At 66.6% G+C, this 56,129-nt stretch carries 51 protein-coding genes, 1 tRNA gene and 1 riboswitch (2 of these 53 cut by a window edge); of the genes, 18 read left to right on the top strand and 34 right to left on the bottom strand.

Annotation, left to right across the window (positions count from 1 at the left end; translation table 11 throughout):
* The 10 genes from tilS to ruvB all read right to left on the bottom strand — a co-directional run.
* On the bottom strand, nt 1-1,270 hold the 5' portion of the coding sequence (gene tilS / locus M4J39_RS17045; RefSeq protein WP_251729618.1) for a tRNA lysidine(34) synthetase TilS. 38 nt of this gene lie to the left of the window's left edge; 1,270 of the gene's 1,308 nt are visible here — the first part of the coding sequence; its start codon is at nt 1,268-1,270; its stop codon lies off the left edge, out of view.
* A gap of 1 nt (nt 1,271) precedes the next feature.
* The gene (ybgF, locus tag M4J39_RS17050; protein ID WP_251729619.1) at nt 1,272-2,417 is read right to left on the bottom strand and encodes a tol-pal system protein YbgF; all 1,146 of its coding nucleotides are present in this window, start codon (nt 2,415-2,417) and stop codon (nt 1,272-1,274) included.
* 286 nt (nt 2,418-2,703) lie between these two features.
* Nucleotides 2,704-3,210 (bottom strand): peptidoglycan-associated lipoprotein Pal, encoded by a 507-nt coding sequence (pal, locus tag M4J39_RS17055; RefSeq protein WP_251729620.1) that lies wholly within the window; start codon nt 3,208-3,210, stop codon nt 2,704-2,706.
* Nucleotides 3,211-3,380: 170 nt separating this feature from the next.
* On the bottom strand, nt 3,381-4,697 hold the full coding sequence (gene tolB / locus M4J39_RS17060) for a Tol-Pal system beta propeller repeat protein TolB (protein WP_251729621.1): 1,317 nt from the start codon (nt 4,695-4,697) through the stop codon (nt 3,381-3,383).
* Between the two features lie 85 nt (nt 4,698-4,782).
* Complete coding sequence (locus tag M4J39_RS17065; protein ID WP_251729622.1) at nt 4,783-5,823, bottom strand: cell envelope biogenesis protein TolA; 1,041 nt, start codon at nt 5,821-5,823, stop codon at nt 4,783-4,785.
* A gap of 3 nt (nt 5,824-5,826) precedes the next feature.
* A complete protein-coding gene (gene tolR, locus M4J39_RS17070; protein ID WP_251729623.1) occupies nt 5,827-6,297 on the bottom strand; it encodes a protein TolR in 471 nt (156 codons plus the stop codon).
* A gap of 3 nt (nt 6,298-6,300) precedes the next feature.
* Entirely contained in the window at nt 6,301-7,014 is a 714-nt protein-coding gene (gene tolQ / locus M4J39_RS17075; RefSeq protein ID WP_100082253.1) for a protein TolQ, read from the bottom strand.
* Between the two features lie 261 nt (nt 7,015-7,275).
* A complete protein-coding gene (locus M4J39_RS17080) occupies nt 7,276-7,686 on the bottom strand; it encodes a YbgC/FadM family acyl-CoA thioesterase (protein ID WP_251729624.1) in 411 nt (136 codons plus the stop codon).
* The gene (locus M4J39_RS17085; protein WP_251729625.1) at nt 7,683-8,204 is read right to left on the bottom strand and encodes an isochorismatase family protein; all 522 of its coding nucleotides are present in this window, start codon (nt 8,202-8,204) and stop codon (nt 7,683-7,685) included. Before M4J39_RS17085 ends, M4J39_RS17080 begins: the two co-directional genes overlap by 4 nt.
* A gap of 1 nt (nt 8,205) precedes the next feature.
* Nucleotides 8,206-9,252, bottom strand: a complete 1,047-nt coding sequence (gene ruvB, locus M4J39_RS17090) for a Holliday junction branch migration DNA helicase RuvB (RefSeq protein ID WP_251729626.1) — start codon at nt 9,250-9,252, stop codon at nt 8,206-8,208.
* Nucleotides 9,253-9,584: 332 nt separating this feature from the next.
* Here ruvB and M4J39_RS17095 point away from each other — a divergent pair, with 332 nt between their 5' ends.
* Nucleotides 9,585-10,325: a DUF2927 domain-containing protein gene (locus tag M4J39_RS17095; RefSeq protein WP_251729627.1), complete on the top strand. Its 741-nt coding sequence runs from the start codon at nt 9,585-9,587 to the stop codon at nt 10,323-10,325.
* 33 nt (nt 10,326-10,358) lie between these two features.
* Here the strand turns inward: M4J39_RS17095 and M4J39_RS17100 are convergent, their stop codons facing one another.
* A complete protein-coding gene (locus tag M4J39_RS17100; protein WP_251729628.1) occupies nt 10,359-11,027 on the bottom strand; it encodes a hypothetical protein in 669 nt (222 codons plus the stop codon).
* Nucleotides 11,028-11,357: 330 nt separating this feature from the next.
* Between M4J39_RS17100 and M4J39_RS17105 the strand changes: the two genes are divergently transcribed.
* Entirely contained in the window at nt 11,358-12,104 is a 747-nt protein-coding gene (locus tag M4J39_RS17105; protein WP_251729629.1) for a metallophosphoesterase, read from the top strand.
* A gap of 217 nt (nt 12,105-12,321) precedes the next feature.
* On the opposite strand, the gene M4J39_RS17110 is transcribed toward M4J39_RS17105, so the two are convergent.
* From M4J39_RS17110 to M4J39_RS17120, 3 genes are all read right to left on the bottom strand, one after another.
* A complete protein-coding gene (locus M4J39_RS17110) occupies nt 12,322-14,004 on the bottom strand; it encodes a DUF882 domain-containing protein (RefSeq protein WP_251729630.1) in 1,683 nt (560 codons plus the stop codon).
* A 306-nt stretch (nt 14,005-14,310) separates the two neighbouring features.
* On the bottom strand, nt 14,311-16,179 hold the full coding sequence (locus M4J39_RS17115; protein ID WP_251729943.1) for a L,D-transpeptidase family protein: 1,869 nt from the start codon (nt 16,177-16,179) through the stop codon (nt 14,311-14,313).
* 129 nt (nt 16,180-16,308) lie between these two features.
* Nucleotides 16,309-17,859, bottom strand: coding sequence for a sigma-54 dependent transcriptional regulator (locus M4J39_RS17120; protein WP_251729631.1), 1,551 nt, complete (start codon nt 17,857-17,859; stop codon nt 16,309-16,311).
* A gap of 181 nt (nt 17,860-18,040) precedes the next feature.
* Here M4J39_RS17120 and M4J39_RS17125 point away from each other — a divergent pair, with 181 nt between their 5' ends.
* The 4 genes from M4J39_RS17125 (at nt 18,041) to M4J39_RS17140 (ending at nt 23,223) form a co-directional block, all read left to right on the top strand.
* Entirely contained in the window at nt 18,041-19,894 is a 1,854-nt protein-coding gene (locus M4J39_RS17125; RefSeq protein WP_251729632.1) for a M3 family oligoendopeptidase, read from the top strand.
* 295 nt (nt 19,895-20,189) lie between these two features.
* Nucleotides 20,190-21,323, top strand: coding sequence for a Re/Si-specific NAD(P)(+) transhydrogenase subunit alpha (locus M4J39_RS17130; RefSeq protein ID WP_251729633.1), 1,134 nt, complete (start codon nt 20,190-20,192; stop codon nt 21,321-21,323).
* 15 nt (nt 21,324-21,338) lie between these two features.
* Complete coding sequence (locus tag M4J39_RS17135) at nt 21,339-21,818, top strand: proton-translocating transhydrogenase family protein (RefSeq protein WP_251729634.1); 480 nt, start codon at nt 21,339-21,341, stop codon at nt 21,816-21,818.
* A 10-nt stretch (nt 21,819-21,828) separates the two neighbouring features.
* Entirely contained in the window at nt 21,829-23,223 is a 1,395-nt protein-coding gene (locus tag M4J39_RS17140) for an NAD(P)(+) transhydrogenase (Re/Si-specific) subunit beta (protein WP_251729635.1), read from the top strand.
* A gap of 67 nt (nt 23,224-23,290) precedes the next feature.
* Here the strand turns inward: M4J39_RS17140 and M4J39_RS17145 are convergent, their stop codons facing one another.
* Nucleotides 23,291-24,679: an MATE family efflux transporter gene (locus M4J39_RS17145; protein ID WP_251729636.1), complete on the bottom strand. Its 1,389-nt coding sequence runs from the start codon at nt 24,677-24,679 to the stop codon at nt 23,291-23,293.
* 178 nt (nt 24,680-24,857) lie between these two features.
* Entirely contained in the window at nt 24,858-25,307 is a 450-nt protein-coding gene (gene mntR / locus M4J39_RS17150; protein WP_251729637.1) for a manganese-binding transcriptional regulator MntR, read from the bottom strand.
* 238 nt (nt 25,308-25,545) lie between these two features.
* Here mntR and M4J39_RS17155 point away from each other — a divergent pair, with 238 nt between their 5' ends.
* Both M4J39_RS17155 and M4J39_RS17160 read left to right on the top strand, forming a co-directional pair.
* Nucleotides 25,546-26,871 (top strand): Nramp family divalent metal transporter, encoded by a 1,326-nt coding sequence (locus tag M4J39_RS17155; RefSeq protein WP_256469790.1) that lies wholly within the window; start codon nt 25,546-25,548, stop codon nt 26,869-26,871.
* 250 nt (nt 26,872-27,121) lie between these two features.
* Nucleotides 27,122-27,733, top strand: a complete 612-nt coding sequence (locus M4J39_RS17160) for a peroxiredoxin-like family protein (RefSeq protein ID WP_251729638.1) — start codon at nt 27,122-27,124, stop codon at nt 27,731-27,733.
* Between the two features lie 69 nt (nt 27,734-27,802).
* Here M4J39_RS17160 and M4J39_RS17165 read toward each other — a convergent pair whose 3' ends face one another.
* Nucleotides 27,803-28,738, bottom strand: a complete 936-nt coding sequence (locus tag M4J39_RS17165) for an ABC transporter substrate-binding protein (protein ID WP_251729639.1) — start codon at nt 28,736-28,738, stop codon at nt 27,803-27,805.
* A gap of 18 nt (nt 28,739-28,756) precedes the next feature.
* Nucleotides 28,757-29,530, bottom strand: coding sequence for an ABC transporter permease (locus M4J39_RS17170; protein ID WP_251729640.1), 774 nt, complete (start codon nt 29,528-29,530; stop codon nt 28,757-28,759).
* Nucleotides 29,531-29,618: 88 nt separating this feature from the next.
* Nucleotides 29,619-29,733, bottom strand: a riboswitch (TPP riboswitch).
* 256 nt (nt 29,734-29,989) lie between these two features.
* Between M4J39_RS17170 and M4J39_RS17175 the strand changes: the two genes are divergently transcribed.
* Nucleotides 29,990-30,065: transfer RNA gene (locus tag M4J39_RS17175), tRNA-Glu, on the top strand.
* Between the two features lie 142 nt (nt 30,066-30,207).
* Here the strand turns inward: M4J39_RS17175 and M4J39_RS17180 are convergent.
* Nucleotides 30,208-31,893, bottom strand: coding sequence for a methyl-accepting chemotaxis protein (locus tag M4J39_RS17180; protein WP_251729641.1), 1,686 nt, complete (start codon nt 31,891-31,893; stop codon nt 30,208-30,210).
* A gap of 569 nt (nt 31,894-32,462) precedes the next feature.
* Between M4J39_RS17180 and M4J39_RS17185 the strand changes: the two genes are divergently transcribed.
* Nucleotides 32,463-33,353, top strand: a complete 891-nt coding sequence (locus M4J39_RS17185) for a hypothetical protein (protein WP_251729642.1) — start codon at nt 32,463-32,465, stop codon at nt 33,351-33,353.
* A 186-nt stretch (nt 33,354-33,539) separates the two neighbouring features.
* Here M4J39_RS17185 and M4J39_RS17190 read toward each other — a convergent pair whose 3' ends face one another.
* From M4J39_RS17190 to M4J39_RS17210, 5 genes are all read right to left on the bottom strand, one after another.
* Nucleotides 33,540-35,054, bottom strand: a complete 1,515-nt coding sequence (locus M4J39_RS17190) for an alpha-N-arabinofuranosidase (RefSeq protein WP_251729643.1) — start codon at nt 35,052-35,054, stop codon at nt 33,540-33,542.
* Between the two features lie 199 nt (nt 35,055-35,253).
* Nucleotides 35,254-36,573: an extracellular solute-binding protein gene (locus M4J39_RS17195; RefSeq protein ID WP_251729644.1), complete on the bottom strand. Its 1,320-nt coding sequence runs from the start codon at nt 36,571-36,573 to the stop codon at nt 35,254-35,256.
* Nucleotides 36,574-36,668: 95 nt separating this feature from the next.
* Nucleotides 36,669-37,514, bottom strand: coding sequence for a carbohydrate ABC transporter permease (locus M4J39_RS17200; protein ID WP_251729645.1), 846 nt, complete (start codon nt 37,512-37,514; stop codon nt 36,669-36,671).
* A 3-nt stretch (nt 37,515-37,517) separates the two neighbouring features.
* Nucleotides 37,518-38,447 (bottom strand): carbohydrate ABC transporter permease, encoded by a 930-nt coding sequence (locus M4J39_RS17205; RefSeq protein WP_251729646.1) that lies wholly within the window; start codon nt 38,445-38,447, stop codon nt 37,518-37,520.
* 11 nt (nt 38,448-38,458) lie between these two features.
* Complete coding sequence (locus M4J39_RS17210; RefSeq protein ID WP_371875474.1) at nt 38,459-39,547, bottom strand: ABC transporter ATP-binding protein; 1,089 nt, start codon at nt 39,545-39,547, stop codon at nt 38,459-38,461.
* A gap of 343 nt (nt 39,548-39,890) precedes the next feature.
* On the opposite strand from M4J39_RS17210, the gene M4J39_RS17215 reads away from it, so the two are divergent.
* On the top strand, nt 39,891-40,631 hold the full coding sequence (locus M4J39_RS17215; RefSeq protein WP_251729648.1) for a FadR/GntR family transcriptional regulator: 741 nt from the start codon (nt 39,891-39,893) through the stop codon (nt 40,629-40,631).
* Between the two features lie 13 nt (nt 40,632-40,644).
* Here the strand turns inward: M4J39_RS17215 and M4J39_RS17220 are convergent, their stop codons facing one another.
* The 5 genes from M4J39_RS17220 to M4J39_RS17240 form a co-directional block, all read right to left on the bottom strand.
* Nucleotides 40,645-41,430 (bottom strand): ABC transporter permease, encoded by a 786-nt coding sequence (locus M4J39_RS17220; RefSeq protein ID WP_251729649.1) that lies wholly within the window; start codon nt 41,428-41,430, stop codon nt 40,645-40,647.
* Between the two features lie 8 nt (nt 41,431-41,438).
* Nucleotides 41,439-42,377 (bottom strand): ABC transporter ATP-binding protein, encoded by a 939-nt coding sequence (locus tag M4J39_RS17225; RefSeq protein ID WP_251729650.1) that lies wholly within the window; start codon nt 42,375-42,377, stop codon nt 41,439-41,441.
* Nucleotides 42,374-43,558: an ABC transporter permease gene (locus M4J39_RS17230; RefSeq protein ID WP_251729651.1), complete on the bottom strand. Its 1,185-nt coding sequence runs from the start codon at nt 43,556-43,558 to the stop codon at nt 42,374-42,376. The genes M4J39_RS17225 and M4J39_RS17230 overlap by 4 nt, the downstream gene beginning before the upstream one ends.
* A 54-nt stretch (nt 43,559-43,612) precedes the next feature.
* The gene (locus M4J39_RS17235; RefSeq protein ID WP_251729652.1) at nt 43,613-44,521 is read right to left on the bottom strand and encodes an ABC transporter substrate-binding protein; all 909 of its coding nucleotides are present in this window, start codon (nt 44,519-44,521) and stop codon (nt 43,613-43,615) included.
* Nucleotides 44,522-44,818: 297 nt separating this feature from the next.
* Complete coding sequence (locus M4J39_RS17240) at nt 44,819-45,844, bottom strand: class 1 fructose-bisphosphatase (protein WP_251729653.1); 1,026 nt, start codon at nt 45,842-45,844, stop codon at nt 44,819-44,821.
* A gap of 377 nt (nt 45,845-46,221) precedes the next feature.
* Between M4J39_RS17240 and M4J39_RS17245 the strand changes: the two genes are divergently transcribed.
* Nucleotides 46,222-47,160 (top strand): ornithine cyclodeaminase family protein, encoded by a 939-nt coding sequence (locus M4J39_RS17245; RefSeq protein WP_251729654.1) that lies wholly within the window; start codon nt 46,222-46,224, stop codon nt 47,158-47,160.
* Here the strand turns inward: M4J39_RS17245 and M4J39_RS17250 are convergent.
* Nucleotides 47,065-47,994, bottom strand: a complete 930-nt coding sequence (locus M4J39_RS17250) for an endonuclease/exonuclease/phosphatase family protein (RefSeq protein ID WP_251729655.1) — start codon at nt 47,992-47,994, stop codon at nt 47,065-47,067. The two genes, M4J39_RS17245 and M4J39_RS17250, sit on opposite strands and share 96 nt — an antisense overlap.
* Before the next feature lie 259 nt (nt 47,995-48,253).
* Between M4J39_RS17250 and M4J39_RS17255 the strand changes: the two genes are divergently transcribed.
* From M4J39_RS17255 to M4J39_RS17265, 3 genes are all read left to right on the top strand, one after another.
* The gene (locus M4J39_RS17255) at nt 48,254-48,688 is read left to right on the top strand and encodes a low affinity iron permease family protein (RefSeq protein WP_251729656.1); all 435 of its coding nucleotides are present in this window, start codon (nt 48,254-48,256) and stop codon (nt 48,686-48,688) included.
* Between the two features lie 233 nt (nt 48,689-48,921).
* A complete protein-coding gene (gene ykgO / locus M4J39_RS17260) occupies nt 48,922-49,047 on the top strand; it encodes a type B 50S ribosomal protein L36 (RefSeq protein WP_026783921.1) in 126 nt (41 codons plus the stop codon).
* A gap of 77 nt (nt 49,048-49,124) precedes the next feature.
* Nucleotides 49,125-49,733: a tetratricopeptide repeat protein gene (locus tag M4J39_RS17265; RefSeq protein WP_251729657.1), complete on the top strand. Its 609-nt coding sequence runs from the start codon at nt 49,125-49,127 to the stop codon at nt 49,731-49,733.
* A gap of 67 nt (nt 49,734-49,800) precedes the next feature.
* Here the strand turns inward: M4J39_RS17265 and pyk are convergent, their stop codons facing one another.
* The 3 genes from pyk to M4J39_RS17280 all read right to left on the bottom strand — a co-directional run bounded on the left by pyk (nt 49,801) and on the right by M4J39_RS17280 (nt 52,788).
* On the bottom strand, nt 49,801-51,237 hold the full coding sequence (pyk, locus tag M4J39_RS17270; protein ID WP_251729658.1) for a pyruvate kinase: 1,437 nt from the start codon (nt 51,235-51,237) through the stop codon (nt 49,801-49,803).
* The gene (locus M4J39_RS17275) at nt 51,234-51,695 is read right to left on the bottom strand and encodes a DUF1036 domain-containing protein (protein WP_251729659.1); all 462 of its coding nucleotides are present in this window, start codon (nt 51,693-51,695) and stop codon (nt 51,234-51,236) included. The genes pyk and M4J39_RS17275 overlap by 4 nt, the downstream gene beginning before the upstream one ends.
* A 199-nt stretch (nt 51,696-51,894) precedes the next feature.
* Nucleotides 51,895-52,788, bottom strand: coding sequence for a DMT family transporter (locus tag M4J39_RS17280; RefSeq protein WP_251729660.1), 894 nt, complete (start codon nt 52,786-52,788; stop codon nt 51,895-51,897).
* Between the two features lie 126 nt (nt 52,789-52,914).
* Between M4J39_RS17280 and M4J39_RS17285 the strand changes: the two genes are divergently transcribed.
* From M4J39_RS17285 to M4J39_RS17295, 3 genes are all read left to right on the top strand, one after another.
* Nucleotides 52,915-53,712, top strand: a complete 798-nt coding sequence (locus tag M4J39_RS17285) for an N-formylglutamate amidohydrolase (RefSeq protein ID WP_251729661.1) — start codon at nt 52,915-52,917, stop codon at nt 53,710-53,712.
* 115 nt (nt 53,713-53,827) lie between these two features.
* Complete coding sequence (locus M4J39_RS17290; RefSeq protein ID WP_251729945.1) at nt 53,828-54,082, top strand: DUF2312 domain-containing protein; 255 nt, start codon at nt 53,828-53,830, stop codon at nt 54,080-54,082.
* A gap of 182 nt (nt 54,083-54,264) precedes the next feature.
* Nucleotides 54,265-55,449 carry a sugar MFS transporter gene (locus tag M4J39_RS17295; RefSeq protein ID WP_251729662.1) on the top strand — a complete coding sequence of 395 codons (1,185 nt, stop codon included), beginning with the start codon at nt 54,265-54,267 and terminating at the stop codon, nt 55,447-55,449.
* On the opposite strand, the gene M4J39_RS17300 is transcribed toward M4J39_RS17295, so the two are convergent.
* A protein-coding gene (locus tag M4J39_RS17300) for a glycoside hydrolase family 5 protein (RefSeq protein WP_251729663.1) crosses the window boundary here: on the bottom strand, nt 55,450-56,129 show its 3' portion. Its footprint extends 586 nt past the window's final position; 680 of the gene's 1,266 nt are visible here — the last part of the coding sequence; its start codon lies beyond the right edge, outside the window; the stop codon is at nt 55,450-55,452.

Consider the following 56,129-nt stretch of genomic DNA (forward strand, 5'->3'; position numbering starts at 1 on the left):
ACCGGCAATCCTCGCTTGCGCCAGGCGATTGCCGGCAGATCGGCCGGGTCGCGATCGTCAATCCGGCCGGAAGGTCGCCGCCGTCGGCCGCGCGAACGGTCGGCAGGCTGGCGGCGGCGGCGGCGGGCATGTCGCCGCTGCGGGCGCCGGGGCCGCGCGCGGCGATCACGAGGCGCCGACCTTCCGCGCCAGCGATCGACACTGCGAACCTGTTGTCCCAGACGTGGTCGCCGTCGGTGTCGACGACCAGTTCGGGGAAGCCGGTGCGGCCGGCCTCGGCATAGAGCCAGAGGCGATCCGATCGCAGGTGCAGCACGACGCCGGCCATGGTGGCGCGCCGGGGAACGGTGCCGGCCCGGAAGGCGGCATGCCAGCCCTCGGGCGCATCGGCGCGCGGCGGATGCTCGGACGGGCGGATGGCGCGGATCAGCCGTACGATGAGGCGAAGGCCGATCTCATCGGGCGCGGCGGCCAGCGCGGCGGTGTCCACCGACCAGATACCGCCATGGCTCACGGCCGATCTCAGGGCAAGGTCGTCGGTCGCCGACTGCAGCGCCGCCTCGGCGCGGGCCATGCGTCGTGCCGTGCCGGCGAGGCGCTCGGCGGTGAGGCCGAGGTCGGCGATGGCCGGCAGCGTCTTGCGGAAGCGGACGCGGGTGTAGCGATCCGAGGCGTTGGATGGGTCGGAAACGTAGGGAATGCCGGCATCGTCCAGCAAGGCGACGAGATCGGCCTTGGTGACGTCGAGGAGCGGGCGCAGGAAGCGGACGCCGTCGATCGTCCGCTCGGCCGGCATGCCGGAAAGGCCGGCGACGCCAGAGCCGCGCGCCAGGTGCATCAGCAGCGTCTCGGCCTGATCGTCGCGGGTGTGGGCAAGAAGGACGGCGTCGAGCTTGCCTCGATGGGCCGCTTCGACGAGCAGGCGGTAGCGGGCGGTGCGCGCTTCGGCCTGGATGTCGGTTACGGGCGGCGGCCCGTCGTGGCGCCAGACCAGCTTTTCAGCCGGGTGGCCAAGGCGATTTGCGAAGGCCACGACGGCGTCGGCCTCGCGGGCCGCTTCCGGCCGGAGACCGTGGTCGACCGTCAACACGACAAGAGCGGGCGCTGCCGGGCTCTCATGCTTCCAGCGATCGAACAGAACCAGAAGAGCCGTCGAATCCGGGCCGCCGGAGACGGCGATGCCGACACGGCAAAGGCCGGCAAGAGGGGAGAACAGTCGGGCCCGCGACGTCGCCGTGAGGGGGGCGGGCGAAGCGGAACAGCCGGTCATGTCAACTGCAGCCGAGTTTCTGCTTCCGCGTGGCGACGCGCGAGACAAGGCCGGACTGCGCCTTGGGGAATTTCTTGGTCAGCTCGCCATAGGTGGCGCAGGCGGCGCTGGTTTCGCCGAGACCTTCGAGCGACAGACCCAGCTTGAACAGGCTGTCGGGGGCCTTCTGGCTTGTCGGGTGGTTCTTGTAGGTGGCGAGATAGGACGTGGCGGCGTCGCGATACTGCTGGCGCGAATAGTAGCTCTCGCCGAGCCAATACTGGGCATCGGCGGCGCGCGGATCGCCGGGGAAGTCGGTGAGGAACTTCTTGAAGCCGGTCTCGGCCGCCACGTAGTCGCCGCTGACGATCGAGGAATAGGCCCGATCGTAATCGGCGCCGGGATCCACGGTCGGCGGCGGCACCGAAGCCATCTGCTGCGGCGCGGCGGTCGGGTCGGCGACCGGCGGAGCGGCAAGCACGCCTCCGGCCGCAAGATCCTGGCCCGCTGCCGCGGCCAGACCGCCGGAGGAGGCGATGGCCGAGTTGTCAGGGGTGAAATCGCCACGTGCGATCGCCGACAGGTCGAGCGGCCCCCCGACGGCGCTCGCCGACGGTGGGGCACTTTCGGCCATCGCGCCTGGCAGCGTGCCGAGCGGCGCCGGTGGAGTACCCAGCGTGCCGTCGGCGGGCGGCGGGGCGGCGCCGACCGTTCCGGGCGCGTCGATGGCGAAGCCGGCTTGCAGAGTCTCGCCGCTGCCGACCGAATCCATCGGCGCGTCGGCGGTGGCGGTCGCTGTGGCGCCGACGCCGGGGGTAGCCACGGGAGGAGCGATTTCGGATCGCTTCTGGCCCTTGCCGCCTTCAAGTTGCTGAAGACGGAACTCGTTGTCCTCCTGGGCTCGCTTCAGGAGGTTCTGCAACTGCTCGATCTGGTGGGTCAGTTCGTCGATGCGGCCGTTCAGCTGGCGCATCTGCTGTTCGACGTTGTCCAGACGCACGGCCTGCTGCGCGGCGTCCTGCTGGCCGGGGATGGAGGCGGGCGGAACCGGGTCGGAGCCGAAGAGGCCGGCCGATGCCGGAGCGGCGGCGAACAAGGCGATGCCAAGCGCGGCCGCCAGAGTGGCGGAACGGAAATGGCTCGGTGGACGAAAAAGACGGCTGGTCATCAGCGCGGTTATCCCAGGCAATTCTGACGGAGCCCTCCCGTAGGCCGGTGATCCGCCGGGCGGAGGGCGCCTTCGTCGAAGACAGGACCATGATGCCGCTGTCGGCGCAACCCCGACGACGACGGCGGACGGACTTCCGGACAGCGCGGCAGTCGTTTCAGTCCCTCCGCCGGCACTAAAGCGCCGGACTTCGGCGGCATTGCGGCCATGACACGAAAATCCCGGACCCCCATGCGGGAATCCGGGATGATCGTGCCTGGGGTATGGCGGCGGCGGCGGACGGAGATCAGCCGCCGGTGTTCAGCACGGTGACGGCGCGGCGGTTCTGCGCCCAGCAGCTGTCCTGGTCGCAGAGGGCGACCGGGCGTTCCTTGCCGTAGGAAATGGTGCGGATGCGGGTGCCGGCAACGCCACGGGCGACCAGGAAGTCCTGCGCGGCCTTGGCGCGGCGGGCGCCGAGGGCGAGGTTGTACTCGCGCGTGCCGCGCTCGTCGGCATGGCCTTCCACCGTGACGGTGTAGTTCGGGTAGAGCGCCAGCCACTGGGCCTGACGACCGAGAACGGTCTGGGCCTCGGTGTTGAGCGAGGTCGAATCGGTGTCGAAGAACACGCGGTCGCCGACATTGACCACGAAGTCCTGGGCGCTGCCGGGCGTGGCGGCGCCGGCGCCACCGGCACCCCCCGCGAGCTGGCCGTCGAGTTCGCTCGGGCTCTTGGCGCAGGCTGCGGCGAGGAGGGCAAGACCGAGAGCAAGCGCTCCACGGCGGCTGAAAAGTCTGGTGGCTGTCGTCATGATACCGGTAATCCTCGAATACGTTCTGACCGGATGTTTCGAGAGTCTTGGTAAACGGCTTTGGTTAAGCCCACGTTCAGAGACGTGGTTAACGAAGCACTAAAACTCGGGTTCGCGGCCTTTTGATGGTAAACGCGGCGTCGGACGAGCGTCCGCCGCCGCCGTTTTCATTACTTGAGCAAGGGCGACCAGGCGGGGTCGGAGGCGAAGTTGGGCGTCGGAACGCGCTGCTCGTTGCGGCCGGTGAGATCGACCGACCACAGCTGCGGACCGCCGTTCGGGCCACCGGAGTCGCGGAAGAACATGATGACGCGGCCGTTGGGCGCCCAGGTCGGGCCCTCGTTGTGGAAGCCTTCGGTGAGGATGCGTTCGCCCGAGCCGTCCGGCTTCATGACGCCGATGGCAAAGCCGCCACCCGACTGGCGGGTGAAGGCGATGAGATCGCCGCGCGGGCTCCATACCGGCGTTCCGTAGCGGCCGCTGCCGAAGGAAATGCGGGTGGCGTTGCCGCCGCCGGCGCTCATGACATAGAGCTGCTGGTTGCCGCCGCGGTCGCTCTCGAAGACGATGCGCGAGCCGTCGGGGGAGTAGGAGGGCGACGTGTCGATGGCCGCTGCATCGGTCAGGCGAACCGGCGAGCCGCCGATCGGCATGGCGTAGATGTTGGCGTTGCCGTTCTGCTCGAGGCTCATCACCACCGCGTTGCCGTCGGGGGAGAAGCGCGGCGAGAAGGTCATGTTCGGGAAGTTGCCGACGAGCGAACGCTGTCCGTTCTCGATGTTGAGCAGGTAGACGCGCGGCTCGCTGGCCCCGAAGGACATGTAGGTGACCTGCTGCGAAGTCGGCGAGAAGCGCGGCGTCAGCACGAGGTCGCGGCCGTTGGTCAGGAAGCGGACGTTGGCGCCGTCCTGATCCATCAGGGCGAGACGCTTGACGCGGTTGCCCTTGGGGCCGCTCTCGTCGACGAAGACGATGCGGGTGTCGAAATAGCCCTTCTCGCCGGTCAGCCGCTCGTAGATGGCATCGGCGATGATGTGGGCGATGCGGCGCCAGTTCTCCGGCGTGGTGAAATACTGCTGGCCGGCGAGCTGGGTGCCGCCGAACACATCCCACAGACGGAAGTCGGCCTGCAGGCGGCCGTCGGCGGCGCGGACGATGCCGCCCGAAACCAGCGCCTGAGCGTTGATCACCCGCCAGTTCTGGAAGTTCGGCACCGCGTTGGGGTCGGTGATGCGGTCGACGAAGGAGGCCTGGTTGAGCACCTGGAACAGGCCCGAGCGCTGCAGGTCGGCGGCAATGACGCCGGCCATCTGCTGGCCGACGTTGGCGGTGTCGCCGCTGCCGACGAAGTTCGGGATGGCGATCGGCAGCGGTTGGATGTTGCCGCCGTTGATGTTGATGGTGATCTCGGCGCTGGATGGCGCCGCCGCCGTGACCGCGGCGAGGGCCGCCAGCGCGGCGAAGAGAGTGCGGACCAGTTTTCGCATCCTGAGGTGCTCCCAGACGGGTGTTCCGGACGTGTTCCGATCGAACGATGCGGCCCAGTCCGGCTCGACTTGCTTGCTCGCCGCGTCAATAGGACGACGGCGGGGTGAAATTCATGTTCACGACCTGCCAGTTGTCGAACTTGTCCTTCGGCAGGAACGGGTAGGGCGCGCAGCGCTGAACGGCGCGCACGGCGGCCTCGGCGACCGCCTGACCGGCGGGGCCGGCGGGAATGGCCTTGATCTCGGGCGGCCCGGCGAGGTCGCCGTCGATGGTGAAGGTCACGCGCAACGGCACGACCATCTGGTCGACGCCCTCGGCGCCGACCGGCGGATTGAAGCAGGCGGTCACGGCGGCCGTCAGCGCGTCGAGCTCGCTCTGGCTCATCTCGGCCACCGGTCCCGTCCGGTTCTCCGAGCCGAGCGAGGCCTCCTGGTCGGACTCGCGGTCGCCGCCGCCGGAGGGATCCACCTTGTTGAGAAGCGCGGCCATCTCGTTGGGGTCGAACTCCTCGCTCTTGGAATCCTTCTGCGTCTGCTTGGGCTTTTCCTTGACGGGCTTGGCCGGCGTCTTGTCGGGCTGGTCCGCGGCGTCCTCGGCCGGCGTCGGGGCCGGCGGCTTGGGCTTCACGGGCGGCAGCTTGGGCGGCACCGGCGCCGGCTTGTCGGCTTCCTTGATCTTTTCGGCGATCTCGCCGGTGTCGGCCTTGGGGGCTTCCTCGAGCGCGGCGGTCTTCGTCTCCTCCGGCTTCTCGGCCGGCGGCGTTTCGGCCGGCTTGGGCGGCGCGGCCTTGGGCGGTGGCGGCGGTGGCGCCTCGGCCGACTTGGCGGCGGCGGTGTCGGTCGCCTTCTCGGTGATCGGCGTCGACTGGTCGTTCTTGGCGGCGCCGACCCGTTGCGAGTCGGGGCGCGGCACCGGCGTCTTCACCTTGGCCTGGGAGGCGTTGTTGGATTTTTGCGCGTTCTTGTTGCCTTCGGCGATCTGCGACACGTCGGAGATCGGCACGAGGTCGACCGGCAGGGCGTCCACCGGCGCGGCGTCGAACGGCTTCGCGCCGGAAAAGGATGCAAATCCCCAGGCGAAGAGCAGGACGTGACCGATGACGGATGTCGTGAGACCTATGCGCATGTATCAGTTGGACGGCGCCGCAGCCGTCCCCGTTTCCTCTTGCGTGATGAGACCGATCTTCTTGAAGCCGGCCGCCGAGATGCGTGCCATGACGCGCATCACCGTGCCATAGTCGGCGGTCTTGTCGCCGCGCACATAGATGCGTTCCTCGACGCCGTTCTTGGCGACGGCCATCAGCTTGGGAACCAGCTCGTCGAAGGCGATCTCGCTGTCCTGGATGAAGACCTTGCCGGAGGCGTCGACCGAGATGTTGATCGGGTCGGTCTGGCCTTCCATCGGCTTGGCGGCCGTCTCTGGCAGATCGATCGGCACGCCGACGGTGAGCAGCGGCGCCGCCACCATGAAAATGATCAGCAGCACCAGCATGACGTCGACCATCGGCGTCACGTTGATCTCGCTCATGACGCCCCGGGCATGGCGACGCCTGCGGCGACGGCTGCCGGCTGGCGATCCTCCTGCGACACCCATGCCCATGGTTCAGCTCCTGTCGTCGATTTGGCGAGACAGGATGGCCGCGAACTCGTCGGCGAAGCCATCCATGCGAGAACCGAGCTTGGCGGCGTCGGCGGAGAGTTTGTTGTAGGCGAGCACCGCCGGAATGGCGGCGGCCAGACCCATGGCGGTGGCGAGCAGCGCTTCGGAGATGGCCGGCGCCACCACCACGAGGCTGGTGTTCTTGGAGGTGGCGATCGCCTGGAACGAGCTCATGATGCCCCAGACGGTGCCGAACAGGCCGATGAACGGGCCGGCCGAGCCGACGGTGGCGAGGAAGATGAGGCGCGCTTCCAGGCGCTCCATCTCGCGGGAAATGGTGACGTCGATCACCTTGCCGATGCGGTCGGTAATGCCCTGGAAGGAGACGCGCCCGGCTTCGTGACTGCGCTTCCATTCGCGCATGGCGGCGACGAAGATGGCGGCGAGGCCCTCATTGGAGCGGGCGGTGAGCGAACGGTAGAGCTCCTCGAGCGACTGTCCGGACCAGAACACCTTCTCGAAGCGGTCCATCGAGCGACGGGCGCGGTTGTAGGCGACGATCTTGTCGACGATGATCGCCCAGCACCATACCGACGCTGCCAGAAGACCGAGCATGACGGCCTTCACGACGAAACTCGCCTGCCAGAACAATGCCCAGATGGACACCTCGACGGCCGGTGCTGCGAGCGCGTTCTGGGTCAGTTCGACCGGATTCATGGGTATCTTCCGTTGTCCTCAGGATGAAGCGGCAATCTCTAGGCGCCAAGTCGCGTCGGCCGGGGCTGGCTGTGGCGGCATGCGTTTATGCCTGAGCTTCCACATGCCGCCGAAATTTGGCGAAAACGGGACTTGACGGTCAGGAAAACCGGGGTATTTCGCCCCTCTGCCGCCGGGACGGGTTCCGCCGCCGACGGCGCCGGAGTCCCGTTTCTGTCATCCTATGGTATGGTTAAGGAAGGTTTACCGAAGCGCCCTATTTCAGCGCGCGCCTTCGATCAGCGCCGCCATGGCCGGCGGCAGGCGACGCGGCCTGCCGTTGCCGCCGATGGCCACAACCTCGACCTCGGCCGAGGCGAGGAGAGCGCCTTCGCGCAGAAGCCGCTGGGCGACGGTGAAGCGGGGGCCGGAAATGCTGGCGATTTCCGTCTCCACGGTCAGAAGGTCGTCGAGAAGACCAGGCTTCAGATACTCGATGGCGAACTTGCGGACGACGAACAGCAGCGCATCCGGGTCGGTCCGGTCGGCCGTGGCGCTCTGGCTGATGCCGAGATCGCGCAGGAACTCGGTGCGGCCGCGCTCGAAGAAGCGCATGTGGCTGCCGTGGTAGAGAATGCCGCCGGCATCGGTATCCTCGAAATAGACACGAACGGCGAGGCGATGGACGGTCAAAAGGCTATGTCCTTGGCGGCTGCGACGGAGACGGGCGCATCGAATCGCGACCAGACCCAAGTGTGGTGGCGGACCACATCGGCCGCCGGCAGATGAGGTCGGTCCGAAGTCGTATGCCCGTCGGCGATGACCGTGGTGGCAATGCCACGCGAGGCGGCGGCACGAACGGTGGTGTCGACGCAGAAATCGGAGGCATAGCCGCCGACCACGATGCCGTCGACGCCCAGCCGATCGAGCGTGGCGGCGAGTTCGGTGTCGCGGAAGCCGTCGCAGAAGGTTTTGGCGACGACGGTGTCTCCGGGCTTGGGAGCGAGGGAAGGGTGGAACGCCCAGCCGGGCGTGCCGCGCTCCCATTCGCAGCCCGCTTCCTCATGCTGGATGAAGATCACGGGCGCGCCGGCGGCGCGTGCCTCGGCCGCCTTGCCGTCGAGAAGAGCCGCCACCTCGTCGATCCGGTAGGCGCGCGGTTCGTCGAAAAGGTTGGCCTGCACGTTGATGATGACGAGGGCGCGCGTCATGTCACTCTTCCTCACCGCCGGAAAACAACGTGAACTGAGCCTCCTCGGCGGTCTTGGGCACGGCGAAGCCCATGTGGCGGAAGGCATGCGGCGTCAGCAGGCGCCCGCGCGGAGTGCGCTGCACGAAGCCCTTCTGGATGAGATAGGGCTCGACGATGTCCTCGATGGCGTCGCGCGGCTCGGCGATGGCCGCCGCGATGGTCTCGATGCCCACCGGGCCGCCGTTGAAGCTCAGGGCGATGGTGTTGAGATAGCGCAGGTCGAGCGCGTCGAGGCCGATGGGGTCGACGTCGAGCCGGGTCAGCGCCCGGTCGGCGATCTCGGCGGTAATCGTCTCGGCGCCGGCGACGATGGCGAAATCGCGGACGCGGCGCAGCAGGCGGCCGGCGATGCGCGGGGTGCCGCGCGACCGCTTGGCGATCTCGGTCGCGCCATCGTCGGCGATGCCGATGCCGAAGATGCGGGCGCCGCGCCGGACGATCAGCTCCAGCTCCTCGGTGGTGTAGAACTCCAGACGGATGGGAATGCCGAAGCGGTCGCGCAGCGGCGTGGTCAGGAGACCGAGGCGGGTGGTGGCACCGACCAGCGTGAACTTGGCAAGGTCGATGCGGACGGAACGGGCGGCCGGCCCTTCGCCGATGATCAGGTCGAGCTGGTAGTCCTCCATGGCGGGATAGAGGATCTCCTCGACCGCCGGGCTCATCCGGTGGATCTCGTCGATGAACAGGACGTCGCGCTCCTCGAGATTGGTGAGGAGGGCGGCGAGGTCGCCGGCCTTGGCGATCACCGGACCGGAAGTGGCGCGGAAATTGACGCCGAGCTCGCGGGAGACGATCTGTGCCAGCGTGGTCTTGCCGAGGCCGGGCGGGCCGACGAACAGCACGTGATCGAGCGCTTCCTTGCGCGTCTTGGCGGCGTCGATGAAGACCTGGAGGTTGGCGCGCGCCGGCGCCTGACCGACGAACTCGGAGAGCGCGCTCGGCCGGATCGACTGCTCGAAATCCTCGGGGCGCTTGTCGCCCGAGACGAGACGGCTCTCTTCGCTCATGGTGGTCCGATCGTCTCCGGCGGTCCTGGTTGCTCGGCGTCGACAGCGCTGGTCCGACGCAGGGCTCATGGCGAATGCCGCGTCGTTTTCTCCAGCCGAATCGACGCGCGGCGTCGGCTGTTCGCCTTTCGTTTTGCACGAAAGGCAGGCCCTTGCCAAGCCGCGACGGCTGGCGTCGACCGGAAGTGCCGCATCGGTTGTCAATGCGCCTATTTGTTGACTGCCATTGATCACAATTCCATCACGTCAGCGTGATAGACCGCATTGACCCTCGGTAAAGACAGGTTAATCTTTCCCTGGGTTCGAGGGGTTCCATCACCGGCGAGGTGGTCATGGCAGCTTTCAGGACGATTTTCGGGTGCTTGCTGTTTGTGGTCGCGCTGGCGACGGTCGGCGGCCTTCTTTCCACCCCGGTGCGCGCTGAAAGCATCGTCGGCTTTTCCGACGACGAGCTGATGGACGGCTTCCAGAAAACGGTGTTCGGCGTCGAGTATGGCGGCGCGTCGGCGGGCAGCGCCGTCAAGAAGTTCAACGGCGCCGTGCGCGTCCGTGTCATCAATCTGGCCGACAAGGACCGCCAGCGCGAGGTCGCCGGCTTCGTGTCGCGTCTGCCCCGTCTCGTGCGCGGCCTCGACATTCGCATGGCGAGACCCGGCGAGAACCCCAACTTCACCGTCTACGTCGTCGATCGCGCCGATTACGTCGATACCGTGCGGACCGACGTGCTCGGCTCGACGCACGGTTCCGTGCCGGGGCAGTGCCTGGTTCGGGTCTACCCGGGCTCGCTCGGCATCGTTCGCTCCACGGCAGTGATCGTGTCCGACGAAGGCAACAGCCTGTTCCGCCGCTGCATGGTGGAAGAGATCCTGCAGGGTCTCGGCCCGATGAACGACAATGCGGCGCTCTATGCGTCCGTGTTCAACGACCGCTCGCGTCACGACCGCTTCATGCCCTTCGATCGGGCGGTGGTGTCGATGCTCTATGACCGGCGCATCCGCCCCGGAATGACCCGCTCCGAGGTCGGTGTGGTGTTGCCACGCGTGCTCGCGGACGTCAGGCGCTCGGTTCGATAACGCTTGTTCCCTTTGAAGGCCCGCTCCAGCTCGTCACCGCATGGTGCGCTGGATGCGGCTCACGAAGTGACGCTGCTCGTTGGGCGGGCGCTTCTCGATGGCCGCCGTGATCACATCGCGGCGGTCCGGCTCCGTGACGTAGATCTGGGCGAGGGCCTCGCGCCCCCGATAGCTGGCGGCCAGTGTCTGGGCGTCGTCGTCGGCGATGGCCCTGATTGCCGGCGGCGCGTCCGGCATGGTGGCGATGAGCCGCGTCCGCTCGATGGCCAGAGAGTACTGCCAGGGGCCGTAGGCACGGCTGCGTTCAAGGGCCTGAAAGGCGATGTCGCGCTTGTCCGGCAGGGTGACCGCGAACTGGGCGAGGGTCAGCCACAGGCGGGCGTTGCCGGGCGCCGTCGTCACCAGTGAGCGGGCGCGTTCGTAGCAGGCCTCGTTGAGGCGCGGGCGATCCTCGGCAACGATCGGGGGAGTGGTCAGGCCGAAAGCCAGGGCGCGGCAATCATACTCGAAGACGCTGAGGGCGCGCTTGCTCGACAGGAACGGTACGTCCGGATCGGCTGCCACCGACTGCAGCCGGTCGGCGGAGTTGCCTGACGTGGTGAGGAACGGCGAGGCCTCGATGCTCATTCCATAGAGGCCGAGGCAAAGCAATCCGCCCGAGAACAGGCCGATCAAGGGTGCCGACAGCTTCAGCGATATCATCACCAACTTCCCCAATGACGCATGCCGGCCATGGCGGAACATCAGGTCTCTCGACCGGCCGCGGCGCGGACTTGGAGCGACATGGTCGCTCTTCCGTCTCTCTACCCCGGACAGCCTTAACCGTCTCGGGAAAATTCGCCGGCAGCTGGCAAAAAACCGCTGGACCTTTTATAGGGTAGACCGGATAAATACTTAAAGACAAGAGGTGTTGGCGGTCTTTGCCGTCGGCCGATGCGTCCGTTTCGGCGAAGCGGACAGTTGTTTGTCGGAATGGAGCTCGCTCTATTGCTCACAAGGGTTCGATCGTTTTTCGGTTTTGGCGGCAAAACTGTGCCGGCTCCGAATGAAGGTGGTCGCGATCGCATCGAGATCGATGCGAAGGACGCCGTCGTCTACGCGATCGGTGACGTACACGGTTGCTTTGACGAGCTGAGGGCGGCCGAACAGCGGATCGCGGAGGATGCAGCTCACATCTCCGCCAAGCGCCGTATCATTCTCTGCCTCGGCGATCTGGTCGATCGCGGACCTCGTTCGGCCGACGTGCTCGATCATCTGACCGGCGCGCAGCCGAACGGTTTCGAACGCCTGTCGCTCTGCGGCAACCACGACGAAACCTTCCTCTCCTTTATCGAAGATCCTCAGGGGAACATGGGGTGGCTGGACTTCGGTGGCGAGGAGACGCTTGAGTCCTATGGCATCGACTTCACCCGGCTGGCTCGTCATCGCGGCGGCGGAACCGGTCTTCGCGACATCCTGCAGTCGAGGGTGCCGGAAGCCCATGTCGCCTTCTTGAAGCAGATGCCCGTATCGGTGCGTTTCGGAAATGTCCTGTTCGTCCATGCTGGCGTTCGTCCCGGCGTAGCGCTCGACGAGCAGGACGACGACGACTTCATGTGGATTCGCGAGCCGTTCGTCAGCCAGCCGCACGGGCTGGGGCTCACGGTGGTGCATGGGCATACGCCGGCCAACGAACCGGTGTTCGCGCCGGGGCGCATCGGCATCGACACGGGGGCATTCGCCACCGGTCACCTGACGGTGCTCAGGGTGTTCGACGGCGAGGCAACGGTCATTCAGTGATACCGTTTCCGTCGGGTTTCGACCTTTCGGGCGGAACCTGGCGGAAGCGGAAGCGCCCGACCGGGCGCCGGCCGGTCAGGCCGAAACCCGCTTGAGTCGGATGAGTCCGGATCAAGCGGAACGCGTATGAAGCCTGCTTCGGGCGACCGTATCGCCGAGGCTTCAAACGAAAACGCCGGCCGCGAGGGCCGGCGTTGTGCGTTTCGTGGTGTTGATGTCAGCGCATGGCCAGCTGGCGTGACCTGAAGTCGATCACCTCGGTCGGCGCGGCCACCGGGCCGGCGAAGCGGGTCGACACCAGCATGCCGTAGGGCTGGGCCGAGAAAGTGGCATTCACCGCCTGAACCGGCGCCTCGAACAGCGTGGCGATGTGCAACTGATCGGGATGGGTCAGCGTGCGGAAGCGGCCCCAATAGACAGATTGGCCGCCGTCGAGAAGCGAGGGGCCATCCTCGGAGGTGATTTCCGGCAGTTCGATGTTGGCGAACATGTCGCTCTTGCCGCCATCGATCACGGGTCGGGCGAGCTCGGGCGCCGGCGCCGGCGCGGCGGGCTTGCGCGGCGTCGGCACAAGGGCTGCCGTCTGCAGCGGCTGGTGGGCAGGAGCGGCCGGCGGCGCAAAGGAGAGGGCGGAGGCGGACGGCTCCCGGTCCTGGGCGACCTCGGCCAGCGCCAACTGGGCGGCGATGGCGTCGTCGCGACTGGCGGCCACGGGCGGCAGGGGCGCTTCCACGGGGACCGGGGGCTTCTGCGGCGGCAGCATCATCGGCGCGTCGAGCATTGCCAGTTCGGTGACGGCGGCGATCTCCGAAGGCTTGGCCTGCGGCAACGGCACGTTGTCCATGGCCAATCGGTCGGCTTCGCTGAGCTTCGGCGCGGCGCCGGGTTCGAGACCGGCCGGCAGCGTCGCATCGGCGAGACTGGTGATCCGGCGTTCGGGAGCGGGCGGAGGCGTGAAGGCGGCGGTCAGCACGGGCGCCGTCGGCGCGGCAGCCGGCGGGGTGGCCTTCGGGGCGACGGGAGCCGGCTTGGCGGCAACGGCCGGCGCCTCGTCATTGTCGGCGGCGCCGATCTCCTCTGCGGTATCTTCCTCGTCGTTGGAGAACAGCATGGCGAGCAGGCCGCCGCCCTTGCTGGACTTGGAGGACGAGGATTCGGCCGAGGCCATGGCGACGTTGGACGTGGCGCCCTTCTCGCGCTGCAGCTCGGCGAGCGCCTGCTGGTAGCCGGGCAGGGGCTTGCCGTCGGAGGGGATGTGGGCGGTCTTGCCGTCGGGGAACAGACCAACGAGCTGCGTGCGGCTGAGACGCGGCCAAGCGCGCACCGAGCCGACGTCGATATGTACGAAGGGGCTGTTGGCCGACGGATACCAGCCCACACCGCCGTTCTGCATCTGCACGGCGATCATGCGCAGCTTGTCGACGGACACGTCGGGAATGTTCATGTCCATCGCCTTGCCCAGCGAATGCTGGCTGTGCTTGGCCACGGCCGAGGAACGGGATCGCAGCATGTTGTTGGTGGCGAGCGAGCGATAACCCGAGACCACCTGAATCGGCTGGCGCGATCCGGACTTCTGGTAGACCTCCCACACCGTGTCAAACAGGCGTGGGTCCATCCGCGTCGCCTCGTTGCGTCGCCAGTCGCGCAGGAAGCGATTGAGTTCGTTGAGCGCCGAGGGGATGTAGCGACCATCCTTCTTGAAGACGATGGTCAGCCGCTCCTTGGTGTGCATGTTGTAGAGATCGAGGGTGCGACTATCGGCCGCCTTGGCCACGGAGGTGAGGATCGACAGCGCCGCGGCGGAGCCCACGAAGGCGCAGAGCGTCGCACGGCCGGCGGCAATGGCGAGACGGGAGGAGGATAAGCCCGCGAATGCGCCGAAAGCCTTGGCTGCTTTCATCGAAGCTGTTCCTCTCCCTGATGATGTGTTCACTGTCCGGGTTTTCACGCGTCTCTATCCGCTTGCTCTCGTCTCCAGCCGGCAGGGATTATTGGGCTGAGAAATTAAGCAACGGTTTACCGTAAGCCGATCACGGCCGGCTTGGGTCCCGATGGTCGGAAATATCCCCTGGATTTCACGGGCCGTACAATACCCGGCGCCGGTCAAAAGGCCAAGTGGGTAGTTCATGGCATGGTGGAAATGCCAAAAGACCTGCCTTGCCAAGGACAAAGCAGGTTTTCAGCCTGGTTGACCGGGGCGAGCCAGTCAGATCTGCGACATGCCCAAGGCCTTCTTGATGGCCTGGACGTGGCCGTAGATGTCGTCGCGGAGCTGCAACTTGCCGCCGTCGTCGACGAAGGCGGTGAAGTAGGCGAGGTGCACCTTGAGATGGGTGGCGATGTCCACCCGCCGCTCGTCGCCGCCGAACATCGCCTGCAGCTTCGGCACCGTCCACTGCGGATCGCCCTGCAGCACGGCGTCGGCGAAGGACATGGGGTCGTCGACGCGCACGCAACCGTGGCTGAAGGCGCGGACATCGCGGTTGAACAGGCTCCTCAGCGGCGTGTCGTGCAGGTAGACGGCATGCTTGTTCGGGAACATGAACTTGATGTTGCCGAGTGCATTGGCCTCACCGGGAACCTGGCGGATGCCGACCGCCTTTACGGCGTTCTCGTCCCAGATGATGCGGGTGGGGTCGATCAGCTGGCCGTCCCATGTCACCTCGTAGCCGTGACGGGCGAAATAGCCGGCCGGATCGGCCTGGATCGCCGGCAGCATTTCCTTGACCTTGATCGATTCCGGAATGTGCCAGTAGGGGTTGACCACCAGATACTGCATTTCGCCGGAGAAGATCGGCGTCTGGTTGGCGGTCTTGCCGACGACGACGCGCGCCTCGTGCACCTTGAGCCCGTGACGGATGACGCGCACCTTGAACTCGGGGATGTTGACGAAGACGTAGTCCTGGCTGAGATCGCGAGGCATCCAGCGCCACATTTCCATGTTGGCGATGATCTCGCCCTCGACGTCGCGGTGGGCGCCGTTGAGAACGGCGAGCGTGCGGGCGCCGACGACGCCGTCGGCGGCGAGGCCGTTTTCCTTCTGGAAGGTTTCGACGGCGGCAACCAGCGCGTCGTCGTAGAGCGTCGGGTCGATGCCTTCGATCGGCGCGGCGAGATCGAGCCGCTTGCGCAGGCCGGGCACGCCGTCATCGCTCATGCCGGGCTTCAGCGACTTGGCGAGCGCCACGGGCTCGGGCGCCGGCTCCGCCTTGTCCTTGGCGGCGCGCACCTCGGCCAGCATGGCCTTGAGGCGCTTGAAACCTTCGGTCGGCGGGTTGAAGCCTTCGAGCGCGACGGCCGGATCGGCGGCATCGGCGACCGTGGCCAGAGCCTTGCCGGCGGGAATCCGCTCGGGGGTGCGGGTGATGTCCTTGGAGATCGACCGAGGCGCGACGCGGCCACCGGAGGCCTGCTCGGCGAACGTTGCCACGGCCATGGAGACGCGAAGATCGGCGTTGGCGACGAGCTCGGTGGTCGCGGCCGTGAGGTCGGCTTCCGGCAGCGCATAGTCGATCGGGTTGAGGCCGTCTTCCACCGCGTCGGCGAGGCGGGCGATCGTCGCCCTGGCCTTGTCGGAATAATGATCGCCCTCGACCCAGAGCGGCTGGTTGCCGCGAGCCTCGTAGACCTTGGCGACGGCGTCGGCCCGACGGCGCGCATCGCCGGTTGCCGAGGCGACGACCTTGGCGATTTCGGCGACGATCGCCTGATCGATCGGCATGCCGGGGAGCGTGGTTGCGACGACGGGCGTCGATGCGGGTTCGACAGCCGGCGTCGTCACGGCGGGCGTGGCGGTTTCCGTCGCGGGCGTGGAGGGCTCGACCGTGGGCGAGGCGGCAACTGGCGCTGCATCGGTGTCCGTCGTCGGCGTGGTCGCAGCCGGCGGGGAGGCTTCCGAGGCGGGCGTCGCGGCGTCGTTGGCCGGCGGCAGAGCCTTGCTCTCGACGGCTCCCGGCACTGTGGTTTCGGTCGCCTTGGCACCCAGAGGGTCGAAGCCGGTTTCGGCGAATGCCGGCACGGCGACAAGGCCGATCACGGCGGTGGAGAGAAGAAACCGGGTCAGCGAGGAGATCATAACGTTCACCACGTCCATTCCTGCGAGGCTCTGGGGCCGGACAAGAAATGTCATAGAAGGTCTGTTTGGCGGTTCGCCGGCCCTTCGACAAGGCCAACACACCGCCAAAGGTCGATTACGTGCTTCTTGTTACTCCGCGGCAACACCCGCGTCGTCCTGGTCATCGTCGGCGATGCCGTATTCCTTGAGCTTCCGATAGAGCGTCGAGCGGCCGATGCCCAGCCGACGCGCCACCTCTGCCATGCGGCCGCCGTAGTGGTCGATGGCGAGGCGGATCATCTCCTCCTCGATGGCGACGAGCGGGCGGACATGGCCGTCGTCGGCGAGCGACCGCAGGAAGCCGAAGGGGGCAGGGTCGTTGCCGGGGCCGGAGTTGACGGCGACGCCGATGAGGCCGTCCTCGGCCGCTACCGTGGATGGGGCGGTCTCGATGGTCACCTGTCCGCTTGCGGGCGGCGCATCGGTGCCTTCGACCCGACGGATGGCGGAGACGTGGCCGGTTTGCGCGGCGATCTGCGGGAAGTCGTCGGCCGTCAGCTCACCGCCGTCGCACAGGATGACGGCGCGGAAGACGGCGTTCTCCAACTGGCGGATGTTCCCCGGCCAGTTGAAGGCGCCGAGCATGGCGACCGCGTCGGGCCGAATGCCGGTGATGCGGCGCTTGCCTTCCTCGGCGGCGAAGCGCGTCACGAAGTGGTCGACGAGCAGGGGAATATCCTCGCGGCGATCGCGCAGCGGCGGCACGAAGATCGGGTAGACGTTGAGCCGGTAGTAGAGGTCTTCGCGGAAACGGCCTTCCTTGACCATGTCGAGGAGGCGCCGGTTGGTGGCCGAGATCAGGCGGAAGTCCACCTTCTGCGATCGGCGTGCGCCGACGGGCTCGATCTCGCCCTCCTGGATGGCGCGCAGCAGTTGCACCTGGATGTCGAGCGGCAGCTCACCCACTTCATCGAGGAACAGCGTGCCGGTGTGGGCTTCCTGGAACTTGCCGGTATGGCGGTCGACGGCGCCGGTGAAGGCGCCCTTCTCGTGGCCAAACAGCGTGCTCTGCACGAGGTTCTCGGGAATGGCGCCGCAGTTGACGGTGACGAAGGGCTTGGTCCGGCGGTCGGAGGCATTCTGGATGGCGCGGGCCACCAGTTCCTTGCCGACGCCGCTCTCGCCCTCGATCAGGATGGGGATGCCGGAGGTGGCGGCGCGTTCGCCGAGGCGGAGGACGCGGGCCATTTCCTGGCTCTTGGTGATGATGTCGCGAAAGCCGAGGCCGCTTTGCGCCGGGCGGCGGGCGCGGCGGATCTCGCCTTCGAGCGCGGTGACCTTCAGTGCGTTCTGGATCGAGACGGCGAGCCGCTCGTGGTTGACCGGCTTGACGATGAAGTCGAAGGCGCCGGCCCGCATGGCGCCGACCACCGTGTCGATGGAGCCGCGCGAGGTCTGGACGATCACCGGCAGGGTCTCGCCGGCCTTGGCCAGGCGTTCGAGCACCGCCATGCCGTCGAGGTCGGGCATGACGAGGTCAAGAATCATCAGCTGGAAATCGCCCCGCGCCGCGGCCAGCATGGAGAGACCCGCCTCGCCGCCGTCGGCGGTGACCGCCTCATGGCCGAAGCGCTTGACGGCCTCCTCGAGGAGGCGGCGCTGGATCGGATCGTCGTCGACGATCAGGATGCGAGCGGCCATGCGTTAGTTCGTCCTTCCGCGTCTGTGCCAATTCGGGGCACTGTGCCGGTCCAAGGGTTAAGAGAAGGTTAGGCTGTGGCGCCCCGTCCCCCATTTTCGCCGACATTTCCGTTGATCCCTTGCGGTCCGAGCACGTAGTCTTGCGCATGGTGCCCTGCGCCGCATTTGGAGTTGTCGTTCGATGAGCCGTTTCCGTCTGCCCCGTCCCGCCTTTCATCCTGCCGACGCCGGCGCCGTTGCCGAGGCGCTGCCCGAGTGGGATCTGTCGGCGCTTTATGCCTCGCCCGACGATCCGGCCATCGAGCGCGATATCGAGACGGCGGCCAATGCCGCCAAGGATCTTGCTGGCCGGGCAAAGGGGCAACTGGAGGCGATCCTCAAGGCGCCGAACGGCGCCGCCGCCTTCGCCGCGCTGATCGCCGACTACGAAAGATTGCAGGATCTTCTGGGCAGGGTGATGTCCTATGCCGGTCTTCTCTACTCGGGTGATACCACCGATCCCCAGCGCATGAAGTTCTATGGCGACGTGCAGGAGAAGATCACCGCCATCTCCTCGGGTCTCCTGTTCTTCGAGCTGGAGCTCAACCGGATCGATGACGGCCTGATCGAGGCCGGCTTTGCCGACCCGGCGCTCGCCCACTATCGGCCCTGGCTCACCGACATCCGCCTCGACAAGCCCTACCAGCTCGAGGATCGAGTGGAGGAACTGTTCCACGAGAAGTCGATCACGGCCTACTCGGCCTGGAACCGCCTGTTCGACGAGACCATTGCCGGCCTTCGTTTTCCGGTCGACGGCGAGGAGCTCGCCATCGAGCCGACGCTGCATCTCCTGCAGGAGGCGGACCCGGCCAAGCGCAAGGCGGCGGCCGAGGCGCTCGGCAAGGTGTTCGGCGAGAACATCGGCATTTTCGCCCGCATCACCAACACGCTGGCCAAGGACAAGGAAATCTCCGACCGCTGGCGCGGCTTCAAGGATATCGCCGACTCGCGCCACCTCGCCAACCGCGTCGAGCGCGAGGTGGTCGACGCGCTGGTCGAGGCGGTGCGGGCGGCCTATCCGCGTCTCAGTCATCGCTACTACCAGCTCAAGGCGCGCTGGATGGGCGGCGAGACCATGCCCTACTGGGATCGCAACGCGCCGCTGCCCGGCGCCGTCACGCGTCTGGTGTCCTGGAGCGAGGCCAAGGCGACGGTGCTCGACGCCTACGGCCGCTTCTCGCCCAGGATGGCCGATATCGCCCGCCGCTTCTTCGACGAGAACTGGATCGACGCGCCGGTGCGGCCGGGCAAGTCGCCGGGCGCTTTCGCCCATCCGACCGTGCCGTCGGCCCATCCTTACGTGCTGCTCAACTACCTTGGCCGCACGCGCGACGTGATGACGCTCGCCCACGAGCTCGGCCACGGCGTGCATCAGGTGCTGGCCGGCCGGCAGGGCGCGCTGATGGCGCCGACACCGCTGACGCTGGCCGAGACGGCGTCGGTGTTCGGCGAGATGCTGACCTTCCAGTCGCTGCTCGGCAGTGCGGCGACGCCGGCCGAGAAGCGGACGCTGCTCGCCTCGAAGATCGAGGACATGCTCAACACGGTGGTGCGGCAGATCGCCTTCTACTCCTTCGAGCGCAAGGTGCACGCGGCCCGGCGCGAAGGCGAGCTCACCGCCGACCGGATCAACGAGGCCTGGCTGTCGGTGCAGGGCGAGAGCCTCGGGCCGGCCATCACCGTCGGCCCGGGCTACGAGACCTTCTGGGCCTACATCCCGCACTTCATCCACTCGCCCTTCTACGTCTACGCCTACGCTTTCGGCGATTGCCTGGTGAACTCGCTCTACGCCGTATTCGAGAAGGCCGAGGCCGGCTTCCAGGACAAGTATTTCGCCATGCTGGAGGCCGGCGGCACCAAGCACCACACCGAGCTTCTCAAGCCCTTCGGTCTCGACGCCACCGATCCGGCCTTCTGGCAGATGGGGCTTTCGGTGATCGAGCGGATGATCGGCGAGCTGGAAGTGCTCGACGCCGAGATCGCTCGACAAGGGTAACGGCACCGCCCATCGTTCATAAGTATTTGCGCGGAAACGCAAAAGCCCGCCGGTTCTCCGGCGGGTTTTTCCTTTTGGGCCAAATACTTATCAGGGAAACCCCCGTGAATGCGGCCGGGCTTCGTTTTACACAGGTCGAACGTTACGTTGCATTACGCAAGCAAAAGGCTCTAGGAGTTTTTCCGGAGGTCCGGTCGGCCTCGGCTCGCCTTCCGGGGAGGGATGGCGGGAAAAGGGGGTGCCTGCGGGCGGCTCTCCCGATGCCGGCGCCCGAACGACATCCTGGAGAAGCTCAATGAAGATTGCGGTGTTGAAAGAACCCGATTCCGAGGAGGGGCGCGTTGCCATCACACCGGAGACGGCCAAGCGCTTTATCGGCCTTGGCGCGACGGTGCTGGTGGAAGCCGGCGCGGGCCTGCGGTCGCTCATTCTGGATTTCGACTACACGATGGTCGGCGCCGTGATGGCCGGGACTGCCGCCGACGCGGTGCGCGAGGCCGACATCGTGCTGACCGTGCGGCGTCCGTCACATGAGGTGCTGTCGCAGCTCAAGAAGGGCGCGCTCGCCATTGCCATGATGGATCCCTATGGCGATGACGCCGCCATCAAGGCCATGGCCGAGACGGGCGTCACCACCTTCGCCATGGAGTTCATGCCCCGCATCACCCGCGCGCAGGTGATGGACGTCCTGTCGAGCCAGGCCAACCTCGCCGGCTATCAGGCGGTGATCGACGCTTCCTATGAATATGGCCGCGCCATTCCCATGATGATGACGGCGGCCGGCACCGTGCCGGCGGCGCGCGTCTTCGTGATGGGCGCCGGTGTCGCCGGCCTGCAGGCCATCGCCACCGCCCGCCGCCTCGGCGCCGTGGTGACCGCGACTGACGTCCGCCCCGCCGCCAAGGAGCAGGTGGAAAGCCTTGGCGCCAAGTTCGTCGCCGTCGAGGACGAAGAGTTCAAGCAGGCCGAGACGGCGGCGGGCTATGCCAAGCCGATGTCGGCCGAATATCAGGCCAAGCAGGCGGCGCTGGTGGCCGAGCACATCAAGAAGCAGGACATCGTCATCACCACGGCGCTGATCCCCGGCCGGCCGGCGCCACGCCTCGTCTCGGCCGAGATGGTGAAGTCGATGAAGCCCGGCTCGGTTCTGGTCGACCTCGCCGTCGAGCGCGGTGGCAATGTCGAGGGCGCCAGGCTCGGCGAGATCGTGATGACGCCCGAAGGCATCCGCATTGTCGGCCACAAGAACGTGCCCGGTCGCATCGCCGCCACCGCGTCCCAGCTCTACGCCAAGAACCTCTTCGCCTTCGTCGAGACCATGATCGACAAGAAGGAGAAGATTCTCGCCGTCAACTGGGACGACGAACTCGTCAAGGCAACCGCGCTGACGCGCGACGGCGCCGTCATCCATCCCGCTTTCCTGAACTGACGCGGAGACCGTCCGATGTCCTCTACGCTCACGGCCGATCAGGCCCTCGAACAGGCGCGGCTGGCCGCGCGAGCCGCCGCCGAGGCGGCCCGCGCCGCCGAAGCCGCCGCCAACGCCGCCGCCGATGCCGTCGCCTCTGGTCAGGCGGGCGTCGCCGCCGACGCGGCGGGCGCCGCCGCCCATGCCCTGTCGGGCGGTGTGATCGATCCCTTCGTCTTCCGCCTCTCCATCTTCGTGCTGGCGATCTTCGTCGGCTACTACGTGGTGTGGTCGGTGACGCCGGCTCTCCACACGCCGCTGATGGCAGTGACCAACGCCATCTCCTCGGTGATCATCGTCGGCGCGCTCTTGGCCGTCGGCGTCGAGTTCCTGGCGCCCGGCACCGGCGTGTCGCGCGGCTTCGGCTTCGTCGCCGTCATCCTGGCATCGGTGAACATCTTCGGTGGCTTCCTGGTCACCAGCCGCATGCTCGCCATGTACAAGAAGAAGCACTGAGGGGACGGACATGTCAGCCAATCTTTCCGCCGTCCTCTATCTGGTCTCCGGCGCCTTGTTCATCCTGGCGCTCAGGGGACTCTCCAGCCCGGTGACGGCCCGGCGCGGCAACCTTCTGGGCATGCTCGGCATGGCGATCGCCATCGTCACGACGCTGGCCTCGATCAAGCCGTCGTTCGGCGCCTACGCGCTGATCGTCGTCGGCCTCGCCATCGGCGGCGGCATCGGCGCCTTCATCGCCCGCAAGATCGCCATGACGGCCATGCCGCAGCTGGTCGCCGCCTTCCACTCGCTGGTCGGTCTCGCCGCCGTGCTGGTGGCCGCCGCCGCGCTCTATGCGCCGGAGGCCTTCGGCATCGGTCTGCCCGGCTCGATCCACGGGCAGGCGCTCATCGAGATGAGTCTCGGCGTCGCCATCGGCGCCATCACGTTCACCGGCTCGGTGATCGCCTTCCTGAAGCTCGACGGCCGGATGAGCGGCAAGCCCATCATCCTGCCCTTCCGCCACATCGTGAACGCGGCGCTGGCGGTGCTGCTGGTGGTGCTGGTGGTGGTGCTGGTCAACACCGAAAGCCATTTCGTGTTCTGGCTGATCGTGCTGGTGTCGCTCGTCTTCGGCGGCCTCATGATCATCCCGATCGGCGGCGCCGACATGCCCGTCGTCGTCTCCATGCTGAACAGCTACTCAGGCTGGGCGGCGGCCGGCATCGGCTTCACGCTGGGCAACACGGCGCTGATCGTCACCGGCGCGCTGGTCGGCTCGTCGGGCGCCATCCTCAGCTACATCATGTGCAAGGGCATGAACCGCTCGTTCATCTCCGTCATTCTCGGCGGCTTCGGTGGCGAGACGGCGGCGGCCGGCGGCGATGTGGAGCAGCGGCCCGTCAAGCAGGGCTCGGCCGAGGACGCGGCCTTCATCATGAAGAACGCCTCCAAGGTGATCATCGTGCCGGGCTACGGCATGGCGGTCGCCCAGGCCCAGCATGCCCTGCGCGAGATGGCCGACAAGCTGAAGGCGGAAGGCGTCGAGGTGAAATACGCCATTCACCCGGTGGCCGGCCGCATGCCCGGCCACATGAACGTGCTGCTCGCCGAGGCGTCGGTGCCCTATGACGAAGTGTTCGAGCTCGAGGACATCAACTCCGAGTTCGCGCAGGCCGACGTCGCCTTCGTCATCGGCGCCAACGACGTGACCAACCCGGCCGCCAAGACCGACAAGACCTCGCCGATCTTCGGCATGCCGATCCTCGACGTCGAGAAGGCAGGCACGGTGCTGTTCGTCAAGCGCGGCATGGGTTCGGGCTATGCCGGCGTAGAGAACGAGCTGTTCTTCCGCGACAACACGATGATGCTGTTCGCCGACGCCAAGAAGATGGTGGAGACCATCGTCAAGAACCTCGAATGAGGCTTATGACCGGTTGAAAGAGAAAGGGCCGTCGCGGTGAACGCGGCGGCCCTTTCGTTTCCGGATATCAGGCCGGCCTGGGGTGAAAGATGCCCCAGGCGAGGCGATGGCGGCGGGCGTTCCAGGCGAGCAGGGCGGCGACAACGCCCAGCATCGCGATGTCGCCGACCGGAGCGGCAATCCAGATGCCGAGCTCGCCCGCCACCATCGGCAGCAGCGCCAGCAACGGCAGGCCGATGACATAGGTGCGGACGAGGTTGAGGATTGCCGCGCTGCCGGCCATGCCGAGCGCCTGATAATAGCCGCCGAGCACCATCAGCGGTATCGACAGGGCATAGGTGGCGGTGGTGATCGGCATGATGCGCGCCACCTCGGCGATGACCTGCGGGTCGTCGACAAACAGCGCGCCGAGCGGCCGGGCGAGAAACACGAACATGCTCTCGAAGACGGCGCCGTAGACGACGGCGACGGAGAAGGCGATCTTCAGCGTCGCCTTTACCCGATCGTGCAGACCGGCGCCGTAGTTGTTGCCGGCGATCGACTGACAGGCCGTCGTGATGCCGAGCATCGGCAGGAAGGCGAAGGTCAGGACGCGGGTTATGACGCCGTAGGCGGCGACGGTGGCCCCCAGCTCGGCGGTCGGCCAAAGCTGGATGTCGGCGATGATCAGCCCGCTCGACAGGCTGATGCCGAGAAGACCGAGCGAAGGCGGTGCGCCGAGCGCCAGCATCTTCTTCCAGTTGGCGAGAAACGAACCGGTGCCGTGGGCGTAGAGCGGCAGCCGCGTGCGGCCGGAGAGACGCAGGAACAGCACGGCGCCGATCGCCACCAACTGGGCCAGAACGGTGCCGGCAGCCGAGCCGACGACGCCGAGGCCGAAGGGGCCGATCAGGATGTAGTTGAAGACGATGTTGAGCAGCGTCACCGCGATGGCGACGGCGGCCATGGTGCCCACCTTGCCTTCGGACCGCAGCGCGTCGCCCTGGATGGCCAGGAAGAAGCTGAAGGGCGAGAACACCACCATGATGGCGGTGAACTCAAGGCCCATGCGGGCAATCTCGGGATCGCCTTCCGACAGGGCGCGCGTCAGCGGCTGGCCGACGAAGACAAGCGCCAGGATCAGTCCGCCGCAGACGACGAGGGCCAGGGCGTTGGCGGCGTTGAGCGTGCCCTCGGCGGCGCGGATGTCGCCGGCGCCGATCTCGCGGGCGGCGATCGACGCCATGCCCGAGGACACCATGGTCTGCAGCGCCACGATCAGCATCATCACCGGGAACATCAGCGTCACGGCGGTGAGCGCCTTCGGACCGGCGAGGCGGCCGAGCAACAGCGCGTCGACCACGGTGTAGAGGCCGCTCACCGTCATGAACAGCACGATGGGCGCGGCGGTGCGCAGGAAGACGCGCGTCAGCGACCCGTGAAGATAGGGATTATGCGTTTTGTCTTTCTCGGACATGACTTGCCCCCGGTTCACTCCGGCAAACAGATGAGGGGCCCGCGTTGCCGCACGTCGGAGTGCGAAAAACCGATGGAGACAAGAAAGCTGGCTTCACCAATGCTCTGGGGCATGCGGGCGGCCGGTGCCAGGAACCGGCGCCCAAGTAGGGCTTCGCGGATTGGTTGTCAACGCGATTTCAGCCGCGACCGTCGAGATAGGCCTCGAAGGCCTTGAGTGTGGTTTCGGAGACATAGTGTTCGATGCCCTCGGCGTCCATTTCGGCGGCTTCGGGCGGCACGCCGACGGCGATCAGCAGCCGGACGACCAGGCGGTGGCGGGCCTTGACCTCGCGCGCCATGGCGGCGCCGGCTTCGGTGAGGAACACGCCGCGATAGGGCCGGGATATGGCGAGGCCCTCGCGCTTCAGCCTCAGCACCGCCTTGTTGGCGGTGGGGTGGGTGACGCCGAGCCGGCGGGCAATGTCGGTGATGCGCGCCTCGCCGAACTCCTCGGTGAGATCGGCGATCAGCTCGGTATAGTCCTCGAAGAGGGCGGTCGAGCGGATGGCGCGCGCGTTGGTGAAGCGGTCGGCGTCGGTCGTCTCCGTAGCGGTTTCGGGGCCGGGCGCGAGATCTTCCCTCGACATGTCCTGTCCTTCGCGGGTCCTGTTCCTGAGGCTGCGGCGGGCTTTGCCGCCGCGACGCTTTGACGTGGCGGCACACTATGCAGCCCCGGCTACCATTTGCAATCGACAATCAGGCGCGCATCCCCAGGGGAACCGAAGAGGTCTGGCTAGATTTTATTGCAAGTCAGTCGCATCTAGCTTGACAGAAATGTAGCCGATGCTATATTTCAAAGCATAGGAAAAACTTCCGGTGCCTCCCATGTCCGTTCTCTCCCAGTCCGCCGTCAGCGTAACCCCCTCCGGAATGACCAGCCGCACGTCGCTGGCCATCTCCGAAGCGTTGGCAGGAAGGCTCAAAGGACCACGGGCCATGCTGGCCTTCATGGGGCCTGCGGTGATCGCCTCCATCGCCTACATGGACCCCGGCAACTACGCCACCAACATCGGCGCCGGCGCCGGCTACGGCTATGCGCTGATCTGGGTGGTGGTGATGGCCAACCTCGTCGCCATGCTGTTCCAGGCGCTGTCGGCCAAGCTCGGCATCGTCACTGGTCGCAACCTCGCCGAAATGAGCCGCGATCGCTTCCCCTTCCCGGTGGTGATCTTCATGTGGATCGTCTCCGAGATCGCCGCCATGGCCACCGATCTCGCCGAGTTTCTGGGCGGGGCGATCGGCCTGTCGCTCTTGTTCGGCACCTCGCTTCTCACCGGCATGGTGATCACCGCGCTGGTCACCTACGCGCTCCTGATGTTCGATCGTGGCGGCTATCGCCCGATGGAGCTGATCATCGGCGGTCTGGTCGGCGTCATCGGCGTCAGCTACCTGATCGAGATGCTGATCGCCCCGGTCGACTGGTCGGCCGCCGTCACCGGCGCCGTCACTCCGGTCCTGCCGGACGCGGGTGCCCTGACCCTCGCCGTCGGCATCATCGGCGCCACCGTCATGCCGCACGCCGTCTATCTGCACTCCGGCCTCACCCAGCACCGGGCGCCGGTGCGCAACGAGGGCGAGCGCCGCAAGGTCCTGAAGTTCTCCAACATCGAAGTGGTGGCCGCGCTGGCCGTCGCCGGCCTCGTCAACATCGCCATGGTCATGATGGCCGCCTCGGCCTTCCACGCCGGGCACAGCGACGTCGCCGAGATCGAGACCGCCTACCACACCCTGACCCCGCTGCTCGGCGCCGCCGCCGCCGGCGTGTTCCTGGTGTCGCTGATCGCCTCCGGCATCTCCTCGTCGGTGGTGGGCACCATGGCTGGTCAGATGATCATGCAGGGCTTCGTCCGCATGGAGATCCCGGTGGTCGTGCGTCGCCTCGTCACCATGATCCCGGCCTTCGCCGTGGTCGCCGCCGGCGTCAATGCCACCGACGCTCTGGTGATCAGCCAGGTGGTGCTGTCGCTGTCGCTGCCGGTGCCGATGATCGCGCTGGTGCTGATCACCCGCCGGGCCGACATCATGGGCCCCTATGCCAACGGCCGACTGATCGACGCCTTGGCGATCGCCGCCACCGTCCTGGTGCTGTCGCTCAACGCCGTGCTGGTGGCGGGCGCCCTGGGCTTGGAAATCCCCGGTCTCGCCGGCTGATCGGCACGGGGCGACCGGTCGCATGAGTGGACAATGGCCCGTTCTTGATGGGCTCCGGGCCTGAGATCGATCTAAAGAGCTTGGGAAGCCCCTCTATCTACGAGACTTTCGGCTAGCTCCGCGAATCGTGATGGTGGACTTCTTAACCTGTGAACGCACAATAAGCAGATTAGGGGCGTCAAGAAGAGTGGCGATGTCCGCCATTCCTGTCGTATAGTCTTGCGACGAGCCCTGCGAGTGCCGCGTTCCAATGTCCATGCCCGCCCGCCTCATTCCGAACCAGCCGGTTCCCCCGCTCAGGGTGAAGACCGTCGGTGGTCCGTGCTGGCGGCTGTGCGACCAGAAGCCGCAGCATTTCACGCTGGTCCTGTTCTATCGTGGCCTGCACTGTGGCTTTTGCAAGACGCAGCTCCAGGCCTATGAGGCGCGCTACGAAGAGTTCCGCAAGCTCGGCGTCCGTGTGCTGGCCGTCTCGGCCGACGACCGCGAGCGAGCCGAGAAGACGGTGCGCGACTGGCATCTCGACGAGCTGACGGTTTGCTGGGGCCTGACCATCGATCAGGCGCGCGACTGGGGGCTCTATCTCAGCGAGGGCCGGGGCAAGGTCTTCGACGGCATCGAGGAGCCGAGCTGGTACGTCGAACCGGGCATGTTCTTCATCAAGCCCGACGGCCGCCTCTATGCCGGCTTCGTGCAGACGGTGCCGGTGGCCCAGCCGCGCATCGACGACGTAATCGCCGGCATCCGCTTTGCCATCGAAACCGCCGCCGAACCGCCGGGTGGCGCCGACGAGGACACCTGCCGCGGCGACGACTGCGGCTGCGCGGAACCGCCCGTCAAGCTCGCCGTCTGCAAGGGCTGAGGCGGCCTTTCTCATCTCCGTTCGAACAGGCGCCCGAAAGCCGAGGCTTCCGGGCGGTTTTGTTTTTGGTCAACGCAGCTCCACCGCGTAGTCCTCGACCGGCTTCACGGACTTGATCAGGCCGGCATCCTTCATGAACTGAGAGAAGCGGGCGTAGCGACCGGCGCCCAGCGCGGCCGGGCGCTTGGCAAAGCGCGGCAGCGTGTCGGCCCAGGCGCGGCGGTTGAGGTCGTCGTCGAGGTCGGGGTAGGCCTTGGCGAACAGCGTCCAAGCGTCGTCCGGGTGGTTGGTGAGGTAGATGGTGGCCTCCTCGACGGCGGCGAGGAACTCCGGCAGCCGCTTGTCGGCAAGAAGATCCTTGCGCGTCACGTAGATCAGCTCGTCATAGGCCGGCATGCCGTTTTCTTCGGGGTAAAAGGCGAGCCCCTCGCGCCCCTCGATCTTCATCTGGTTGAGCTCGAAGTTGCGATAGCCGCCGACCACCGCGTCGACCTGGCCGGCGAGCAGCGACGCCGACAGCGCGAAGTTGACGTTGATCAGCTCGACGTCGTCGAGGCCGAGGCCGGCGGTCTTCAGGAACTGGCCGAGCATGGCGTCCTCGAAGCCGGACACCGAGTAGCCGATCTTGCGGCCCTTGAGGTCGGCGAGCGACTTCACCGGCCCGTCCTTCAGGACGATCAGCGTGTTGAGCGGCGTCTCGACCAGCGTGCCGAAGCGGACCAGCGGCAGGCCGGCGTCGACGTCGAGGTCGAGGCTCGGCTGGTAGTGCACGGCCACGTCGGCCTGTCCGGCGGCGACGAGGCGCGGCGGCGCCGACGGGTCGGCCGGGGCGACCAGATCGACGTCGAGGCCGTGGGCGGCGAACAACCCCTTCTCCTTCGCCACTACCAGCGGCGCATGGTCGGGGTTGACGAACCATTCGAGCAGCACGCTGAGCTTTTCGGCGGCCGACGCCGGGGCGGCGGCGAGCATCAGGGCGGCGGCGAGGGCGGGAAGAAGGCGCATGACGGGTCCTTTCGAAGGTCAGTCTTTTTCGATCCACGGGATGAGGCGAAGCGTCAGCCGGTCGACGGCGATCTTGATCAGCAGCGTGGCGGCCGCCAGCACGCCGAGGGCGGCGAACAAAAGCGGCGTCTGCATGCGGGCGTTGGCCTGCACCATCAGGAGGCCGAGGCCGCGCGAGGCGCCGACCCACTCGCCGATCACGGCGCCAATCGGCGCGTAGACGGCGGCGACGCGGATGCCGGTGACCAGCGCCGGCAGGGCGGCCGGCACGCGGATCAGCCGCAGCGTGCGGAAGCCACCGGCGCCATTGAGGCGGGCGAGGTCGAGGAAATGCGGCGGCGTGCGGCGGAGGCCGTCGGCGAAGGCGGACGCGACGGGGAAGAAGATGACCAGCGTCGTCATCACCACCTTGGAGGCGAGGCCGAAGCCGAACCACAGCACCAGGAGCGGCGCCAGCGCGAACACCGGCAGCGCCTGGCTGACGACCAGAAGCGGCGACAGCAGCCGGCCCGCGAGCGGCGAGGCGGACACGGCGAGCCCGGCCAGGAGACCGAAGGCGATGCCGGCGGCGAGGCCGAGCAGCGTTTCGATCAGCGTGATGCCGGCTTCAGTCAGAAGGCGCGGGCCGTAGGCGCCGTAGGCGGCGACCACGTCGGCCGGCGAGGGCAGCAGGAAGGAGGGCAGGGCGAGGCCGGTCGCCGCCGCCTGCCAGAGCGCCAGAACGATGCCGAACGAGGCCAGCGCCTGGATGGCGACGCCTCGACTGGCGGCAAACATCGTCTTCGGCTGCATTTCCATCCCCATCGCGCCGCGCCCCGAGGGGCGAATGGGCCTGCGGCGTTGGGGGAGACATGGCCGGATGTGCCGCAACGCATGCGGCGGGGCCATGAGGTTCCGTCCCTTCGCCGGTATGACCCGGATCAGGTTCGAAGGGTTCGATCCGCCTTGCGGATCATCTCAGCCCTCCCGGATGGAGGACACCCCTCGGAACGGCGACAGTTATGACCGCCCGGGGCGCCGATGTCCAGAGCATAGGGACCGACGGGCCGAGACGGGCGGGATCGATGGCGGTTCCGCGCGGGGTAAAGCGGCGAACGGCGGCATGGCGCACGGCCGGGCAAGGGCGGCTTTCCGCCAACGGCGACCGGCCTCACGCAAGGCTCCACGAAAGCCGAGCCGGAAAATGAAATTCCCCCTTGCGCTCTCCAAGGGCCTTCGCTATATCCGCCCCACGCTTTCAAAAGCGTCCGCGCTCCCATCGTCTAGCGGTCCAGGACGTCGCCCTCTCACGGCGAAAACACCGGTTCGAGTCCGGTTGGGAGTGCCAATCTTTCCCGAGATATCCATATCGATTTGCTGCCGCTTGGATTCTTTCCGAAGCGCATTCCGTCGTTGCTGGCCGCCAATTGAAGAGGGCCGCCACCCCTCGGGGATGACGGTCCTTCGTTATGATCTCCAGTGAGGCTTCCTCACGCCGCCGCGACATCCCTCAGGAACTGCTCGACCGTCTTGCGCAGGTCGCCGGAGCGGTCGGTGACCAGTTTCGAGGCGTCGAGGACGTCGGTGGCGCAGTGGAGGGTTTCGCCGACGCGGCCGGATACCTCGGTCATCGCCCGCACCACGTCCTTGGCGCCATTGGCCGTTTCCGTGATGTTGTGAGAGATTTCCTGGGTGGCGAGGCCTTGCTGCTCGACGGCGGTGACGATGACCGTGGTGCTGTGGTCGATGTCCGTCATGATCTCTGTGATCTGGCGGATCGCCTCGACCGCTTCTCCCGTCGACGACTGCACGTTGGAGATCTGCTCGGAAATCTCGCCGGTGGCGCTGGCGGTCTGCGAGGCGAGCGATTTGACTTCGGAGGCCACCACGGCGAAGCCCTTGCCGGCCTCGCCGGCGCGGGCCGCCTCGATGGTGGCGTTGAGCGCCAGGAGATTGGTCTGTTCGGCGATGTCGGAGATCAGCTGGACCACCGTGCCGATGCGCTCGACGGAACTGACGAGACCATCGATCTTCTGGCTGGTGGAGGTGGCGGCGCTGGTGGCGTTGCGGACGATGTCCTTGGTCTGCGCCACCTGGCGCGAAATCTCGCGCACCGAGGCCGACAGCTCTTCGGTGGCCGAGGCGACGGCATCGACGGCGGCGGCGGCTTCTTCCGAGGCGGACGCGGCGCTGGTGGCCTGGCTGGACGTCGCGTCGGCGATGCCGTTGAGGGTGTTGGCCGTGCTGGTCATGGCATCGGCCGTCGTCACCACCGTGCCGAGCGAGCCGGTGATCTCGCCCCGGAAGGCGTCGACCAGCGTATCGACCCGCTGCTGGCGTTCGCGCTGACGCTGGTTTTCGATCTCCTGCTCCTCGCTCAGCTTCTTGCGCTCGATGATGGCGTCGCGGAAGTAGGCGACGGCGTGGCGCATGGCGGCGATCTCCTTGAGACCGCCCGACTGCTCGAGGTAGATGTCGGTGTTGCCGGTGGCCAGCGTGCGCAGCTCGTCGACGGCCGTGGCCAGCGGCTTCAGGATCGACCGCATGATGAGGACGGCGAGGATGGCCGCGAAGACCAGCAGAACGGTGCAGATGCTGGCGAGAATGGCCGTCAGGCGAAAGCTGCGGGCATCCAGGTCGTCGACGTAGAGGCCTGTGCCGACCACGTAGCCCCAGGGCTTGAACAGCTTGACGAAGGAGCGCTTCGGAAACAGCTTCGTCGCTTCCTCGCCGGGCTTGGACCACTGATAGCTGTAGGCCGCTTCTTCGCCGCCGGCGGCGCTGATGGCCTCGTTCATGCCGACGAAGATGGCGACGCCATCCGGGCCCTTGTAGCCGGTGAGGTCCTGACCGTTCAGCTTGGGCACGGTCGGGTGCATGATCATCGTCGGGTGCAGATCGTGGACCCAGAAGTAGCCGGTGCCGTCGTAGCGCATGCTCTTGATGGCGGCGAGCGCCTGGGCCTTGGCGTCCTCCTCGGAAATCTCTCCGCTGGCGACCCGCTCCTGATAGCCGGTGAAGATGCTGTAGGCGCTGTCCACCATGTTCTGCAGACGGCGGTCGGTCTCCGTGTAGAGGGTGGAGCGGAACTGGACCACCGAGTACACCGCGAGCAGGATGAAACTGAGGCAAAGGACGCCGACGATGGCGATCAGGCGGCCGCGAATGGTCTGCATTTCATGTCTCCCCAGGAGGAGTTTGATCGCCGCTGTTGTAAGTCAAAATTGAGAACGCCGAGTAAATATCACCGTAGGTCGTGTAAATGACCAAGTCCTTGTGGCGTTGTCTCCTTATCGGCATTTTTCACGGGGATGTATTTCCCGATGTATTGTCGGAATTAGCTAAGGGGTTCAGCGTAGTGCGTTCCTTGAGGCAGGGGGGCGCCACCGACCGGCCGATCGGTGTTCCGCCGACGGGTCTGATGTTCTGACAAGTTTCCGCGGGCTCGGGTGGGGGGTGATCTCCTGAAGCCGAGATAAAAAGGGGAGACGTCTTCGCCGGAGAGGTTTGATCTGTATAACCTGGACAGACCGCCTGCGTTCTCGCCCTCTCGTATTCTTTGTTCTCGGTCCGACTCGGAGAGAAGGCTGCCGGAATACTTTCAAGTGGCCGCTTCATTGCGCCTGTTGCTTGGCGGCGGTGGCCTGTCATCGCGTCTTTCGGGTGTATTGCTTGTGGCGGTGATACAACCTTTGGTTCACGAATATTTAAGCCCGCAAAGATATTTACGTTCCAGGAGTTCGAAATGGCCAATACCGAACTATATCGCCGTCAGAATCCGGACAGTCCGGCCATGCATTCGAGCCGGCTCGATCTGACCCGGCTTGGCGGGTCGGAAATCCAGGTCTGGGAAGGCACCGGAGTTTTCAGCGTCTGCCGATCGCTGTTCCTGCGCAGCCGGCTCGAGAACTGGATCAAGGCCAGCCGATCCGCCGGGAAGCCGCCGCTTCTGAAGGAGCTCTACGGCTTCGAGGAGGAGACCCATCTCGACGACTCCATGCTGCTTCTGCAGCAGGGCGACGACTTCATCTATGTTCACCAGGGCACGAACTCCGTCCAAGAGTACGGCAAGGTGTTCCGCGGCGTCCTCCTGTCGTCCATTCCCGGCACCATGAGTGTGTCGTTCCGGCGCCATTACAACGCGGCGGCGGCCGACATGCGGCCGCGCTACATGCAGTTCCGGACCGACTTCTCGTCCCGTCACGTGCGATGGGAGCGCATCGTGCTGCCGCTGGTCTCCGACGAGCGGCAGACGACCAAGTTTCTGCTCATCTACTCGGTCCCGCTCGACGACAAGCTTGAGATCCTGCAGGCTGCCTTCGACAGGTCGGCCGTCGGCATGGTCGCTGCCGCCAAGACCATCGGCGAGGAGAAGACCCTGGAAGATGCGGCCATCCTGCTGGCCAACAACCGCGCCCGTACCATGCTGGGGATGGAGGACGACATCCTTCCCGTCTCGACGGTGCGCGACCTGCGGGCCTGGGTTCAGAACGTCAGGAAGTGGGAGCAGATCGGCGAGCCCAAGACCACGCTGGGCAAGACGATCCTCGGCTTCCGGGACAAGGAAAAGGCGAAGAACATCACGGTGGTGATCGAGCCGATCGAGCACTTCGTCATCTTCCATCTCCTCGACTGACAGTCAGGCGCAGTTCTCAAGACGCCGCCTTCAAGACGCAACGAACGCCGCGACGGGGGGCGTCGCGGCGTTCATGCGGGGCGGCTCGATCGGTCGCCGGGTGGAGGGATCCGGGGCGAAGGGATCGGGCCGGAAGGTGCGGCGAACCCGGGAAGAGGCCGCCGCACACCCGTTTCGATGTCTCGATCAGGCCTTCGGCTTGGTGACGATGACGTTCCAGCTGCCGGGGACCAGCTTGGCGGTCAGCGTGTCCTTGTCGATGCCGACCTGCTTGATCGGCGCCGGGGCGACGGTGTTCGGGGCGTCCTTGGTGTTCACCGCCTTCATGTTGGGGTGAGAGACCTGCAGCGCCTCGGTCACCTCACGCGTGCCGCCGAAGCCGCGCAGCTCGACCTTGAGGTCCATCGGCTCGGCAAGGTTGCGGTTGAGCGCGAAGATCACCACTTCGCCGGTGCTTTCGTCCTCGGTGACGGCGGAGATCAGGTAGGGCATCTCCTCGGCCGTCTTGCCGGCGAAGCTGCCGGAGGTGGCAAGCGTGCGCAGCACGCGACCCTTGGCGTATTTCGCCGTCAGCGCGAACGGGTGGAAGATGGTCTGCCGCCAGGCCGGGCCGCCCTGCTCGGTCATGATCGGGCCGATGATGTTGACCAGCTGGGCAAGGCAGGCGCACTTCACGCGGTCGGAGTTGTTGAGCAGCGTGATCAGCGCGCCGCCGATCAGGAGGGCGTCCTCGGTGTTGTAGACTTCCTCGATCAGCGGCGGATGCTCCGGCCAGCCGGGCTTCCTGAGGTCGTCATGGCCGCGCGCCTTGTACCAGACGTTCCACTCGTCGAGCGACAGCATGATGCGCTTCTGCGAGCGGCGGGTGGCCGCCACGGCGTCGGCGATCGCGACCACTTCCTTGATGAAATAGTCCAGGAGCTCGATGTTGCCGAGGAACTCCTCGGTCGAGTCGTGCGGATTCATGAAGTAGGTGTGCAGCGAGATGAAGTCGACGTGGTCGAAGCAGTGGTCGAGCACCTCGTATTCCCAGCGGGCGTAGGTGGCCATGTCGCGGTTGGACGAACCGCAGGCGGCCAGCTCGATCGACGGGTCGACCCAGCGCATCACCTTGGCCGTCTCGTGGGCGGCGCGGCCGTATTCGGCCGCCGTCTTGGCGCCGATCTGCCAGGGGCCGTCCATCTCGTTGCCGAGACACCAGAACTTGATGTCGTGCGGCTTCTCGTAGCCGTGGCTCTTGCGCAGCTCGGAAAGCTCGGTGCCGCCGGGGTGATTGCAGTATTCGATGAAGCGGCGGGCATCGTCGATGCCGCGCGTGCCCAGGTTGACGCCGAACATCGGCTCGACGCCGACCTGGCGGGCCCAGTCGATGAACTCGTTGGTGCCGAAGGCGTTGGTCTCGGTCGAGAACCAGGCGAGGTCGAGGCGGTTCGGCCGCTGTTCCTTCGGGCCGACGCCGTCCTCCCAGTTGTAGCCGGAGAGGAAGTTGCCGCCGGGATAGCGGACGATGGTGACGCCGAGTTCCTTGGTGAGTTCGGCAACGTCCTGACGGAAGCCGTTCTCGTCGGCGGTGGGGTGACCCGGCTCGAAGATGCCGGTGTAGACGCAGCGACCCATGTGCTCGACGAAGGTGCCGAACACGCGGCGGTCGAGGTCGGAAATGGCAAAGTCGGCGTCGACGATGAGACGAGCGGACGTCATGAGCTTTCAGCTTTCGGGTTTGAATGATCTCGGATGGTTGCAGCGCCCCGGCTGGGGAAGGGGCGGCGATCCCTGGCGACTGCCGGCTGCAAGGCACGGAAGGCGCTTGCCGTCCGCTTTCGACCGGCGGGAGGGGCCGGACGGTCGGCGGCGGTGTTCCGCCCGGCCGGTGTGATCCGGCCGGGCAGGTTTCGTCGGCTTACTTCGCGTTGGCGAGCAGCTCGTTGATGCGGGTCTCGGCATCGGTCAGGGCTTCGTCGACGGACTTGTCGCCGCGCATGGCCGAACCGACTTCCTCGCCCTCGATCTCCTGGATCGAGAACTGACGCTTGACGGCCGACGGCAGGGCGGTGCCGTTGACGGCGAGCGAGGCGATGTCGTCGCGGTGCGGCAGGCCCTTGAACTCGGCGCTGTCGATGATCGACTTGCGGACCGGCAGGTGACCGGTGCGGGCCCACTCGTAGTTGTTGTCCCAGAGGAACTTCATGAACTCGATCGCCGAGGCGCGCTGCGCGTCGGAGAGGTCCTGCTTCAGAAGCACCCAGCTATGACCGTCGGCCCAAACGCGCGGGCTGCCGGGATAGATCTGCGGGAAGGCGGTCACGGCATAGCCGTTGGCCAGCGGGCCGTCCTTCTTGGACTCCTGGTCGTAGGTGTCGATCAGCCAGGTGCCGCAGATGAACACGCCGCCCTCGCCAGCCGCGAAGCTCGACACGGACGCCGCATAGTCCTGGTTCTTGGTCGTCAGATCCTTGGTGAAGATGTCGGCCAGCAGTTGCAGGGCGCCCTTCGCTTCCGGCGAGGAGAAGTTCACCTTGTTCGGATCGGCGAAGAAATCGACGTTCTGCTGGTAGAGCAGCGTGTCGAAGGTGCGGGTGTAGAAGGCCGTCTCGTTGGCGAGCGTCGAGATGAAGTAGGGCTTGCCCGTCTTCTCCTTGAACTGCTCGGCCTGCGCGAACAGTTCGTCGGTGTTCTTCGGCAGGATCGGCTTGCCCGCCTCGTCGACGAGACCGGCCTCCTTGAAGAGGTTCATGTTGATGTGCCACAGCCAGGTGTGGGTGTCGAAGGGCATGGCGTAGATCTTGCCATCCTTGGTGACACCCTGGCGGGACGCATCGGTCATGTCGTTGACGTCGATGCCGGCCTTGGCGAAGTCCTCGTCGAGGGGCTCCAGCAGGCCGCGCGACGAATAGTCGGAGATGACGGCCTCGTGCATGACCGAGATGACCGGCGGCTCGCCCGAACGGATGCGGGCGGTGAGCTGGTCGTAGCCCGGCCACTCGACGATTTCCGGCTTGACGGTGGTGGTGGTGCTCTCGGCGTTGAACTTGTTGATCAGGGCGGTGATGATGCCGCACTCGCCGTTGGCCTTGGTCACGTCGGTAACCGAGCCGTAGTCGGCCTCGCAGGCGCCGAAGAAGCGAGCGACAGAGATTTCCGTCTTGTCGGCCGCCAGGGCGGCGCTAGCGCCGGCCGTGACGACCAGGCCTGCCAGCAGGGCAGTAGTCAGCTTTCTCATTGGACCTCCTCCAATACGGCCGATCTCCTTGAAAAACCCTCGCGCTCGGCCGGATGTGCGCTGGATTCCGCGTCGCTGAACCCCTCCTCCGGGGGTCAGTTGATCGCCGCGCCGGCGACGGCCCGGACGATGTATTTCTGGAAGAACAGGTAGACGATGAACACCGGCAGGCCCGCGAAGATCGCTTGCGCCATCAGGAAGCCGAGGCCTTCCGACTGGGCGAAGTTGGTCTGGGTCGAAGCCATGCCGACGGTGATGGTGAACATCTCGGGCTTGGTCGCCGAGATCAGCGGCCAGAGGTAGTCGTTCCAGGCGCCGAGGAAGGAGAAGATGCCGAGCGTCGCCTGGGCGGGGACGGTGAGCGGCAGCAGCACCTTCCAGAAGATCTTGAAGCGCGAGGCGTTGTCGAGCATCGCCGCTTCGTCGATATCCTTGGGGATCGCCTTGAAATACTGGGTCATCAGGAAGACGCCGAAGGCGCTCGACAGACCCGGCAGGATGATCGCCGGGTAGGTGTTGTGCATCTTCAGGTCGGAGAAAATCTGGTGACGGGCGATGATCACCGCCTGTTCCGGCACGGCGAGGCCGAGCAGGACCAGAACGAAGATAATGTCGCGCCCCTTGAACTCGGCGCGGGCGAAGCCGTAGCCGGCGAGCGAGGACAGGATCAGGATGCCGGCGGTGACGCCGATCGACACCACCGCGCTGTTCCACAGCCAGCGGAAGACGCCCGAGCTCTGGAAGATGTCGGTGTAGTTCTTCAGCGTGTAGGGCGGGTGGAAGGCCGAGGCCGTCGAGATCATCAGTTCCGAATTGGGCTTGAACGACAGGAGAAGCGTCCAGGCGATCGGCAGCATCCAGATGACGGCGACGAGGATGACGGACAGAAGGATCAGCTTGTTGCCGATGCCGCGGCCGACGATGTGTTCACTGGCAGCCATGGCTTATTCCTCCACGCGCTTGCGGGATGCGAAGAACTGGGCGAGCGCGGCAACCGCCATGATCAGGAACAGGATTTCCGAGGCGGCGGCGGCATAGCCGAGGTTCCAGGAGCGGAAGCCCTGCTCGTAGATGAACTGAACGATCGGGCGCGAGGCGTTGTTGGGGCCGCCCTGGGTGAGCAGTTGGGCCTGGCCGAACAGCTGGAACTGGGCGACGATCTCGTAGATGACCACGACCAGCATGGTGCGCCGGATCGACGGCAGGGTGATCGACCAGAACGAGCGCCAGCGGCTGGCGTTGTCGAGGGCGGCCGCCTCGTAGAGCTCGCCGGGGATCTGCTGCAAGGCGGCGAGGAACAGCATCATCGGCAGGCCGATGATCCACCAGATGGTGGTGATGGCGATGGCCGGCAGCGCCAGTGATGACGAGGTAATGAAGGCGATCGGCTCCAGGCCGAACAGCTTCATGATGCTGGCGATGGCGCCGTTGCCGGGCATGTACATCATCTTCCAGATGATGGTGACGATGGTGACCGACAGCACCGAGGTGCCGAAGAAGATGGCGCGCAGGCTGGCCGAGGTGCGGTCGCTCCGGTTGAGGGCGAGCGCCAGCAGAAGGCCGATCGCCACGAACACCGGCACCGTCATCAGCACGAACAGTACGGTGTTCCAGATGGTGCCGATGAAGATCTTGTCGTTGAACAAGCGGTAATAGTTGGCCAGTCCGGTGAATTTCGACGTGTCGTCGAACATGTCGGACTCGAGCATCGACATCCAGATGCCCTTGAACAGCGGATAGACCAGCAGCGCGAGGTAGAACACCATGTAAGGTGCTATGAACAGCGCGTTGGTCCAGCGCGGGCCGATCGAGGCGCCCGTCGGGCGCTTGACCGCCGCGACCGCCTTGCCGGGCGATAGCGTTGCGTCCGTCATCTCAGCCTCCGTCACTGGCGTGCGTGGTAGGCAAGGCCCGCGTCGTCGAAGAGGTGCGCGGTGGCGCCCTCGACGGCGAGGGGGACGGTGTCGCCGGGCTGAACCTGGCTGACGCCCTTGTCCTCGGCGACCAGCGTGTTGCCGTCCGTCAGGCGAATGTGGAGGTGGGTGCGATCGCCGAGGCGTTCGACCACTTCGACCTTGCCGGGAACGGCGCCGTCCGGCCGGACGTGGATCGCCTCGGCGCGAATGCCGACGCGCAGGTCGCCGCCGGTCGGCAGGATGTCGAGGGGAACGTCGGTGTCGATGGTCGAGCCGTCGCCGAGCACGGCGGTGGCGAGGCCGGCGCGATCGCGGATCGTGACGGGCAGGAAGTTCATGGCCGGCGAGCCGACGAAGCGGGCGACGAACTCGGTGGCCGGGCGGCCATAGATGTCCATCGGCGTGCCGACTTGCTCGACCTTGCGGGCGTTCATCACCACGATGCGGCTCGCCAGCGTCATGGCTTCGACCTGGTCGTGGGTGACGAAGATGGTGGTGGCGCGCGTCTGCTGGTGCAGACGGGCCAGCTCGACGCGGGTGCGAACGCGCAGCGCGGCGTCGAGGTTGGAAAGCGGTTCGTCGAAGAGATAGGCCTTCGGGTCCTTGACCAGGGCGCGGCCGATGGCGACGCGCTGGCGCTGGCCGCCCGAGAGCTGGCCGGGCTTGCGCTGGAGAAGATGGCCGATCTCGAGGATGCGGGCGGCTTCCTCGATGCGGCGGGCGATCTCGTCATGCGGCGTGCCGATGTTCTTGAGACCAAATGCCAAGTTATCGAACACGGTCATGTGCGGATAGAGTGCGTAGTGCTGGAACACCATGGCGACGCCGCGCGCGCCGGGGGGGAGGTGATCCACCCGCTCCCCGCCGATGCGGATTTCGCCGCCATTGACCGTCTCCAGCCCGGCGATCATGCGCAGAAGCGTCGATTTGCCGCAGCCCGACGGTCCGAGGAAGGCGATGAACTCGCCGGAGTGGATGGTCAGCGACAGCTCCGAGATGACCTCGACGGAGCCGAACCGCTTGGACACCGAATCCAGTTCGATGCTGCTCACCTGCATTCTCCTCCACAAAACCAGTTTTCTTCTTATGGTATGATGATAAGATTGTACGGCGAGAGGGGGCCTTGTCAATCCTCGCGTTGGACATTTTTGGCGAGAAAAAGGTACAGCTAGAGCGCGCTTCCGGCGGAAGAGCGGGACTCGCACGGTGCCGCTTTTCGCCGGGGCCTCGACCGGACACGCTTTCCGAACGGGCGGCCAGCCCGCCGGACGGCCGGGTGTCCGCCCGCCAGGTCTCAAGTGCCGGGCCGGGCAGACGGACGCTCGAATTGGTGTGGCTGAGCAGACGCGCTTCGATCGGACCGGTTCGGTCCCTTTGGCGGATGCTCCGGGAAAGAGAAGTATGTTCGAGAGAGATTCCACCATCGGCACCATGAGTGCCCAGGTCGCGCGAATCATCGGCACCCGGATCGTCTCAGGCGAGTTCGGCCCCGGCGACTCGCTGCCGATCGAAGCCGAACTCTGCCAGGAATACGGCGTCAGTCGCTCGACGGTGCGCGAGGCGGTGAAGAACCTTGCCGCCAAGCGGTTGATCGAGGTGGCGCCCAAGCTCGGCACGCGGGTGCTGCCGTTCGCCGACTGGAACCTCCTCGACCCCGATGTGCTGTCCTGGCGGCTCAGCGCCCAGTTCGACGAGCGGATCGTCGAAGACCTCTACGAGGTGCGCCAGTGCTTCGAGCCGCGCGCCTGCTATCTCGCCGCCCGCTCCGGCACCACCGACGACCATGACAGGATTTGTCGCCGCTACTCCGACATGGTGTCGATGCTCGATCAGGCGCCGCTGGCCGCCGGGGCCGAGAGCGAGTTCCACCTCGCCATCATCGCGGCGACGCACAACGGCCTGTTCGTCACCATCGGCGGGGCGGTCAAGACGGCATTGAAGGCGTCTTTCAGCCTGACGCAGAAGGATGCGAGCGGCACGCCGATCGATCTGGCGCCCTACGAGGAGGTTCTCTCGGCCATTCTGGCGCGCGATGGCGACCGGGCGGAAGCGGCGATGCGCCGCCTGCTCGGCCTGTCGCGCCAGCGCGTCCTGGCGGCCGTCGCCCATAACCGCGAGCGCGGCGGTCGCGGCTGGCGCTGAGCCGGCTCGAACTTCAGGCGCCGGACCTTTGCCCGTCCGGATCGCTTTGGCGCGCCTCGGAGGAGGCGCCGCGCCGCTTCGCCATCCGATGCGCCAGGGCCTCGAACCCGTCGGAAATCAGCACCGCCAAAACGCCGGTGATGACGCCGCCCTGGACGATGAAGGCGAGGTTGTTGGACAGGAGCCCGGCGACGATCACCTCGCCGAGACCCTTGGCGGCCACGGTCGAGCCGATGGTCGCCGTGGCGAGGCCGATGACGGTCGACAGCCTGATGCCCTCGACGATCAGCGGCATGGCGAGCGGAAGCTCGACCTTGAGGAGGCGCTGGCGGCCGGTCATGCCCATGGCCGAGGCGGTTTCCACCACGGCGGGCGGCAGCGTCGACAGACCGACGAGCGTGTTCTCGAAGATCGGCAGCAGACCGTAGAGGAACAGCGCCACGCGCGTCGGCCCCTCGCCGAACCCCATGATCGGCACCGACAGGGCTAGCACCGCTACTGGCGGGAAGGTCTGGCCGATATTGACGATGGCGCGCGACAGGGCAAGGAACTCGGCGCCGGCCGGACGGGTGACGAAGATGGCGAGCCCGATGGCGACGATGGCGGCAGCGACCGTCGACAGACCGACGGTGACAAGATGCGACAGCGTCAGGTCGAGCAGCGTACCCTGATTGTAGATGGCCGGTGCGCCGTTGTTGGTCAGCGGCGTCAGCAGGCCGGCGAAGCGATCGGGCGCCAGCAGGAAGGCAAGGAGCGCGGCGAAGACCAGAAGGCGAAGGACTGTGCCGGTGCGAATCATGCGCCGCTTCATTTCGGCCGCGCCGCCCGCTCGGCTATGCTCTCAAGGCTGATGCGCCCGAGCGGCGCCCCGGCGGTGTCGATCACCGGCGCCGCGTCGCGGCCCGACCAGAGCAACTCGCCGAGGCCCTCGTAGAGGCTCGCGTCGGCGGCAAGCGGCGCCCCTTCGGCATCGCCGGGCTCGACCGCCGCGCGAACCTTTCCGAGCGTCAGGTAGCGGAAGGGGCGGTCGGCGCTGCCGATCAGGTCGTCGACGAAGGCGTCGGCGGGCCGGGCCAGGATGTCGGCGGCCGGCGCGTATTGCTTGAGGAGGCCGGCATCCATGACGGCGATGCGGTCGCCGAGATGGACCGCCTCGGCCATGTCGTGGGTGACGAGCAGGATGGTGGTGCCGGTCCGGCGCTGGATGGCCTTGAGGTCGGACTGGGCCTTGGAACGGATGATCGGATCGAGCGCGCCAAAGGGCTCGTCCATCAGGAGAAGGGCGGGCTTGGCCGCCATGGCCCGGGCGACGCCGACGCGCTGTTGCTGGCCGCCGGAGAGTTCGTGCGGATAGCGGTTGGCGAACTGTGCGTGATCGAGCTGGAACAGCTCCATCAGCTCCTCGACGCGGGCTTCGACCTTCCTGCGATCCCAGCCGAGCAGCATCGGCACGGTGGCGATGTTGCGGGCGACGGTCCAGTGCGGGAACAGGCCGTGGTTCTGGATGGCGTAGCCGATCGAGCGGCGGAGCTCGTGGGGCGGCATTGTCGACACGTCGTTGCCCTCGAGAAAGACGCGGCCTTCCGTCGGCTCGACCAGTCGGTTGACCATGCGCAGGAGCGTCGACTTGCCCGAGCCGGAGGTGCCGACGATGACGGTGATCGTGCCGGCCTCGATCTCCATGTTGACGTCGTTGACCACGGCCGTGTCTCCGTAGACCTTGGTCAGATGGCTGAGTTCGATCATGCCTTGCCTCTGCCGGAAATCTCGATGATGGCGTCGAGCACGACGGCGGCGGCGAAGGCCAGGGCCACCGGCGGCAGCGCGCCGAGCAGGATGAGGTCGGTGGCCGTCTGGCCGAGCCCCTGGAACAGGAACACGCCGAAGCCGCCGCCACCGATCAGCGCCGCCACCGTGGCGAGGCCGATGTTCTGGACGAGGGCGATGCGAATGCCGGTGAGGAGCACCGGCAGGGCCAGCGGCATTTCCACCTGGAAAAGCCTCTGGCGGCCGGTGAGGCCCATGCCGCGCGCCGCGTCGACCACGGCGCGGGACACGCCGTTGAGGCCGACCACGGTGTTGGCGACCATCGGCAGCAGCGAATAGAGGAACAGCGCCAGGAAGGCCGGCGCCATGCCGATACCGCGAATGCCTAGGGCATGCGCGCCGGGAACGTTCATGGCGATCCAGCCGAGCGGCGCAATCAGGATGCCGAACAACGCCATCGAGGGAATGGTCTGGACCACGTTGAGGACGTTGATCAGCGGGTCGCGGACGGCCTTGATCTCGTAGGCGAGGATGCCGAGCGGCAGGCCGACGGCGATGGCGGCGGCGAGCGAGCCGGCGGCGAGAATGACGTGGTTGATTGTTTCGCGCCAGAACACGTCGGCGCGGTTTCGGTACTCGGCGACGATCGACAGATGGCTCCAGGCGCCGGATGCGAACAGGCCGACGATGAGCGTTGCGGTGACCACCAGCGCGACGATCCGCCCGGCCGGGCCGAGCTTCAGCCGTACGCTGGCATCGGTGACCAGCATGGCGGCGCCGAACAGGGCGACCCAGAATCCGCTGGCCGGGGCGACGCGGGCGTAAGGGTTGTCGGCGGGCATCAGATGGGCGCCGGCGGCGCCGGCGGCGAGCGCCAGGGCGGCGAGCGCCAGCGCGCCGAGGGCGAGGCGCACTGCCGGTCGGCGGCTTGCCAGCGCGGCTCCGATCGTGGCGGCGAGTACGGCCAGAACCGCAACCATGGTGGTGGCCGGCAACGCATCGAACAGCTGGAGGCCGGTTCCGGAGGCGATGCGGGTGGCCCGCAAGGTGGCAAAGGGAAGGGCGAGCGCGCCGATCAGGAAGGCGGCGATGACGACGCCGAAGCGATCGATCCGCGACGTGGCGGCCCGGCTCGTTTCGGCGTTTGCGAGCGTCGTCATGAAGATCCTTTGGAACGGGGCGGAGGAGATGTCCTCCTCCGCCGTAACCAGTCGTTACTTCAGGAAGCCCTTGGACTTCAGGTAGTCCTCGGCGACTGCCTTGGCCGGCTCGCCGCCGATCTGGACGCGGGCGTTGAGATCCTGCAGCGTCGTCAGGTCGAGGCTCTCGAAGATCGGCTTCAGCGTGTCGGCGATCGACGGGTTGGCGGTCAGCACCTCTTCGCGGACGATGGGGGTCGGCTGGTAGACCGGCTGCACCGACTTGTCGTCGTCCAGCACCACGAGCCCGGACGGGGCGATGGCGCCGTCGGTGCCGTAGACCATGGCGGCATTGGCGCCGTTGGTCTGGTCGGCCGCCGCCTTGATGGTGGCCGCAGTGTCGCCGCCGGACAGCACGATCAGCTGGTCGGGCGTCAGCTTGAAGCCGTAGGTGGTCTGGAAGGACGGCAGCGCCGAGGCCGAGTTGACGAACTCGGCCGAGCCGGCCAGCTTCACCTCGCCGCCCTTGGAGACCCAGGCGCCGAAATCGCTGAGCGACTTGACGCCGGCCTTCTCGGCCACGTCCTTGCGCAATGCGATGGCCCAGGTGTTGTTGGCCGGCGAGGGCGTCAGCCAGACGATCTTGTTGGCGTCGTAATCGAGCTTCTTGGCTTCCTCATAGGCCTTGGTCGCGTCCTTCCAGAGCGGATCGTCGGCCTTGTTGAAGAAGAAGGCGGCGTTGCCGGTGTACTCGGGATAGATGTCGATCTCGCCGGCGGTGATGGCCTGGCGCACCACCGGCGTGCCGCCGAGCTGGATGCGGTCCTCGACCTCGATGCCGGCGTTCTGAAGGGCGATGAGGATGATGTTGCCGAGGACGCCGCCTTCGGTGTCGATCTTCGAGGACACCACGACCTTGGCGTCGGCGGTACCGGCGAAAAGCCCAAGGGCAAGCACAGCGGCGGCATATTTCAAGTGGGGCATCACTGATCTCCTGGCTGGTCTGGTCGGGGTTGGTCCTGCTGCCTCGTCGAGGGGCGTCAAAAATAGCAGCCGCACTGCCGAAAGGTGGCAGTGGTGCCATGCCGGCGGCAAACTGCGGGCGATGGCCGACATTGCCCGGATCACCCGGAGACCAAACGCAGCGCGCCGGCCTGCGTTCCATCGAAACGTTCGGAGGGAGATGGACGGCACCTCCCTCCCGCGGAAGCCGATCACGCGGTCAAGTGTCACCTCTTGCGCGGCGCTTGTCCAGCCTTGATGCGCCGGACTTGAGACGCGTCAGGCGGCGGAGGTTTCGTCTTTTCCGGCTTCGGCGTAATAGCGGCCGATGCGTTCGACCTCGTTCTTCGAACCGAGGATGACGCCGGTGCGCTGATGCAGCCGTTCGGGCGCGATGTCGAGGATGCGCTCGTGGCCCGAGATCGCGAGTCCGCCGGCCTGCTCGATGATGAAGGCCATCGGGTTGGCTTCATAGAGGAGGCGCAGATGGCCGCCCCTTGGCGCATTGTCGCGGTCGACCGGGTACATGAAGACGCCGCCGCGCATCAGGATGCGGTGCACCTCGGCCACCATCGAGGCGATCCAGCGAGTGTTGAAGGCGCGGCCGCGCGGTCCTTCCGGTCCGGCGACGCACTCGCGGACATAGCGCCGGATCGGCGCCGGCCAGTGGCGCTCGCGCGAAGCGTTGATGGCGTACTCGCCGGTGTCCTCGGGAATGCGCATGTTGGGGTGGGTGAGGACGAAGACGCCGATGTTGTGGTCGAGCGTGAAGCCGTTGACGCCATGGCCCGAGGTCAGAACCATCATGGTCGACGAGCCGTAGATGGTGTAGCCGGCGGCCACCTGCCTGACGCCGGGCTGCAGATAGACGGTCTCGTCGGCGGGATCGGCGCCCTCGGGCAGCCGCAGGATCGAGAAGATGCTGCCGACCGCCACGTTGACGCCGATGTTGGACGAGCCGTCGAGCGGATCGAACAGCAGGAGATAGCGACCGTCGGAGCCGCGCGAGATCCGGGCGTCCTCCAGTTCCTCTGAGGCGACGCCGGCCCAGTTGCCGCTCTGGTCGGTCATGTAGAGGAAGATGTCGTTGGCGAGAACGTCCAGTTCCTTCTGGTCCTCGCCCTGCACGTTGCGCGAGCCGGCGTAACCCATGGTGCCGGCCATGGCGCCCCGGTTCACCTCGTTGGAGATCGTCTTGCAGGTGGTGCAGATGTCGGTCATCAGCGCCGTGAAGATGCCGCTGCCGCCGAGCCGGCGCTGCTCCTGCACCAGAAAAAGCGGCAGGGTGATGCGTCGATAGGTCATGATCTCTCCTGAGGGAGGTGGGAGGGTGATCGTCGATGCTGCTTTGCGAGGCTAATGCGCACAAAACGGGCCGTGTTTATGGTCTTCGCCTCGATCAAGCGCAATTCAATGAAGCAAAACTCGAATTCGTTCGGTGAGTTGTCTAGATTTATATATTCAATGATAGTCTGGTGAGAGGGCGACAAAAACTATCCGTTTGGCGATTTTATCGTTAAGCTTGGCTTTGCATGGCACATATACGGAAAATGGATGGCTCGACGCCGCGTCTGTCCTTGGCTTGATGATGTGCAGTCTGGGTGGATGATGGCGCGAGAGCGGGCTTTCAATCCTTTGTCGGAACGCTATGCTCTCCCGGTTTCCGCAGCCGGGAGCCGATCATGCTCGTCCTCGACGCCAATGCCACCTCGGCCGCACTCGACTATTCGGCGTTGATCGCCGGGCTGCGCGAGATGTTCGCGGCCGGAGTGACGGCGCCGCTTCGCCACGTCCACGGGCTGCCGCGTTCAGGAGAACCGGATGCCACGCTGCTCGTCATGCCGGCCTGGATGGGCGACGGCAGCCACGGCGGCGTCAAGATCGTCAACGTCGTGCCGGGAAATGCCAGCCGTGGCCTTTCGGCGGTGACAGCGAGCTATCTGCTATTCGACGAGACGACCGGCGCCCATGTGGCTCTCATGGATGGCGCCACGCTGACAGGCCGGCGAACGGCGGCGGCTTCGGCGCTCGCGGCGTCCTATCTGGCGCGTGCCGATGCCCGCACACTGCTGGTGGTCGGGGCAGGCCATGTCGGCTCGGAAATGCCGGATGCCTACCGTGCCGTGCGGCCCATCGAGCGGGTGCTCGTGTGGAATCCGACGCCGGCGCGGGCCGAGCGACTGGTGGCCCGGCTTCGGGACAAGGGGATCGAAGCGGAAACGCGCGAAGATCTCCAAGCGGCGGTCGGCGAGGTCGACATCATATCCTGCGCCACGCTTTCCCGGTCGCCGCTGATCCATGGCGACTGGCTGAGGCCCGGCCAGCATCTCGATCTCGTCGGCTCCTTCACACCCGAGATGCGCGAAGCGGACGACCGCGCCGTGACGCGCGGCCGGGTGTTCGTGGACGGTCCGGCGGCGGCGGTCGAATCGGGCGACATCAAGGGACCGATGGCGTCGGGCGCGCTGAAGGAGATCGCCGGTACGCTCTACGATCTCTGCGGTGGTGGCGTCGAAGGGCGGCGTTCAGCGTCCGAGATAACGCTGTTCAAGTCGGTTGGCCTCGCTGTCGAGGACCTCGCCGCCGCGCGCGTCGCGCTCGCGTCTCGGCGGCAGGACTGAGGCGTCGCCGAATAGCCCGCCCGCCGACTTCAGGTCGACCACTGCCTTGACCGGCAGGTGGTCGGAGGCGCGCCGGGCGACCGGGCTGTCGTGCACGCCGAAATCGGCGACCAGTCCGTCGGGCCAGCCGAAGATGCGGTCGAGCGGAAACACCGGCCGGCGCGAGGGGAAGCTCGGCACCGCGTCGGCTGTCTGGAACAGCGGCGACAGGCGCTCCAGCGGCGAGTTGGCCCGACCGGGCCTCCATTCGTTGAAGTCGCCGCACAGGAGCGTCGGCATCGGTTCGCGCGCTTCGAGCTGGGAGCGCAGGCGTTCCATCTGCAGGCGCCGGGTGTGGCTCAACAGGCCGAGATGGGCGGCGACGACGCGCAACGGGCGGCCACCGATGTCGAACTCGGCCAGCACTGCCCCGCGCGGCTCGGCATGCGGCAGGTGAAGACGCTCGGCGCGGATGATGGTGCCACGCCGGTAGAACAGGGCATTGCCGTGCCAACCGTGGCTCATCGGCCGGGCTGCGAGCGGCACCAGGGTAAGGCCGGTTTCCCGCTCAAGCGTGGCGAGGTTGAGCCGGCCCTTGCGGTCGCCCAGCCGGCGGTCGGCTTCCTGCAGCGCGATGATGTCGGCGTCGATCTCGGCGATCACCGAGATGGTGCGGGCCGGATCGTAGGTGCCGTCGTTGCCGATGCCCTTGTGGATGTTGTAGCTGGCGACGCGGACGAGGTCGCAGCCGTCGCAGGCCGGCGCCACCGCCGCGGCATCGGGCGCCCGGCCGAGCCGGACCAGGCGGCCGACGCCGTCAAGCAGGCGGGAAAGGCTGGCAAACTGCCCGGCCATGGTGTTCGAGCCTCATCGTCCGATTTAGGGAGCCAATCTCCAGATGGATGGGCGTCGGTTCCCGTGCTCATGCGATAGCAGCGGAATGGCGGCGAGAAAAGGGCGGGGGCGATGAAACCGCCGGATCGCGCGGAACCGCTTCCCCGGGATCTGGTTGTCTCGGCGTGCGTGCCACCCCTTCGCCGCGCGATGCGAGGCCCGGATCCCATCCGGATCCCGCGTCGACAAGGGCGGCACTCTTTCGCAACACGAGGTGACCATGAACGGTTCCGCTGCGTCGCGCCTTTTTTCGCAATTTGCCTCCACGATATCCGAGCTGTCCGGCCGCCCCACGACCTTCATCCTCGCGGTGGGGATGGTCGTGGTCTGGGCGATCTCGGGGCCGTTCTTCGGCTTCTCCGAAACCTGGCAGCTCGTGATCAACACGTCGACCACCATCGTCACCTTCCTGATGGTGTTCGTGCTGCAGAACTCGCAGAACCGGGACGGCAAGGCCTTGCAGGCCAAGCTCGACGAGCTGATCCTGACCTCGAAGGCCCAGAACAAGTTCATCGGTATCGAAAAGCTGGACGAGGATGAAATCCGCGAGGTCAGCGAGGCCTTGGAACAGAAGGCCGAGATGCTGGAAGGCGTGGCCGACCGCCGAGCGGAGGAGATGGAGGAGAAGGCCGGGAAGACGAGCGAAAGCCGCTAGTCGGAATGCCTGTGGCGGGGCCGACTTGCGCCGGTGCAAAATCAGCCGGCTCTCCCCGAAAAGTCGGTCAAGGCGCAATTGACATCTTCGAGGTCGATACGTATGGTCCGCCCGAATTCGGGCAAGGGGGTTCAGCCCTCCTGGCATCGGGATTGATGACGTCGGGCATCGACCCGTCGGCGGCGCGTCTTCGGACGCTGACGCCGTTGGGCGTGTCGGCAAGGATGGACCAAATGAAGATCAAGAACTCTCTCCGGGCCCTGATGACCCGCGACCGCAACAATCGCATGGTCCGTCGCAAGGGCCGCATCTACATCATCAACAAGAAGAATCCGCGCTACAAGGCCCGCCAGGGCTGATGTTAGGCGGGCTTGCCGCCCGCCTTGGCGCCAGGATGCACTCGACGATCGCTGCCCGGGGAGGTACCTTCCCGGGTATGCGTGTTTTTGTGCCCTTCGTGTTGCTCCTCGTGATTGCCGTCGGATCGGCTTCCGCCGACGACGGCTTGCCGCCGCCTGCGTCGAGCGGGCGTGAGCGGTTGACCTCGGTTGTTCCGGCCGACAGGACTGCCGAGCTGAACGATCTGTTTGCCCGCCTAGCGGCCGCCCGCGATCGCAGGGAGGCCGCTGCCATCGAGACGGAGATCCGGCGGCGCTGGGCATCGAGCGGCAGCGCCACCTCAGATCTCATGCTGTCGTGGACGCAGAAGGCCGTGGCGGCCGGCGACGCTGCCGGAGCGCTCGACATTCTCGACGAGTTGACGGTGCGGCAGCCGGCCTTCGCCGAGGCCTACTATCGGCGCGGCACCTTGCATCTTCTGGCTGGACGTCTGTCGCCGGCGCTCGGCGACTTCCAGACCGTACTGCGCATCGAGCCGCGTCATTTCATGGCGATGAAGGACCTTGCCGTTTTGCTTGAGGATATCGACCAGCACGAGCGGGCGCTCGAAGTGCTGCGCCGTCTGCAGGCGGTCGATCCGCATTTCGACGGGCTCAGCGAGGCCATCGAGGCCATCGTGGCCGGCAGTCACGGGCGCGATATTTAAGCACTCCGCCATAAGAAAAGGGCCGAATCGCTCCGGCCCCTTTTCAGTTCGCGTGCATTGCTAGCGATCAGATCCCCGACTTGCCGTCGGCGCCGATGCTGGCGATGCGCAGGAGGTTGGTCACGCCCGCGGTGCCGAAGGGCACGCCGGCGGTGATGATGATGCGATCGCCGGGCTTGGCGAAGCCCTCCTCGGCGGAGATGCGGCTGGCGCGCTGCACCAGGTCCATCAGCGAGCGGGCGTCGTCGGTCACCACCGAGTGGATGCCCCAGACCAGCGCCAGGCGGCGGGCCATCGAGCGGTTGGGCGACAGCGCCAGGATCGGCGTCGACGGGCGCTCGCGGGCGGCGCGGAGGCCGGTGGCACCGGAGGCGGTGAAGCAGACGAGGGCGGCGATGCCCAGCGTCTCGGCGATCTGGCGGGCCGAGGCGGAGATGGCGTCGGCCGGGGTCGCGTCCGGTTCGCCGCGCTGGCCGGCCAGGATCGAGTGGAAGTGCTCGGAGGCCTCGACCTCCTCGGCGACGTGGCTCATGGTCTGAACCGCCTCGACCGGGTAGGCGCCGGCGGCCGATTCGGCCGACAGCATGACCGCGTCGGCGCCTTCGAAGACGGCATTGGCGATGTCGGACACCTCGGCGCGCGTCGGTACCGGCGACTGGATCATCGATTCCAGCATCTGCGTGGCGACGACCACCGGCTTGCCGGCCTTGCGCGTGGTGCGGGTGATGCTCTTCTGAACGCTCGGCACCTGTTCGAGCGGCAGCTCGACGCCGAGGTCGCCGCGCGCCACCATGATGGCGTCGCTGAGTTCGAGGATCTCGTTGAAGCGCTCGACGGCCTGCGGCTTCTCGATCTTGGCCATGACGCCGCACTTGCCGTCGACGATCTCGTGCACTTCCATCAGGTCTTGCGGACGCTGGACGAAGGACAGAGCGATCCAGTCGACGTCGGCGTCGAGGGCGGCCGTGAGGTCGGCGCGGTCCTTTTCGGTGAGAGCGCCGGAGGTGAGGATGGTGTCGGGCAGGCTGACGCCCTTGCGGTCGGAGATCTTGCCGCCGACCTCGACCTGGGCGATCGCCACCTTGCGGTCGTTCTCGACCACGCGCAGCCGAAGGCGGCCGTCGTCGATCAGCAGGCGATGTCCGGGCTCGAGCGCGTCGATGATTTCCGGATGCGGCAGGGTGACGCCGGTGACGTCGCCGTCGAACTTCTCGCGATGGAAGGCGAACTTGGCGCCGATCTCCAGAAACACTGGCCCATTGGCGAAGGTGCCGACGCGGAGCTTGGGGCCCTGCAGGTCGGCGAGGATGCCGATCGGGCGACCGGCCTCGGCCTCGACCTCGCGAATGGTCGACACGTAGTAGCGCAGCTTCTCGTGATTGGTGTGGCTCATGTTGATGCGGAAGCAGTCCGCACCCGCCTGGTGGAGCCGGGCGATCATGTCCTTGTCGGAGGAGGAGGGGCCCAAAGTTGCAAGAATCTTGACCTTGCGGTTACGTCTCATTTCGCCCCGTTTCCTTTTTGGGTCGGCTGGTAGAGGTGTACGGTCCAGCTGCGTTGTTCGGCGGTGTCGACCTCGAAGAACCCCGTCCGCTCATAGCCTCGGGCGACACAGTTTTCGACGCCGCCTATTGTGAACATCTTACGTCTCGTACACATGAACGCCTTGCCGCCCCATTCGCCGCCGTGTTGGCTGTCGACCGCGTAGAGGTAGTAATAGCGCGAGGTGAGAGCGCCGGAGAGCAGCGTTCCACATTTCGATCCGCCGATGTTCCACCAGCCTTCGGAGCGCCAGCCGTCCTCGGACTTGTAGCCGATCGCCACGGAAATGGTGCCGTCGGTCTTGTTGCAGAGCCTGAGGTCGGCCTTCGCGGGCGTCACGCCGGCGAGGACGAGGAAAGACAATGCCGCAGCAACAAGCGCCGACCGCGTCTTTCGTACCGGTCCCTCATGTGCCGCCATCGGTTTTCCGTCCGCCAACGATCCTTGTCCGGTGCTCATCGGAGAATGCCCCGCCTTATCGCGTGACCTACGGCAAAATGTCAACGTATAATTACGCAAGGCGCCGCACTGTCCCGCCGTATCCGGTCTCCCATGAACATTAACACGCATCCTCAAAGGCTTACGCTCCAGTCTTTGGTCGCGTCCGGAGGACGCGGGGTCATGATCGCGGCCGGGCGATCCAGATGCCGCCAAGGATCATCAGGCCGCCCAGCCCCTGGCTCCAGCCGATCGCCTCGCCGAACACGAGGAAAGCGAGGGTGGCGGCGGCGATCACCTCCATGAAGATGACCAGCGACGAAAAGGCGGCCGAGAGATATCCGAGCGCGAAGGCGAGCAGGCCCTGTCCGCCGATGTGGCTGACATAGGCCAGCGCGGCGAGCGTGGCGACGCCGGTCAGCGAAGACGGCAGAAGCTTCGGCTCGAAGGCAAGGGCGATGGCGCCGAGGCAGAGCGCGGTGACCGCCGTGGCGCCGAAGGTGACGGTGCCCGTGCTGTGCTGGCGGCGGGCGGCGCGAACCGCGAGGAAGTAGGTGCCGAAGCCGAAGGAGGTGCCGATGCCGTAGATGTCGCCGATCAGCTTGTCGGCATCGAGGGTGTAGGAGCCGCCGAGCAGCACCGCGCCGCCGAGAATGCAGACTATGACGCCGCCCGCCTCGCGCCGGCCCACCCGCTCGCCGATGAACAGGCCGGAGAACAGCAGCACCCAGATCGGCGCCATCGACGACAGGAAGGTGGCGTTGGCGATCGAGGTGTTGAGGATGGAGAGGTGCCAGAAGAACAGGTCGACGGCGAAGAAGACGCCGGCGAGCCAGATGGCCTTCGAGCGAAAGGCGGCGATCAGCGCCTTGCCGCCGCCTTCGCTTGCCGCCCAGATGGCCAGCACCGGCACTGCGAGCGCGACGCGCCAGAAGGCGCTGGCGAAGGGGCCGACGTCGGCGATGCGGACGAAGACCGGCGATATACCCATGGCGACGGCGCCAAGGCAGAGAGCGAGGAAGGCCACGACCTCACCGGGGCGGGCGGACAACGGCAACGATCTGGCGACGGACATGAACGGACCTGTAGACGGCAGCCGTGGGGCGGGCCGCGGCGAAAGTGCAACGGTCGGCAGGTCGACGGCGCCAGCGGGTGGATCTCGACTTTATCCGACCGATAGCAGCATTTAGGATCGTTCGCCATGCAGGACCCGACGGACGACGCTCCTTTCACATTTCTTCCCGGCAATGAGGCGGGCGGTCTTCTGATCCTCGCCGATCACGCATCCAACCGGGTGCCGCCGCCTTACGGCAACCTCGGCCTGCCGGCCGCAGAGTTCGAACGGCACATCGCCTATGATATCGGCACCGAATGGTTGGTCCGGCGCCTCGCCGCCCTCACCGGCGCTCCGACGCTGCTCACCCGCTTCTCGCGCCTCTTGATCGATCCCAACCGTGGCGAAGACGACCCGACGCTGGTGATGCGTCTGTCGGACGGGGCGATCGTGCCGGGCAATGCCCGCGTCGACGCCGACGAGCGACAGCGGCGGATCGCGCTGTTCCATCGCCCCTATCACGAGGCCATCGACGGCCTGATCGATCGGATGCTCGCCACCGGCGTCACGCCGGTGATCCTGTCCATCCACTCCTTCACGCCGGCCTGGAAGGGCGTGCCGCGTCCCTGGGACATGGCGATCCTGTGGGATCGCGACGACCGCATGGTGGCGCCGGCGCTCGCCGCCTTCCGCGACCGTGGCCTCGTCGTCGGCGACAACCAGCCCTACGACGGGGCGCTCCGCAACGATACGCTCTATCGCCATGGTACGGCGCGCGGCCTCGCCCACCTTCTCGTCGAGGTGCGGCAGGACCACATCGCCGATGAGGCCGGCGCAACCCACTGGGCGAAGACGATTTTCGAGGTGGTGGCGCCGCTGGCGGCGCGGCCGGAGATGCGCAAGACCGCCTTTTACGGATCGCGCACGGATGACGTACGCGTGTGAATGGACGCTCGAAAACGGTTGACGGGCCCATGAAGTTCGGACTTCATGCCGCCCTCACGGGCGGCGGCCCCGCCCGGACCCAATATCAAGATCGGCAGGACAATATCCCATGAGCATGGAATCGGCAGAATCGCAGGGCGGCGTCGCGGCGGGTGAGCTCCGGCAGTTCATCGAGCGCATCGAGCGCCTCGAAGAGGAAAAGGCCGCGCTCCAGGACGACATTAAGGACGTGATGGCCGAGCTCAAGGGTCGCGGCTACGACGTCAAGGCGGTCCGCTCCATCCTGAAGCTCCGCAAGCAGGACCCGGACGAGCGCCAGGAGGCGGAAGCCATCCTCGAACTCTACATGAACGCGCTCGGCATGGTGTAAGCGGGCTCTTGGCGTCCACCGTCGACTGAGGCCATCGCGATGGCCTGGCAAGATTGGAAGACGCCTCTTCTCCGCGCTTGACAGCGAACGGGTGTCGGCCTAGCAATCTGTATCGTTTCAAGGAGGCGTCGCGCCGTCCGCCGGTGACCGGTGGCGGAGGGCGCCTTCTTCGTGTGGATCCCATGACCGCCCCATCGATCACCCCGTCCGTTCCGGCGCCCATTCGGCGCGACCGGCTGACCTGGGCCGCCTACCTGGCGCTCGCCCAGTTCACCTTTTTCCTGAATATCCAGGGAAACATCATCCCCTTCCTGAAGGACGAGTTCGACCTCAGCTACCGGGTGGTGACGTTGCATCCGGCGGCGGTGGCGGCCGGGCTGATCGTCTGTGGCCTCTTCGGCGAACGGCTGACCCGCAGGTACGGTCGGCTGTGGTCGGTGATGCTGGGGCTCGCGGGAATGGCGCTCGGCGCCATCGCCATCATCGCCGCGCCGCATCCGATGGTCAGCATCCTCGGCTGCTTCCTGATGGGCGCGGTCGGCTGCCTGGTGCTGATCGTCGTGCCGACGCTGCTTGCCGACTGGCATGGCGCCAATCGCTCGGTGGCGATCGGCGAGGCCAACGGCATTTCCTATGTGGCGTCGTTGACGGCGGCCATGGCGGTCGGCCTGTTCGTGGCCATCGGTTTCGGCTGGCGGGCGGCGCTGCTGCTCGGCGTGGTCCTGGCCGGCCTGCTGCTCCTGTTCCTGCGCGGCGTGCCGATGCCGGCGGCGAAAGTGCCGGTCGCCACCGACACGGGCAATCGCGGGGGCCGCCTGCCGGCGGCCTACTGGCTCTACTGGCTGACCATCATCGCCTTCGTCGGCGTCGAGCAGTCGGTTCTGGTCTGGGCGACGGAGTTTCTTGTTCGCGTCAAGGAGGTGCCGGTGGCCTCGGCGGCGATCGCTGCCGGCGCCTTCTCGCTGGGCATGCTGGTCGGCCGCCTGTCGTCGGCTTTCGTGCTGACCCGCATAGCGGCGGCGCGGGCGCTCTATCTCTCGGCGATCGTCACGGTGCCGGCCTTCTTCCTCTTCTGGAGCGCGCCGAACCTGCCGGTCGCGGTGGTCGGCCTGTTCGCCGTCGGCCTCGGCTGCGCCTTGCAGTATCCGCTGACGCTGACCAAGGCGATCGTTACCGCCGGTCCGTTCGGCGAGTTGGCGACGGCGCGCGCCTCGCTGGCGAGCGGTCTCTCCATCCTCGTCATCCCCTGGGCGATCGGAGCGCTGGCCGATCGCGTGGGATTGTTGACGGCCATATCGGTGTTGCCGGTCCTCACCGTCGCGGCGGTGGCTTTCCTGTTCGTCGGCGAGCGGCTCGTGCGCCAGTGATCACTCGGCGCCAAGGCCCAGGGCCGCCTTCACCTTCGGCTCGAGGGTGAGGCTCCGGTCGTCGCCGATCACCGCGAAGCCCTTCCCGGCGCTGGTCAGGCCGGCGGAGTAGACCGTCCAGGGAAATCCCCCGTCCTCGGCGGCGGCGCGCGTCGCCTCGATGAGAGCGATCCGTGCCGCCGGATCGGCCTCGTCCTGAAAGATGCCGAACTCGCCGAGCAGGACGCGCTCGGGCGGAACACCGTTCTCGCTCGCCCAGTTGCTCACCCGTTGGAAGTCGGCGGCGATGGTCGCCGGGCCGGCTTCGCTGGCGCGATAGACGTCGAGCGCCTCGCCAACCGCGAGATCGAGTTCCCGGCGGCGCGCCGGATCGGCCACCTCTTTGGCGATGCGGCCTCTTGCCGCGCGCAGGAGCCGCTTGCCGGCGCCCTCGTCGAGTCGGCTGGCCGGATAGGGCAAGTGGGTGAGGTAGCGGCCGGGACCGTCGACCCAGGGGCGGCCGGCGTGGCTGACGGCCATGGGGTCGTAATAGTGGAAGGTCCAGACGATGTTGGGGTCGTCCGCGAAAGGCGCCGGGTCCAGGCGCGTCAGCCCGTCGATGCCGCCCGAACGACCGCCGGTCAGTACCAGCGTCAGCGTCGGCGCCGCCTGACGCGCGGCCTCGCGCAGCGCGGCCAACT

Origin of the sequence: Pleomorphomonas sp. NRK KF1, assembly GCF_023721755.1 — a bacterium.
Lineage (GTDB): Bacteria > Pseudomonadota > Alphaproteobacteria > Rhizobiales > Pleomorphomonadaceae > Pleomorphomonas.

Coding starts and splice junctions, on each gene's coding strand:
- ybgF (WP_251729619.1), bottom strand. CDS start 2,417: ATGACCAGCCGTCTTTTTCGTCCACCGAGCCATTTCCGTTCCGCCACT.
- pal (WP_251729620.1), bottom strand. CDS start 3,210: ATGACGACAGCCACCAGACTTTTCAGCCGCCGTGGAGCGCTTGCTCTC.
- tolB (WP_251729621.1), bottom strand. CDS start 4,697: ATGCGAAAACTGGTCCGCACTCTCTTCGCCGCGCTGGCGGCCCTCGCC.
- M4J39_RS17065 (WP_251729622.1), bottom strand. CDS start 5,823: ATGCGCATAGGTCTCACGACATCCGTCATCGGTCACGTCCTGCTCTTC.
- tolR (WP_251729623.1), bottom strand. CDS start 6,297: ATGGGCATGGGTGTCGCAGGAGGATCGCCAGCCGGCAGCCGTCGCCGC.
- tolQ (WP_100082253.1), bottom strand. CDS start 7,014: ATGAATCCGGTCGAACTGACCCAGAACGCGCTCGCAGCACCGGCCGTC.
- M4J39_RS17085 (WP_251729625.1), bottom strand. CDS start 8,204: ATGACGCGCGCCCTCGTCATCATCAACGTGCAGGCCAACCTTTTCGAC.
- ruvB (WP_251729626.1), bottom strand. CDS start 9,252: ATGAGCGAAGAGAGCCGTCTCGTCTCGGGCGACAAGCGCCCCGAGGAT.
- M4J39_RS17095 (WP_251729627.1), top strand. CDS start 9,585: ATGGCAGCTTTCAGGACGATTTTCGGGTGCTTGCTGTTTGTGGTCGCG.
- M4J39_RS17100 (WP_251729628.1), bottom strand. CDS start 11,027: ATGATATCGCTGAAGCTGTCGGCACCCTTGATCGGCCTGTTCTCGGGC.
- M4J39_RS17110 (WP_251729630.1), bottom strand. CDS start 14,004: ATGAAAGCAGCCAAGGCTTTCGGCGCATTCGCGGGCTTATCCTCCTCC.
- M4J39_RS17115 (WP_251729943.1), bottom strand. CDS start 16,179: ATGATCTCCTCGCTGACCCGGTTTCTTCTCTCCACCGCCGTGATCGGC.
- M4J39_RS17120 (WP_251729631.1), bottom strand. CDS start 17,859: ATGGCCGCTCGCATCCTGATCGTCGACGACGATCCGATCCAGCGCCGC.
- M4J39_RS17125 (WP_251729632.1), top strand. CDS start 18,041: ATGAGCCGTTTCCGTCTGCCCCGTCCCGCCTTTCATCCTGCCGACGCC.
- M4J39_RS17130 (WP_251729633.1), top strand. CDS start 20,190: ATGAAGATTGCGGTGTTGAAAGAACCCGATTCCGAGGAGGGGCGCGTT.
- M4J39_RS17135 (WP_251729634.1), top strand. CDS start 21,339: ATGTCCTCTACGCTCACGGCCGATCAGGCCCTCGAACAGGCGCGGCTG.
- M4J39_RS17140 (WP_251729635.1), top strand. CDS start 21,829: ATGTCAGCCAATCTTTCCGCCGTCCTCTATCTGGTCTCCGGCGCCTTG.
- M4J39_RS17145 (WP_251729636.1), bottom strand. CDS start 24,679: ATGTCCGAGAAAGACAAAACGCATAATCCCTATCTTCACGGGTCGCTG.
- mntR (WP_251729637.1), bottom strand. CDS start 25,307: ATGTCGAGGGAAGATCTCGCGCCCGGCCCCGAAACCGCTACGGAGACG.
- M4J39_RS17155 (WP_256469790.1), top strand. CDS start 25,546: ATGTCCGTTCTCTCCCAGTCCGCCGTCAGCGTAACCCCCTCCGGAATG.
- M4J39_RS17160 (WP_251729638.1), top strand. CDS start 27,122: ATGTCCATGCCCGCCCGCCTCATTCCGAACCAGCCGGTTCCCCCGCTC.
- M4J39_RS17165 (WP_251729639.1), bottom strand. CDS start 28,738: ATGCGCCTTCTTCCCGCCCTCGCCGCCGCCCTGATGCTCGCCGCCGCC.
- M4J39_RS17170 (WP_251729640.1), bottom strand. CDS start 29,530: ATGCAGCCGAAGACGATGTTTGCCGCCAGTCGAGGCGTCGCCATCCAG.
- M4J39_RS17180 (WP_251729641.1), bottom strand. CDS start 31,893: ATGCAGACCATTCGCGGCCGCCTGATCGCCATCGTCGGCGTCCTTTGC.
- M4J39_RS17185 (WP_251729642.1), top strand. CDS start 32,463: ATGGCCAATACCGAACTATATCGCCGTCAGAATCCGGACAGTCCGGCC.
- M4J39_RS17190 (WP_251729643.1), bottom strand. CDS start 35,054: ATGACGTCCGCTCGTCTCATCGTCGACGCCGACTTTGCCATTTCCGAC.
- M4J39_RS17195 (WP_251729644.1), bottom strand. CDS start 36,573: ATGAGAAAGCTGACTACTGCCCTGCTGGCAGGCCTGGTCGTCACGGCC.
- M4J39_RS17200 (WP_251729645.1), bottom strand. CDS start 37,514: ATGGCTGCCAGTGAACACATCGTCGGCCGCGGCATCGGCAACAAGCTG.
- M4J39_RS17205 (WP_251729646.1), bottom strand. CDS start 38,447: ATGACGGACGCAACGCTATCGCCCGGCAAGGCGGTCGCGGCGGTCAAG.
- M4J39_RS17210 (WP_371875474.1), bottom strand. CDS start 39,547: ATGCAGGTGAGCAGCATCGAACTGGATTCGGTGTCCAAGCGGTTCGGC.
- M4J39_RS17215 (WP_251729648.1), top strand. CDS start 39,891: ATGTTCGAGAGAGATTCCACCATCGGCACCATGAGTGCCCAGGTCGCG.
- M4J39_RS17220 (WP_251729649.1), bottom strand. CDS start 41,430: ATGATTCGCACCGGCACAGTCCTTCGCCTTCTGGTCTTCGCCGCGCTC.
- M4J39_RS17225 (WP_251729650.1), bottom strand. CDS start 42,377: ATGATCGAACTCAGCCATCTGACCAAGGTCTACGGAGACACGGCCGTG.
- M4J39_RS17230 (WP_251729651.1), bottom strand. CDS start 43,558: ATGACGACGCTCGCAAACGCCGAAACGAGCCGGGCCGCCACGTCGCGG.
- M4J39_RS17235 (WP_251729652.1), bottom strand. CDS start 44,521: ATGCCCCACTTGAAATATGCCGCCGCTGTGCTTGCCCTTGGGCTTTTC.
- M4J39_RS17240 (WP_251729653.1), bottom strand. CDS start 45,844: ATGACCTATCGACGCATCACCCTGCCGCTTTTTCTGGTGCAGGAGCAG.
- M4J39_RS17245 (WP_251729654.1), top strand. CDS start 46,222: ATGCTCGTCCTCGACGCCAATGCCACCTCGGCCGCACTCGACTATTCG.
- M4J39_RS17250 (WP_251729655.1), bottom strand. CDS start 47,994: ATGGCCGGGCAGTTTGCCAGCCTTTCCCGCCTGCTTGACGGCGTCGGC.
- M4J39_RS17255 (WP_251729656.1), top strand. CDS start 48,254: ATGAACGGTTCCGCTGCGTCGCGCCTTTTTTCGCAATTTGCCTCCACG.
- ykgO (WP_026783921.1), top strand. CDS start 48,922: ATGAAGATCAAGAACTCTCTCCGGGCCCTGATGACCCGCGACCGCAAC.
- M4J39_RS17265 (WP_251729657.1), top strand. CDS start 49,125: ATGCGTGTTTTTGTGCCCTTCGTGTTGCTCCTCGTGATTGCCGTCGGA.
- pyk (WP_251729658.1), bottom strand. CDS start 51,237: ATGAGACGTAACCGCAAGGTCAAGATTCTTGCAACTTTGGGCCCCTCC.
- M4J39_RS17275 (WP_251729659.1), bottom strand. CDS start 51,695: ATGGCGGCACATGAGGGACCGGTACGAAAGACGCGGTCGGCGCTTGTT.
- M4J39_RS17280 (WP_251729660.1), bottom strand. CDS start 52,788: ATGTCCGTCGCCAGATCGTTGCCGTTGTCCGCCCGCCCCGGTGAGGTC.
- M4J39_RS17285 (WP_251729661.1), top strand. CDS start 52,915: ATGCAGGACCCGACGGACGACGCTCCTTTCACATTTCTTCCCGGCAAT.
- M4J39_RS17290 (WP_251729945.1), top strand. CDS start 53,828: ATGGAATCGGCAGAATCGCAGGGCGGCGTCGCGGCGGGTGAGCTCCGG.
- M4J39_RS17295 (WP_251729662.1), top strand. CDS start 54,265: ATGACCGCCCCATCGATCACCCCGTCCGTTCCGGCGCCCATTCGGCGC.